Genomic DNA, 55,957 nt, shown 5'->3' with positions numbered 1-55,957 from the left:
TCGAAGAAGTCGGTGGTCTTCTGGGGCGTCTCGGTGGGAGCGGTGGCCGCGGTCATGCTGCTGGCCGGCGGGGACCATCCGGCGGCGGCCCTGAACGGGCTGAAGAACATCACCATCGTCTCGGCGCTGCCCTTCGTGCTGGTGATGCTGCTGCTGTGCGTGGCGCTGTGGAAGGACCTGTGCCGTGATCCGCTGGTGCTGCGCGGCAAGGTGGCGATGGAGGTGCTGGAGCAGGCGGTGGATGACGGAATCGACCGCCACGAAGGCGAGCAGTTCAGCCTGATGACCAGGGAGAACTCCATTGTGGCCGCGGCGGGCCTGCCGGCTGGAGACCGGCCGGAGCCGGTGGCCCAGGAGCTGGAAGCCCCGGTGCGCGAACCGCAGCCGCGGCCCGAAACTGATCTGGAACCCGAGGGCGCCGGCCGCTAGCGGCCGGTTCGCGTCCCCGGCATCCAGCTAGGGTGCGCGGCGCAGGGCCTGCTCGAAGTGGGCCACATGCTCGGAGACCAGCCGCGCTGCCAGCTGCGCGTCGCCGTCGAGGATGGCGCGCAGCAGGGCCGAATGCTCGGAAATGTGCTCTGCGATCGGAGGCATCTGGTCGATGACCAGGCACCAGATCCGGGTCACCAGATTATCCAGGCGCACCAGGGTTTCCTCCAGGTACTTGTTGGCCGCCGCATTGTAGATGAGCCGGTGGATGCGCACATCCAGCAGCAGCAGCGAACGCTGGTCCAGGGCGGGATCCAGGGCATCGATCTGCTGCAGGTAACTGGCCAGCTGCTCGCGGATCTGCGGGTCCTTGTTCGCGGCCGCGTTGCGCGCGGCCAGCGGCTCGAGCACCTGGCGCATTTCGGAGATGTAGTTCAGCTCATGGAAATCCACGGCCGTGGCGAAGGTGCCGCGGCGCGGATAGGACACCACCAGATGGTCGGTTTCCAGCCGCTTGAGAGCCTCGCGCATCGGGGTGCGCCCAATGCCCAGTTCTTCGGCCAGCTGCGGCTCGTGGATCGGGTGCGTCGGAGCGATTTCGAGCAGCACCAGCCGGTCGCGCAATGCGTTGTAGGCTCGATCAGCCATCGAGCCTTGCTCGGTGGCGGCGCTGGTCAGTTCGGTGGGCCTTGGCATATCGCTCTCTATCACTGTTCAAAAATCAATTGCCGACACACAAAGAGTATCGCCCCGGCTTCGATTTGGGCGCTTTTCCTGTGCCGATGCGCTCAACAGCCCTTGGCTTGCCGGCCAGCGGCAGAGCGGAAAACCGTACTGGGGGCGCTGGGAAAGGCGCCAGGAAGAACCGCCGGAAAAGTTGTTGACGCTGTGCTGAAGCACACATAGTATTGTGATCATCAATTGATATATCAGTATCCGGCCAGAGGTTGGCGGGTCTGCCCGCAGCTGCTTCCGAAGGCAGGGGCGGCGCGCAGTTCCGCTGGGAAAACTCAGTCCGGACGGCTTTGAATCCGCGGCGCAGAGCACTGCGCGGAAGCCAGGTGCAACCGCATGAAAATCCCCCGAAAAACCACTACGAGCCATGGCGAAGCTAATGCCATCTCGGCGAAATCAAGGAGCGGCACGATGACCGAACCGAACAACAAGTATGTCCTGACCCTCACCTGCGCCGAGCGCCCGGGCATCGTGCATGCGGTCACCGGGTTGCTGCTCAAGCACCATGGCGACATCCGGGAGCTCAAGCAGCATGACGACCAGCTTTCCGGGACGCTCTTCATGCGCATCGAATTCGAGGTCGCCGCGGCGGAGGATATCCCCGCTGAGATCGCCGAACTCGAGTCGGGTCTCGGCCAACTCGCCGATGAGCACCAGGCGACCTGGGGTTTGCGCCCGGCCGGCAACAAGAAGCGCGTGGTGGTGATGGTCTCCAAGTTCGGCCATTGCCTGCATGACCTGCTGTTCCGCGCCCGGATGGGGGAGCTGCCGGTGGAGATCGCGGCAGTAGTCTCCAACCACCCGGACCACCGGCAGCAGGTCGAGTGGAACGGGATTCCGTTCTTCCATATTCCTGTCACCCCTGAGACCAAGCCCGAAGCCGAGTCCAAGCTGATGGACCTGGTGGAGCGCTTCGAGGTGGATCTGGTGGTGCTGGCCCGCTACATGCAGGTGCTCTCCGATGACCTCACCCGCAAGCTCACCGGCCGGGCCATCAACATCCACCATTCGTTCCTGCCCTCTTTCAAGGGGGCCAAGCCCTACCACCAGGCCTTCGAACGCGGGGTGAAGACCGTGGGCGCCACGGCGCACTACGTGAATTCGGAGTTGGACGAGGGGCCGATCATCACCCAGCGCGTCCAGGAAGTGGACCACAGCTACGCGCCCGAGCACCTGGTGGCCGCCGGACGCGATACCGAGTGCAAAGCCCTGTCCGATGCGGTGCGCTGGCACTGCGAAGACCGGGTCTTCCTCAGCGGCTCGCGCACTGTGGTGCTGCGCTAGCACCCTCCGGGCCAAAGGCCCCGGCGGGGATTCTACGGACATCATATGACGATGCCCGCCGAACCCGGCCGGGGCCTTTGCTGTTGCCCGCCGTTTGGGCCCGGAGGCGCTCGACCGGAGGCGCAAAGGCCGGGAAGACAGTGCGGTCGAATGCAGGGGCACGGAAGTTTTCCCAAGTTAACCTAGGAATTATCCTTGTCTTGGCCACTGGGGCTATGCAAGGCTATGGATCAAGCGGGTGCTTGTGACCCAGCTCATGAAATAAGAACCCGCGGCTCCCAGAAGGAATGTGTCGATGTTTGGACTACCGGCGTTCACGACCATGGTCATCATCGGGGTTCCGGCCCTCTGGGTGATCTACACAGCTGTTTTCCTGTGGCTCAGCCGCGGCTGGAAGCGCGAGGATGCGAAGGAGCAGCAGTGAGCATCGAGATCCTGTTCCTGGTCATCTATTTCATCGCCATGGCCGCCATCGGCTTCTGGGCGATGAAGCGAGGCAAGCAAGATGCCGAAGGGTTCCTGCTCGGCGGACGCAGCCTCGGCCCCGGCGTCACCGCGCTGCGGCTGCAGAGTTCTTCCATGTCCGGCTACATGTTCATGGGTGCCGGATCCATGGGCTACACCCAAGGCTATTTCAGCATGTGGTACGCGCTGGGCGACCTGGGCGGCGGCATCCTGAACCTCTCGGTCCTGGGCCGGCGCATGCGCAAGCTATCCCAGATCCTGGGTTCCATCACCTCCATCGAGTACCTGGAGCACCGCTACCCCTCGAAGTGGATCCGGCTCATCGCCGCTCCCGTTGCGCTGTTCTGCATGTTCTTCTACGTCCTGGCCCAGTTCATCGCCGGCGGCCGCGGATTGGAAATGGTCTCTGGGGTTTCCTTCCCGGTGGCCTTGGCGATCGCCATCGGCGTGATTGTCCTCTATACCTTCCTTGGCGGCTACCTGGCTGTGGCCTACACCGACTTCGTGCAGGCCATCATCATGGTGGTCGGCATGGTCTGGATCCTGGTTGCCACGCTGATGGCCGTGGGCGGTTTCACCAAGGGCAATGAAGCCGTGGGCGGGATCAACCCCAACCTGCTGACCATGTGGGGAGCGGATCTGGGCTACCAGGGACAGTGGGGAGTCATTCTCGGTGCGCTGCTGGTCTTCTCCATCGGCTACATGGGCTGGCCGCACGTGGTGGTCAGCCACATGGCCATGAAGAAGCCTTCGGTGGCACGTACCGCAGGGGTCTACTCATTGGTATTCAACCTGCTGTTCATCCCCGGCCCCTACCTGGTGGGCCTGTTCGCGCTGATCCTGCTGCCCAACCTGGCCAACCCGGAAACCGCGATCTTCGAGGTCGCCGACGCGGTGCTGCCGACCTTCGCCGTGGGCATCGTCATGGCAGCGATCATGGCAGCCATCATGTCCACCGCCGATGCCCTGCTGCTGCAGGCCGGCACCATCGCCAGCCAGGACATCTACGCCCGGTTCATCAACAAGAAGATGAGCGATGCGCAGATGGTCTGGGTCTCGCGGATCACCGTGCTGGCCCTGGCCATCATCGGCTATGGCATTGCCGCTTTTGATCCTCCCGCGGTGGCCGCCGTGGTGATCTTCTCAACGACCGTGCTGGGCAGCGCCTTTGTCCCTTCCTATATCTGCGCGGTGTGGTGGAAGAAGGCCAATACCGTTGGCGCGATCTCCTCGATGGCCGCCGGCACACTGGTCTCGGTGCTCTGGCAGGTGTCCGGCGCGCCGGATGCCACCGGCATTGATCCGATGGTCACCGGCATCCTGGCCTCCACCGCGGCCATGGTCATCGGCAGCCTGGCCAGCCAGAAGTCGCATCCCGTGCCGGAGCATATTGGCCGTGCCCTGGATGAGACTGCGAAGATCGGCCCGATCCCGAAGAAGATGCTCATGGGCCAGGATGCACTGCTGGCCAGCCAGGCGGAAATGGCGGCCCGCGGTGAATGAACTGGTGCTGAAAACCTTGGTCGATGACCAGGACGCGCAACGCATCCTTGCCGCCAAGGCGCCAGGGCTGAGAGTCGAGTCGGCCAAGCTGCGCCATCATCCCTTTGCGGGGTTCATCTTCGAGGTGCCGCAGCTGGCCGGGCGGTCAGGGCAGGCGCACGCCTTGGTGGACTACTACTCGGGCAAGGCCTTCGTCTGCGATCCGTGGCAAGCCGAAGATGCGGAAACCGGCCAAGTGCTTGACCGGGTGGCTGATCCGCAGTGGAACACCATCGATTTCGACACCGCACGCCGGCGGGCCAAGGCCCTGCTGTCCACCGCGGCGCTGCGCCGGGCCCGGCGGGCCGGGCGCGGCGGGGTCCGGGAAAAGAGCAGTGTCGCAAAGGTCTGGAAACCCAACTGGATGATCGAAGCGAGCCTGGAGGAAAAGTCCTACCGCGTCATGGTGGACGGACTGAACGGCGGCTACTTCATCATCGGCAGCTGAGACTGGAAACGCCGGAGGACGGCGCAATGACCAAGATCCATCCCATCACAGGAAGACATCGGAGATTCAATGAAGAATATGCCAAAGCAGTTCCCCGCTCAGTTGCTGAAGAAGGGCTCCTGCATCGTTGCCGGCTCGGCACTGTTCCTCGGCTTGGGGCTTGTCCCGGCCAATGCCGTAGGCAACGGGCCGGACTACGCCGGAAATGAAACCATCAACACCTCGATCCTGCATACGCACGAGTCGATGGCCGCCGAACTGCGCAAGCAGGATGCCAAGCAATCGGCGATGGAACTGGAAGTCATCGGCCAATCCGCCAAGGGACGCGATCTGTTCCTGGCCAAGTACCTTTCTAACCCGGAAAATCCCACGATCATGTTCCTCACCCAGCAGCACGGCAACGAGCAGCTGACCACCGAGGGGACCCTGGAAGTGATCAAGCACCTGGGCTCGGGGCGGATGAAGGAGGTGCTCAAGGACGTCAACATCCTGGTGGTGCCGATGCTGAACCCGGATGGCGCCATGGGCGATGTGGACTTCCCGCTCGATGACTACATCGCCTCGGGGGACCGGCACCTGACCCGTTACAACGCCAACAACGTGGACATCAACCGGGACCACGTGGCCAAGACCCAGCCGGAAATCCAGGCGCTGCACAACAATGTGCTCTCCGCCTACGGCATCGACTACATGATCGATCTGCACCATCAGGGCACCCGCTCGGCGGTGGACGGCAAGCTGGTGTCCGGCTCGATCCTCTACCCGACGACCCCGGACGTGCCTGAGGAAGTCCGCGAGGGTTCCAAGCGCCTGGGCGCAGTGGTCTACCAGAATGTCGACCGGACCGGCTGGGGCCACTTGGGCAAGTACGTGGGCGGGACCGCCAACACCATTGCGCGCAATGGCATCGCGGCCGAATACGGCATTTCCACCTTGCTCTTCGAAATGCGCGGCATGAGCGATCACAGCAACCCGGATTATGTCCTGGGACAGAAATCCAATGGCTACTTGCGCCAGCAGACCATCCTGACCCTGGAGAGCACCATCAAGGCGGTAGCCGATGGCTCCGTGGAAACCATGGACACCTCGTTCTGGGACAGCCTGCCGGAGCAGTCGACGTTGCCCGGAGAAGAGGCTGACGAATAGCCAATGAAATTGATGGCGGGCCCGCTAGGGCCCGCCATTGTCCTGCCTGGAGCAGGAGAACCGCGCTCGGCCCGAAGCGCTGCTGGCCCTAGGGGCGCATGCGGTACGTTTCTACTAGCACTGTCCATACCGGCAAGGAAGCTGAACCATGCTCATCCGCAATGCCCGCCCCTGGGGCGGTCCGCCCAGCGACATCCTGATTGGCGACGGCAAGATTTCAGCGATCTCCGTGCACGACCCGCAGCAGGTGCGCAACCTGGCGGACGTCGATGGCCGCGGGCGCATCCTTCTCCCCTCCTTCTCCGACGTGCATGTGCATCTGGATTCCACGCGCATCGGCCTGCCTTTCCGCGAGCACACTGGACGCCCGGGGGTGTGGGGCATGATGAGCAATGACCGGGAGAACTGGCGGGATGCCGAAATCAGCTTGCCCGAGCGCGTGGCCGGAACCCTGGAACGGATGATTGCCCGCGGCACCACGCGGGTGCGTTCCTTCGCCCAGGTGGATGTGGATTCCAAGCTGGAGAAATACGAGGCCGTGGTGGCCGCGAAAAAGAAGTTCGCCAACGAGGCCGAGGTGCAGATCATGGTCTTCCCGCAGGCAGGGATCCTGCGCGAGCCGGGTACCGTCAAGCATCTCGAGGATGCGCTGGAAGCCGGTGCGGATGCCATGGGCGGCATCGACCCCTGCGCACTGGACCGCGACCCGGTCCGCCACCTCGACGTGGTGTTCGGGCTGGCCGATAAATACCAGGTGGATATCGACGTGCACCTGCATGAGCCCGGTGCGCTCGCCGTCTTCTCGGCAGAGCTGATTGCCGAACGCACCCGGGCGCTGGGCATGCAGGGCAGGGTCAACCTGTCCCATGCCTACGAGCTGGGCAGTGTCGGCGAGGCTGCCAGCCGCCGGCTGATCGACACCTTCGCCGAGCTGGACATCTCGCTGACCTCCGTTGCGCCCAGCACCTCCAATCATCTGCCGCTGGTGGACCTGGTTGGAGCCGGGGTGCGATTCGGCCTGGGGGAGGACGGGCAGCGCGACTACTGGAGCCCCTACGGGAACTGCGATCTGCTGGACCGGACCTGGCAGTTGGCTTTCGTCAACGGGTTCCGCCAGGACGAACTGATCGGGCATGCGCTGGCCGTGGCCACCATGGGCGGTGCCTCGATCATGGACCGCTCGGTGCCGCGCCTGGTTTCGGTGGCCGACCGCCCAGGGGTGGCCGTGGGGGACCGGGCCGATCTGGTGCTGGTGGATGGCGAGAGCATTGCCTCCACCGTGATGGACCGGGGCACCGACCGCACCGTCATCCACGACGGGCGGGTGGTGGCCGAGGGGTTGAAAGTGCTCTCGGTAAGCGAGCCCTACTGAAATCGAGCAGGTGTTCGCGTGGAACTTGTCGGCGCAACTCAACAGCGTAGTTGCATTCCAACAGTGCACCAGTGCATTCAATATTGCGGAACGCACCAGAGAGTCCACGGCGGGCTTCGATAGGACGCGGAACTGGCTGCGCTGCAGCCTGGCCGGGATCTCGAGCCGCTCCCAATTCTCCTCCGAACTTTGGTCCCGGTGAGCTCGTCGGCGGCGAATTCGCCCTGAGGCCTCCAGCATGGATCTGGACAGGGAGAACCCAGCGATGCAGGGCTACCTTGCCAATGTCCACCGCCGATTGACGCATGCAGCGGGGAGCGGCGTGGGCATTCCTCAGCGCCATGGCGCTGCGCGGATCTTGCTTTCCGGTGCGCAGATTGGGCCCGCTATCCATTTACCCAGTGGAAAGCACCATGAAACCCGAGGCGATCCACGTAACCGCCCGGCATTGAATGGCCAAACGATCCCGCCTTCAGTTTTACACGTTGTCGAAATACAGTCACCGATCTGTAATACTGGTGGTGTGCAAAAGACCTCCCGCTCATCACGTGCTCTCAGAGGCACCGCCGCCGCGTTCTTCGCGACGTTTGTTTCTCTGGCTTCCCACGTGCTTGCGGGCGGAGCCATACCGGACATCCTGAACGTCGCTCTCCCGCTGTCTCTGTCGCTCATGGTCTGCATCTTGCTCAGCAGCAAGCGGTTCACCTTCTGGCGGTTGTCCATCATGGTGGGGTTCAGCCAGGTGCTTTTCCATCTCCTGTTCTCCATGGGAGCCGGGCATTCCGCTCTTTCATCCGCAGGGCAAGGCATCCACGCACATCATGGGATGTCCCTGGCGGTCGATGCGACCGGCTCGGCAAGTACCGCCATGGCAATTCACGGCGATGGCACCATGCTGCTTGCTCACTTCCTTGCTGGGTTCGCAACAGTTCTGGTGCTTCACCGTAGCGAGCAGCTACTCATCGCCGCTTCAGACATCATTAGCCTGTTCACCTGGAAACTCTTCTGGCGACTGGTCAACTTCGCCGTTCAACCAGTGCGACCGCAACCAGTTCCTGCCGCACCGCGCGATATCCCTGGCTGCACAGTGGCTGTGTATGCAACGTCTGTCGTTCGCAGAGGCCCACCCGCACAGGCAAAGGTGTAAGGCAACAGTTGCAGTCCATTTGGCCTGCTGCTTTTCCGCTCTTGCTTTCAAAGGCCCCGGAATCGGGCCCTGACATGCCCCATCCCGGGACAAGTTTCCATGCTCGTGCGCACTGGCTTGCTTGAAAGCATGCCGGTGAACCTATCCTTCTGAGTTCGTTTATCGGCATTGCCTGTCCGGACTCCATTGCGCGCTCCGGCTAGAACTTCAGCGGCCAACCGACCCAGCTTCGCACCTCACCTTCGCAAGCCCTATCCGATCAGGGCTATTTTCTCCTCTGCTGTGCCCAGCACCATGCGTCCTGCCCACCGGCACCATGCCTCGGTGGTTGCAGGCACCACAGCAGCAATAATTCAGAGCGCGCTATTCGTGCTTCCCTCATTTTCCTAGGATTAACAGTGAAAACCTCTTTTGCCCTGCGCACCACCGCCCTATCCGCAGCCGCATTGATCGCCTTAGCAGGTTGTGCCGGCACCCCTGCTGCCAACAGCAACCCGGCTCCGGCTGGCGCCACTGTCACCATGAAAGATCCTTGGGTGAAGGCTATCGATGAGGGGATGTCGGCGGGATTCGGCACGATTCGAAACACCGGAGGCCAGGACATCACCATCACCTCGGTCACGAGCCCGGCCTCCAGTGATCTGGAACTGCATGAAACGGTAGCCAACGAATCCGGGGCCATGGTGATGCGTGAAAAAACTGGCGGATTCACCATCCCCGCCCACGGCGAACTGCATCTTGAACCAGGGGGAAGCCACATTATGCTCATGGACCTCGCCGAACCGCTCAAGCCCGGCAGCACCGTGAACATGAGCCTGGAATTCTCCGATGGCACCAGCTCCGAGACCATCGCCCCGGTGAAGGATTTCGCCGGCGCGAATGAAAACTATGACGGCTCCGAGCACGAGGGCATGGATCACGGCGAGATGGACAAGGACGACTCCGAATCCGAAAGCGCCCACGATCACTAATGCCACACGTAGACGCACCCGCCAAACAAGGACCAAGCAGGCGAGGAATTCTGTTCGGCGGCGCCGCAGCCGGACTGGGAGCGATCGTAGCTCTGGGGATCGACTCCCTGTCCAGTGCCGCAGCGCCGGCCGGCGGCTCGGAGCCGCTGCACGGACAAGCCGTGATTCCGTTCTACGGCTCACACCAGGCAGGAATCACCACGGAGCCACAAGCCCACGCCAGCTACGTCGCGTTGAACTTGCGTGATGGCCTTGACCACGAGTCCCTGCAACGCCTGCTCCGTCTGCTCAGCGATGACGCGGCAAGGCTCACCCAAGGCCAGGCGGCCTTGGCAGACACCGAACCGGAACTGGGCACTGTTCCCGCACGGCTCACGGTGACCTTCGGATTCGGTCCGAAGCTCATGGAACTCGCCGGCTCCTCGGCCGGCGAAAGCCAGCCGCTGCCGGAGTTCAAGATCGACGAGCTCGAAGAGCGCTGGAACGATGGGGATCTGCTGCTGCATATCGCCTCGGATGATCCATTATCCGTTGCGCATGCCCAGCGGATGATGCTCAAGGATGCCCGCCGGTTCGCCTCCGTGAAATGGGTGCAATCCGGGTTCCGCCGGTCCCGGGGATCCGAAGCCAGCGGCACCACGATGCGGAATTTGTTCGGACAAGTCGACGGAACCGTGAACCCCGTTCCAGGTTCGGAGGATTTCAACTCCGTGGTGTGGAACGCGGATGGGAGCACCACGATGGTCATCCGGCGCATCCGAATGAATGTTGATACCTGGGATGAGCTGGACCGTTCTGGCCGGGAATTCAGTGTCGGGCGGACCCTCGGCAACGGGGCGCCGACCACTGGAAGCAAGGAACACGATGAGCCGGATTTCGAAGCGACCAATGCCCTGGGATTCACGGTCATCGCCGCGCACGCGCACATCCGCAGAGCCCGTTCCGAGAACACGAACGAGCGGATCTTCCGGCGCGGATATAACTACGACGAGCCGCCTACCGGGAGCGAGATCTCCAACTCCGGGCTGATCTTCGTGTCCTACCAAAAGAGCGTGGCCGAACAATACACCCCGATGCAGCAACGGCTATCGGACCTCGATGCGCTGAACCAGTGGACGACTCCCATCGGCTCGGCCGTCTTCCTGATTCCGCAGAGCTGCGCGGAAGGAGGGTTCATCGGTGAAACTCTCTTCGCAGCTTAGCCGCCGATACTCGTCCTGCTTTGCCACCAAGGATCCCTCATGACTCTTCTGGAAACCACGACCCCCGAATCCCAGCCGCCGACCGGGATTTCGAAGCCCAACAGAAAAGGATGGTTCGGCCAGCTGCTGCTACGGCTGCACTTCTATGCGGGAATCTTCATCGGCCCGTTTATCCTTGTCGCCGCCGTGAGCGGCGCCTTATATGCAATTACTCCGCAAATCGAACAGGCTGTCTATGCAGATCAGTTGCGCGCGCCGCTAGCCGACGCCTATTTGCCGCTGGCCGATCAAGTAGAGGTGGCTAACACCTACATGGGCAGCGGTGATGCGCTGGTGGCGGTTCGACCGGCACCACACCCCGGTGATACCACTCGGGTGATGTATGCGGATGAGAACCTGGGAGCCAGCGAAACCAGGGCTATTTTCATCGACCCGGCCACCGCTGAAATCCGCGGTGACTTGACCGCCTACGGAACCAGCGGAGTGCTGCCCCTGCGAACGTGGATCGACCACTTGCACCGCAACCTGCAGCTCGGCGAGCCAGGGCGCATGTATAGCGAACTGGCAGCCTCCTGGCTGGGAGTGATCGCCCTGGCAGGATTTGCCTTGTGGATTCTGCGCATCAGGAAAACCAAGCGCAAAAAAGACCTCATCCGCCCCGCTGCCAAGGCAACGGGCTACCGGCGCCTGGCCAGCTGGCATGGATCGCTTGGGATCTGGGTCTTGCTCGGCGCATTCTTCCTCTCCGCCACCGGCATCACCTGGTCGACCTACGGTGGCGCCAACGTCAGTGAGCTCCGCGCCGCGCTGAACTGGGGAACCCCCTCGGTGGACACTGAACTGTCTGCCGCGGAGAGCAGCGCAGGTGATGAACACGCCCACCACCACGGGGCAGCGCCCGCGCCAACCGGCGAATCGGTGAACCCGGCGGCATTCGACACCATGCTCTCGATCGCCAAGGAAGTCAATGTCAATACTGGACTGGTTGAGATCAAGCCGCCAGCCGCTGACGGCAAGGCGTGGGTGGTCCAAGAGATCCAGCGGTCCTACCCGACCGAAGTTGACGCTGTCTCCATCAATGGGCAAACACTGGACGTCGTTGACCGCGTTGATTTCAGCGAATTCAACCTCGCAGCGAAACTCTCGCGATGGGGAATCGACATCCATATGGGCTCCATGTTCGGACTGTCCAACCAGATCCTGCTGTTCCTGGTGGCCTCTGCCATCGCCTCCATGGTGGTGCTGGGCTATGCGATGTGGTGGAAGCGCCGCCCAACGAAGAACCCGGGACAACGCGTGGGCAAAGCACCTGCACGTGGCGGCCTAGCCCGCGCCCCGTGGTGGGGCAACCTGCTGGTCTTGCTGGCTGCAGCTGCCGTCGGCGTCTTCCTGCCCCTGATGGGGATCAGCCTGGCCCTGTTCCTGCTCGCAGACTTGGTCATTGGCTGGACTCATGGAGCTAGGAGCCAACGCCCGGCCACAGAGTAGCAAGCTGGCCTCAGTGGTGTTTGTGCAGTGTTCTGTGTGCGTTGCACGCGGATCACTGCCCCTCCTTGACTGAGCGATCTTGATGCACTGTAAAGTGCGCGCCCAGGGAGGCCATTTGCGATGCCGGATCACGAAGCTGGCTTCGTGCCAGCGGCGAGTTCGGAAGGGACGACGAAGGTCCGGCCGGAATTCGGCAGATCAAGCACATCATGGGCCTCGGCTTGAGGGGCGCCAAGGATCTGGCCACCGGGACAGGCATGCCAGGAGCAGTGGAATTGTCTTGTGGGGAGAGGAAAAGCGAGCAGTCGCGCTACGGTTTTGTCCGAAATCGCGAATGAAAATTACGATGTCCACTATGGATTGCAATTTTTCCATCACTGCGCAGGCAACACATTCCAAGTGAATGCTGCAAAAGCGCTCGGGGACAGACGAAGGGGCAGCCTCGGCATATTTGTTCGGGGGAACTCACATGATTGCGAGTTAGCGCTAACGCGGGTGCAGCGAAGCTGCCCAGAGCTCGCCGAGGATCAGCTCACTTCAACAGTGTGCCATCTGTGGCCGAGGCGGCCGCTTGTCGATGATCTGGGTCTGCAGCTCGCTGCTGTTGGCGACAATGATATCGACCAGGTAGTCCTGGCTGACGCTGATATTATGCAGGGCAAGCGATCCGGGCAAGGCCAGTGCCTTCTGCGCGAGGTTCGTGACGGCACGCCGCCACCGGATGAGCCGATGGCAGCAAGCTATTTGGCGCGCAGCGCGGCGAACGTCGCCGAAGCGACCTCGGTGACCGCGCGCTCCCAGTCACCGAGCAGGCCCAGGATATTCTGCCCATCGGCGCGACGGGCGTCCAGCTGCCCAGCCAGCGCGGCCATGGTCCCGGTGCGCAGCTCGGTGTTCAAATTGACCTTGCCCACCCCGAAGGAAATGGAACGCGAGAGGTCCGCAGGCGCGATGCCCGACGCCCCGTGTAGCACCAGCGGCACCGGTGATTCGGCATTGATGGCTTCCAGCACATCCCAATGGATCTTCGGTTCGCCCTTGTAGCGGCCGTGGACATTGCCGATGGCCACGGCCAGCAGCTGCGCGCCGCTGTCCTGGACGAATCGGGCCACCTGCGCCGGATCGGTCAGCTGGGAGGCGCTCTGCTCGAAGGCCTTGTCCTCGTTGCCGGGCAGGGCTCCGAGTTCGGCTTCCAGCACCACCTCCGGGCCGATCAGCGAACGCACCTGCTGGACGAACGCGGTATTCTCCTCCAGCGTCCCGGCCGAGCCGTCGGCCAGCACCGCGGTGGCGCCGGCCTGCACGGCGCGGGCGATCAGCTGCGCGTCGCTGGCATGGTCCAGCTGGATCGCCACCGGCACGGCGGCGTGCTCGCCCAGGGTGCGCAGGGCCGAGATCAGCCGCAGGCCCGCGGTGGACCCGGCGGCCTTCGGCGCGACATTCAGGATGACCGCGCGGTCCTGGGCCTCGGCCTCGGCGACCACGGCCAGCGCGGTGGTGAAGTCGTAGCAGGTGAAGGCGGGGACGGCGTGCCCGGCGGCAATGGCCTGGGCGACCATCTGGTTCATGGGGGTGAGCATCGGGAATTACACTCCTGCAGCGGTGATGATGGCGTAGGTGATGGCGGTGAGCGCGAATCCGGCCACGCCCAGCACCGTGGTCAGCACGGTCCAGGTGCGCAGTCCCTCGGCCACGGACAGGCCCAGGAAGCGGGTGACAATCCAGAAGCCCGAGTCGTTCACGTGGCTCAGGCCGAAGGCGCCGAAGCCCACCGCGGCCAGGATCAGCGCGGTCTGCACGGTGGAATAGCCGCCGGCTTCCACCGCTGCGGCCAGCAGGCCGGTGGTGGTGATGATCGCGACCGTGGCAGAACCCTGCGAGGCGCGCAGGATCGCGGCCAGGATGAAGGCCATCACGATGATCGGCAGTCCTGCCGAGGACAGCGACTGCGCCAGCACGGTGCCGATGCCCGATTCGGTGAGCACCTTGCCGAACACGCCGCCGGCGCCGGTCACCAGGATCACGATGGCCGCCGGGGCCAGGGCCGAATCCATGACCTTGCCGGTCTGCTCGCTGCTCCAGCCGCTGCGCACGCCCAGCAGGTAGTAGGCCGCCAGCACGGTGACCAGCAGCGCGACAGCAGGGGATCCGACAAAGCCCAGGATGTTGGCCGCAGCGGATTCCGCGGCGACCAGGGAGCCGCCCACGGTGCCGAGCATGATCATCACGATCGGCAGCAGGATCATGGAAATGACCATGGACGAGGTCGGGGCCTTGGTTTCCACCATGGTGCTGCCCCCGCTAGTTCCCTGGCCGGAGCCGAAGGATTCGAACTGCTCGGCGGTTTCGGGAAGCATCGGGATCTCACGGCGGTTGATGCGCTTGGCCACGAAGTAGCTCAAGACGCCCAGCGGGGCGCAGAACGCCAGTCCCAGGATGGTGGCCCAGCCGATATCGGCGCCGAGGATCTCTGCGCCGCCGACCACACCCGGATGCGGCGGAACCACAACGTGGATGGCCAGCATGATTGCGCCCACCGGCAGGCCGATCTTCACCGGCGAGACCCCCAGGGCCTTGGCGAAGCCGTAGATGATCGGCACCAGCACGATGAAGCCCACGTCGAAGAACACCGGGATGGCCAGCAGGAAGGCCGCGGTGGTCAGCGCGGCGATCACCCGGCGCGGGCCGAAGAGCGCGGTGAAGCGGGTGGAAAGCACCTGGGCTCCGCCGGAAATCTCAATGACCTTGCCGAGCATCGCGCCCAGGCCCACCAGCACGGCCACGCTGCCCAGCGTGCCGCCCATGCCAGTGGTCACCAGGCCGGCCACCTCTTGGATGGGGATGCCCGCAGCCAGGGCCACGAGCATGCTGACCAGCAGCAGGACGATGAAGGCGGGCATCTTGAACTTGATGACGCCGAGCAGCAGCAGGGCCACTCCGGCCACTGCGATCAGTAGCAGCATTAGCGGGCTCATGGGTCGTGTCGTCTCCTTTGACGCGGTGCGCGGGTGTCGAACTCGCGCGCTGATGACTTTACTGGGCAGCCTTCGGGGCTACGACCTTGATGACTGCGGAATCGTCGGCCGCGGCCAGCTCGTGGGCTTCGCCCAGCAGGTAGAGCTGTTCGGCCGCCGAGGCCACCGGGGTGGACAGGTGCAGGGAGCGGGCCGCGGAGGTTACGATGCCCATGTCCTTGACGAAGATGTCCAGGCGCGAGAGCACTTCGGCACCATCCTCGGAGTAGGCCTCGAGCATGCGCGGGCCGCGGTTGCCGAGCATGAAGGAGTTCGCGGCGCCGGCCTGCAGCGCTTCCAGGGTGGTGGCCTGGTCCAGGCCGAGCTTGTCCGCCAGGGCCAGGGCCTCCGCGGCCGCGGCGATGTGCACGCCGCACAGCAGCTGGTTCACCGTCTTCAGGGCCTGGCCATCGCCGGGCTTGTCGCCCACGATGCTCAGGGTGGAGGCCAGCAGCTCCAGCACCGGGCGGACCTTCTCCAGCTGATCCGGCTCGGCTCCGACCACGATCAGCAGGTCGCCTTCGCCTGCGCGCACCGGGCCGCCGGAGAGCGGCGCGTCCCCCAGGCCCAAGCCCAGTTCGGCCAGGCGCTTGGCGGTGGCGGGCCCCGCTTCCAGGCCAACGGTGGAGGTCAGGATGACCACTGCGCCGGCTTTGAGCTGCCCGGCCACGCCCTGCTCGCCGAAGAGCACGGCATCCAGCTGCTCGCCGTTGCGTACTGCCAGCAGCAGTGCATCAGCGCCGGTGACCGCTTCGCGGGCGGAAGCGAAGGTAGTGATGCCCGACTGGCTGGCCAGGGCCATGCGTTCGGCCGAGATGTCGAATCCGTTGACTTCCAGCTTGGTGGCCAGGCGGGTTGCCATGGGCAGGCCCATGGCGCCCAGGCCGAGGACTGCAACTTTGGTAGTGCTCATTGGGATCTCCAGGAAATTGTAAAGAATGGTTAGAAAGTGGCGCTCAGCTTGGCGGTGACGGCGGTCAGCGAGCTGTCGTCGCCAACGTTGCCGGCGAAGACGATGTAGGGGATGCCGGCGGCAGGTCCGTCCACCGATTCCCAGAGCGAGACAATGCCCGGGAGCATCGGCCCTCGCACGATGGCATGGCGGATTTCCAGGCCATGGGCGGCGACATCCGAGGAGGTGATCCCGCCCTTGGCGATCACGAAGCGCGGGGGAGTGGCGTGCAGGATCAGGTTGACGACCGAAACCACCGCAGCGCTCACGGTGCGGGCGATCTCCAGCGACTGCGCCGCGTCATCGGTTTTCACCAGCTTGCGCGAGGTGTGCACGATGACATCCTGGGTGGCCAGGGCGGCGCTGATCTGCGCGGCCTTGCCCTTCAGGTAGGCCTCGGAGCCGTCGGCGAGGATTTCCGGGACGTCCAGCTCGATCACCGTGGCATTCGAGTGCCGGCTGGTCAGGTCGGCCAGCTGGCGGGTGGTCACGCCCACGTGGGAGCCCACAACGATCAGCCCGCCGGCGGTGCGCCGCTCGGCGCCGTTGCCCGCGTAGATCTCCTCGGCGGACAACGGCTGGCGCTGCTGTTGGCCGATGCGGGCACGCACGAAGGGCGGGCCCACGCGGCACAGCACGCGGGTTCCGGCCGCTTCGGCCTGCTGCAGGCCCTCGGACAAGGCCAGCAGGTCATTTTCCGTGACGATATCCGCGGTGGCGACCTGCGCGTTGGAAGCTTCGGCCAGGCGGGTGGCGATGGAGGAAGCGCCGGCACGGATGGTGTCCAAGTCCAGGACCATCACGTCCTTGGCCGCGATGCGCCCGGCGGTCTTCTCGGCGACGTAGTCCGGCAGATAGCTGGTGCTGAATCCGAAGGTGGCGTCTTTGGCAAACTCAGTCTCGCTGACCTTGGCGACCTGGCCATCGATGGTGCGCATGTAGTGCTCGCCGGCCACGGTGATCCGCCCGGCTTCGCCGAAAGCAGGAACCATCAGCACGGCATCCACCGAGGAATCCGGATCCACGGCGGCCACGGTGGCGGCCAAGGTGTCGGTTTCCAGCGGGAAATGCCCGCGCAGGGTGGAGTCGCTGCGGCTGACAAAGGACACCGACAGGCCGGTTTCCGCCGCTGCCTGCAAGGCGGCCTGGGCTACCTGCTCATTGCGCAGTGCGGCGTCGTCGGCGTCCAGGGAGCGGGTGTTGGTGAGCACGTAGACGGCCAGCGGGCGTTCGCCATCCAGCTGCAGGGCGAAGGCCCAGCGGAAGTCCTCGACTTCCCAGCTGGTGAGCACCGGAAGGTTGCTGACCGATTGGGTTCCGGTCGGGTCGTCATCCAGGACCACCAGCACGCTGCCGGTGGAGCGCGCGGCCTCGGCGATTTTCGCGGGCGCGATCTCGCGCTCCGGGAGGTATCCGGCGAGCAACTCGGACTCAAGCATGGTCAAGGACTCCTTTGTCATTGGGCAATGCCTCGGCATCATAGGTAAGATGTCAGACATCTGTCATGACGATTAGTGTTACATGGATCGCGGTCAGCCGCAACTGCCTGCGGGACATAGACTGGACAGGTCTTTGGCGGGATGAATTGTCCCGGGGATGGAGGAAGCATGGCCCGGAAGTCATTGGTCGTAGAGGTCGCCGACAGCGTCTTGGACCGCATAGTCAGCGGTGAACTGTCGGTTGACGAGTTGATTCCTGGCGAGCTGGAACTCTGCGAGACCCTGGAAGTCAGCCGGATGACGGTGCGCGAAGCGATCAAGACACTCGCGGCGCAGAACATCATCCGCGTCGAACGGGGCCGCGGGACCTATGTGAATCCGGTCAACATGTGGAACTCGCTGGAGGCGGTAGTACGCGCCACAACCGCCGGCGTGGGGGCGGCCGCGGCCGCCGTGCAGCTGATCGAGTTGCGCCGCATGCTGGAGACCGGCGCCTGCGAGCTGGCCGCCTCGCGGATCACCGAGGAGCAGCTGGCAGCAATGGGCGAACTGCTCGAAGCCATGCGCGCAGCACACGCGGCCGCCGATCTGGACGGCTTTGTCGAAGCGGACCTGGAATTCCACGACGTGATCCTGCGGGCCTCGGGAAATGTTTTCGTTTCGGCGCTCTACGAGCCGCTGGGCCGAGTGCTCTCCTCACGGAGGCGCGAGACCAGCGCCTTCGCGCAGATCCAGCAGCATGCCATCGCCGAGCATGAGCACATCCTGGTTGCGCTTCAGCGGCACGACAGCTCCCAAGCACGCCAAGCCATGGACAACCACATGCAGCAAACGCTCGATGACCTGAACACCTTCGTGCTCAATCGATAGCCACCCAGCCAATTGCCGTTTGGCACCCTGGCGGGAACGCGGTATCCAGGGATACGGAGTGCATCCCTGCGTGCTGGGCCATGAGCAGCTGACCGGGATGCATGGCAATGACGCCGAAGCCGAGCTCAGGCGTTGAAACTCTCGGCGAGCAGGCGATAGGCATCCAACCGGTCTGCCGGGTCGCAGACCAAGGTATTGAGCATCAGCTCGTCGGCACCGTGCTCCTCGGCCAAGGCCAGTAACCGGTCGTGGACCTGGTCCGGGGTGCCTACGATCAGCGCCTTGCTGCGCTCCTCGGCACGGGCCAGTTCCTGCGTATTCCACGGGTGGCTCGCCGCCGTTGCCGTCGAGGGGATCGGTCCATCGTGGCCGAGGTCCTTGCGCACGCGCCAGAGCAAGAGCGCATTGGCCAGGGCCTGCGCCTTCTCTTCGGTTGAGGCGGTGGCAAAGCGAACGGCCAGCACGGTGTGGGCGGCGTGCCCTGCGTTGGCCGCGGCCTCGCGGTAGGCCCGGGTGGCAGGCTCGCCGCCAGCAGGGCGCAGGAAGTGCCCATGGACGTAGCCCGCCCCGAGCATTCCAGGCAAGGGCGCGGTGGAACCGCCGGCGCCCAGTACCCAGACGCGGCCTGCCGGTTCGGTATCCGAGGGCTCGTGGACGGCGTCCAGATCATGCACCAGGGCGGCAATCTTCTGCGCGTAATGCGGGTCCGAGAGTACAGCGCGGCCCACACCGATGTCCACCCGGTCCGGGTGCACGGCGGCCAGCAGGCCCATGGCTTCGGAGACCTTCTGCGCCTGGTAGTACGGCAGCAAGATGGCACCGGTGCCGACCCGAATGGTCTCCGTGCGTTCCAAAGCCAGCGCGGTCATCATTTCCGGGGCGGCACTGGCGAAGGATTTCGAGTGGTGGTGCTCGGCAAACCAGATGCGGTGGTAGCCCAGCGCTTCCGCATCCTGAGCCAATTGCAGGCCGCTGGACAAGGCCTGGCCTGCGGTGTGCTCGGTGAGCGGGACCTGGTCAAGTATGGAAAGCCTCATGCAGGCAGCCCTGCTTTGCGATTCTCCGGGGCAAGCTGCAGCTGCATGATCATGTCCTTTCAACGGCGAGGGTCCAGTCAGTGAGCTTACCGCGTTGCGCAGGGCTGCGGGGCATCCAAGACGCGGCAGGCAGGGGGGAGCGCTGGCGATCCTTGCCTCCACCCTGAGGGGGAGGCGGGGCAACGGATATCATTCCCGGTCGGGAGGACATCGCCGGCGCGCGGAACTAGTGTTGACACGTAGTGAAAGCAGCAGCTGCGTCCACCTGAGAAAAGGAATCCCATGCACGGCACTTCGCGTTCAGCATCCAACCGCACTTCGACCTGGCTGGCGGCCAGTTCCGCAGCGCTTGTCCTCGGCATGGGCCTGACTGGATGCGGCGCCATTGAAAGCTTCGACAAATCGACTGCGGATGCCTGGGCGGTGACCTACGAGATCACCGTGAGCGGGGAAGCCGCCGATGCGCTGAGTGATGTGTCCTACCTGGACTCGCCCAGCCGCGGCGAAGACTCGGCCGAAGTGACCGAGCAAGCGGTGGCCACGACCAGCGGTGCTGGCAAGAACAGCGAATCAATCTGGACTGCGCAGAGCGTCATCACGGCCGAAAAGGATGCAGCCATCGCGGCTACGCCTGCCGCAGGCAGCACCGCCACCTGCCGGATCCTGCTCGACGGGGTAAAGGAGATCGCGGCGCAAACCGGCAAGCCCGGCGAACGCGTGGAATGCGCCGTAACGACCCCTGCCTTCGGGGAAAAATTGAACCCGGCATCAGCCAAACCATGATCGGAGCGGGTATCGGAAGCATTTGATGAGTAGTTGGCGTGCTCCGAAACCAAGCGAGCATCCCCAGAGGTCGGGGGAGTGCCAGCGCCTATCTGGCACTAGCCACGAAGATAAAATGCCGAAGCCCTGCAGCTATCAAACAGCTGTAACCCTGCGGCAGTCCGCGAATGCAATTGCCCTTCATCAAGTTAATTTTCGACGATTTATAGAAAGCAAATTCTCTAGTAGTTGACTCATTCGCCATAGGATGCGATCAGCGCGACGGTGCGCTTCGGGAGTCGGACTTTGAATGGAGATGGGGTATAGGATGGCACCTTCAGAGAAGCCAGTACAAACCACCACCGACGGGCGCTACCTGATAATCAAGGGGCGGCGGTGGAGAGCCAGTGATCCCTCGATCCCTGCGAAATTACGACAAGAGCTGGTCAACGAGCTGATGTCAGCCCGCCGGGCAGTCAAGCAAGGCGAAATCGGCGCTAGCAAGCGTGTGAATAATGCCAAGCTCGCACTGGGCGAACGTGGACAGCCGTGGTGGGAGGAGCCGGAATCGGATTCAATGGGAGAGCGAATTCGCGCGACCATTCGCAGCTTGCTGAGCCATAGGGCAAACACGTCAATCTGCCCGAGTGATGTTGCACGCATAGTGGGCGGGCCGGACGAAGGGTGGCGTAAGTACATGGGACAAGTGCGCCAGATTGCCGCGGCATTGGCCGTGCAAGGTGAAGTCGTTGCAACTCAAAATGGCGAGCCCGTGGAAGCTGACGGTGTCAAAGGGCCAATTCGGATTAGACGCCGACACCCAGGCGAATAAAATTGCCCGATCTCTAGGGGAAGAACCGAGAATATGCTGGCACCGAGGTCTTCATGCCCGGTGAAGAGGGAGTGCTTCGGGCAAGGAGTCGACCCTCTAGACGCCGTGCTCGGTGACCATGAGCCGGCTGTGGTCGCTAAGCTATCGACCGTAATGCTGGAGCGCTTTAAAGAGGCAGTAGCTGTCGTCTTCGCGGTCAATATCGAGCATAACTCGGTAGGGGATGAACTTTTTCGCTGAGCTCCTGGAATCCGTCCTTAAATGTTTAACTGCCGAAGTTCCAACGAAAGGAGGCAGTCGACTGAAGTGGACGCTGCGTCCCAGGTAACTTTACGTGCTGATGGTGAGCATTTCTTAATGATTTTCACGAAAAGGCGTCATTGAAAGGGAACTGGCAGGCAGAAGATCCCGGTTCGAAGGCTACGAAAGGGGAGCATCATCGCTTCATGGGTAATGCCATCACGCTTTGTGCACTTTGTTGTGGCTTAGTGGCTGTTCTGGATCCTGGTATCCGCAACCCTGGATAGAGGACCGAGGCCAACAACTAGCCCCCAGAAGAAGCCCGGTTCTGGCCCATTAGCGGTCCAACCCAACATGGGTGTTGACCAGCCATGAGAATGAGCCAGGACCGCTGGGCTGAAGGGCTTACTGGCTGGGGCCCGCCGCGCCGGGCGCTTCTGCGTGGCAGCGTTCCGGGAGAGGATATCGAGCCGGTGAGGTGGTTCGCGACTGCATAGCGGGGCAGGCTGGGATCTTGTGGGCGACGGCAGTGTTCTTCCAGAATTTCACACGGAACTCAGCAATGAGCTCGGTCGCCAGGCGTTCGAAGAACTCTTCCATGGTGAGTCGATCAGCGCAGGCCCTGGTGACTTTCAGTGCTGCTTGGGGGACGGTGACATGCATCATGTGCAGTTCTTCGGTTTGCGGATCGAGCATGGCCACCAGCACTGCACGGCCATGGATTGATGCCATGCCCATGGCATCGTTGAGCGATTCGGCAGGCTGCGTCATGACGATCGGCATTCCCTGCGCCCAGCCGTAGTCGGACAGGTGGGACTTGCCTTCACGGGTGGCGAGAAAATCAGCGACTCTGACTGCGGTTCGGGTTCGTGCGATTCGACCTGGCATTTTAGATACTTCCCTTTCGTGCACTGCTCATGAAAAATATCGATGTGGACGTAATTCTCCGCAGTGAGATGCGCTTCGGAAAGGTCCCGTCGTTTTGGTGGTGCCGCTCTTGGCGTGCGGCGGGTCCTGCAGATCCTAGGCCATGCTCAAATCTGCATGGGATCCATCTGATTCACTTCCCAAACTGGTAGGTTCGAACCCTAAACCAGTGGTGGGGGCCAGCGAAGGTGCGGCGGAAGGCTGATCGAGCCAATGTGCTGGGAGTCCAGCTTCGGGCGCGTGCTCTGGTGCTGCGAGCAGGCTCTCCTTGCCGGCGACGGCGAACTGCAGATTCTTCACCTCGAATCGGACACCGAGCGCTGTCTCCATCTGCGGCATGAGGGTGTCGTTGACATATTGCATCAGCGAGGATACGTCCCGTTCACTCTTCGCGGTGCAGGCCAAATTCACGACCAGCTGCTCCGGGGACCCGGTAATGGTGCATATTGCTGAATGCACCGCGTCCCGGCTCCGACACTCTTCAGAGGCGAAGGCGGCGATCTTGTGGATTCGCGTGGTCCACGAATTGGTGTCATGCATCGTTGTTTCTACGGGAACTGCTAAGGATTCTTTCATCTTTCACTCCGGTACTGATAGCTGTTTCGTAGTAGAATATCTTTAGACAAGCTAACTATTAGATAGGTTACATGATTTTTTCTGTGTTGAGCAAGCTGGACCTCGCGAAGAAGGGTATTGGAACCCCAAGGGTTGCGGGCATGGCGTTCGCATCCGGCGGAAGGAGTTTTCATGAGTAGGTATCAAGCCAGTGGGTATTGGTACGGCGAGGGCCGTTCGGTGCCCGAGGCGGTGGATTTGCTGAATCTGATGCGCAAGTACCGTGAGGCGGAGCGCAAGATGCGAGCTGCGACCCGCGGTTCGATGGGAATGAATGAGACCGATATGTCGGCGCTGCGCTTCCTGCTCGCTGCGCACCGTAAGGGGTTGGTTCCCCGCCAGCGGGATTTTGCTGAGGAACTGGGGATCTCCAATGCTTCGGTGTCGGTATTGATCGACCGGTTATGCCGCGATGGGTATGCCGAGCGTATTGTGCATCCTGCAGATCGGCGGTCTGTGGGAATTGTGCCCACTGACTACAGTGATACGGACGTTCGAGGAACGCTGCATCGGATGCATGAGCAGATGATGGATGCCGTAGGCACGCTCTCCGAGGCCGAGAGGGTTGCGGTTGCCAAGTTCCTGAAGGCCATGATCCGCAGCGTCGAGGTCGAGGACGAGCCAAGCCAGCCTTCCAGGGGGAAATCTGAGATGGCGGAGAGCACCGCGTCTTCCCGGTAGGTGCAGAGCGCATAGCACCGCTTTATCCACGCTGGAAGATCTGACCGATACCTTAGTTAGCAGACCGACCAAGGGATAGTTGCCCGTTTAGTTTCCTTCAGTGATTTTGATTCTCCACGTGCTCTAGTTGAGTGATCGTCTGACGCGCGAGGGGCCTAGTTCCTGTGTTTCTGAAGACAGGTTTCTGAGGAAAACCTTGTGGTAGCTGTCGCAGGCAACTTGGACGCGTAAGTTAGACGAAACCAGAAAGTATTTAGCCTTTCTAACAAGTTAGGATGATGCAAATGCCACGAAAGCACGTTGATGTAAGTGTCAGTCATGCTGAGTTCGAGGATCTGAATAACGCTCTGGAGGACCATCGAGATGGTTTCAAGAAGATGGCCGAAGAAGCGACTAATGGCTTCGGCTTAGAGCCGGCCTACTGGGAAGGACGGGCCCAGGAAGTCGAGGGTCTACGCGAGACGATTCACGAGCACAGTACTGACGAGCTCGAACAGAGCGAGTCTTCCACCAAGGAAGCGGACACTGGCCCCGAGGTTGATTCGGCTCGGGATCGGGACTTTGAATCCGATTCTCGCCAGTGAGCATCCGGCGCAGGCATGCGAGAGGCACTTCCTCATACGGCAACGGTCCACCACTATTCCGTGGTGGACCGTTGCTCTGCAGGTGCAGTTAGGCACGCTTGCGCGTGAGCAATCCCCTAATGACTAGTACGATCAGCGAACCGCCAATGACCAGGACCCAGCTGGACAGGGACCAGAACTGGTCCACGCCTTCGCCGAAGACTGCTGAGCCGATCCAGCCACCTACGATTGCGCCGACGACGCCCAGCAGCAAAGTAGCGAGCCGTCCGCCGCCCTGCTCTCCGGGTTTGATGGCCTTGGCAATAGCACCGGCGATCAGTCCCAAAACGATCCAACTTAAAATATCCATGGGTTCTTCTCGACTAGTTCGTATTGGGTCTTGCCCGTTGGCGGCGACACTCGCCCCTTGTCCAGCAAGCTACCCGCAGCTGCCATCCAGCAGGCGCACAGCGAACGGCACGTGGCGGCGATAGAATTGCAAGGAGAGCCGAGGTGTACCCGGCGGGCGGGAAGGCAAAGCAAAGCAGTGGACCCAAGGATTTCATCGCGCAAGGACAGGCAGAACTTTCCTGCCGCTGCGCTGCCCTCGGGCCGCGGCCTGCCTGCCCTGAGGCAGATCCTCGGTTTCCTGCTGCGCGTGCTGAAGCTTGGGCACGTGCGCGTTTTCCGCTACCTGGCGGTGATCACCACCTTGCAGGCAGCTAATGGCTTGCTGGTCATCCCTGCGATCAAGTACCTCTTCGGCCTGGCGCTGGAAATCAGCAAGCTGAACAACGTCACCGACCGGACCTACACCGTGCTGCTGGCCCATCCGGTCTCGGTGCTGCTCCTGCTGGCCATCGCGGTGCTGGCACTGGGCGCGGTGAGCGTGCAGTTCGTAGCACTGATCGTGATGGTCAACCGCCAGCAATCCGGGAAGCCTCCCAACCTGCGGGCCGAGTGTCGCGAGACCGCCGCCTGCCTTGGCCGGATGCTGTCCTACCCCTCGCCGCTGATGATGGTGTACTTTTTCCTCGCCCTGCCGCTGGGCGGCTTGGGCCTGTCTTCGGTGCTGATCCAGGGTGTGGGGATCCCGCCCTTCGTGACCCGTGAGTACCTCAAGGCGCCGCTGAGCACGGGGATCTACCTGCTGATGATCGGGGCGATCATCTACGCCAACCTCCGCCTGGTGCTCACCTTGCCGCTGCTGGCTGTCGGGCCGAAGCGGCCGCTGGCTGCCTTGGGCACCCGCCTGAAGGCCACGCACCGCAACAGCCTGCGCTACCTGCTGCTGATCGGGATCCCGCTGGGAGTCTGCGCCCTGTGCGCCTCGCTGCTGGTCGAGGCGCTGGTATGGACCTCGGATCTGGCCGCCAGCCTGCTCGGCGTGCAGAACTCCGCGCTGGTGGCGACCCTGTGCATCGGCGTGGGACACACGCTCGGTTTCCTGCTGATCGGAGCCGCGACCGTGGTGGCGATCCAGATTGTGGTGGCCCTGAGCCGCGAGCACCTGGCACTGCCCGTCACCCTGCAGGAGCGCTCGCAGCGGCATCGCAGCGCGCAGTCGCGCGCACTGAAGGCCACCGCCGGGACCGCGGCCGCGGCCTTGGTGCTTTCAGCGAGCTTTGCCGCATCCCCTGCCTTGGGGCAGACCGCAACGGGAGCCGGGGACGCGCAGATCCTGGCCCACCGCGGCTACTCGGCGGGCGGGGTGGAAAACACCTTGGGAGCCCTGGAAGCCGCGGCAACGCATCAGGCCGACATCGTCGAGGCCGATTTCCAGGAAACCGCGGACGGGCATTTCGTAGCCAGCCACGATACCAACCTGCTGGTGGTCGCCGGGGTGAACCGGAACATCCACGAGATGACCCTGGCCGAAGTCCGGAAGGCCACCGTGCGCGAAGGCGGCTTCGCCGACCGCATCCCCACCATGCAGGAGTACCTGGAGCACGCCGATGAGCTGGGCATCCCGGTGCTCGTGGAGCTGAAGGTCACCGGCCACGAATCCAAGGGCTACCTGGAGCGCTTCCTGGCGCAGCTGGACGCGACCGGGACCACCACGCAGAACATCTACCATTCGCTCAGCCCCCGGGCAGTCAAGGAAATCAAGGCGCAGCGCCCCGAGCTGCGGGTCGGGCTGACCGTGGCCATGAGCGTGGGCGGGCTGCCGAAGGCGAACGCCGATTTCTACACCCTGGAGCAGGCCTCCTTCACCCGCGAATTCCTGGAGCAGGCCCACGCGCTGGACCGGGAGGTGTATGCCTGGACCGTTAATGACGAGTCCACCATCCGCGAGCTGCTGGGCATCGGCGTGGACGGCATCGTCACCGACAACGTGGAACTGGCCATCCGGGACCGCTACCTGGTGGCCAACAACCCCGCCGCGGAGTACCGGGTGGGTTCCGCGCTGGCGTACCTGGACATCTTCCGCTAGATTCCGGCGCTCAGGGCGTCTCCGGATAGGTACCATCGCCCAAATCCGGATTTGCCAGCGACTGCAGCGGATCATGCAAGAACACCCGACGCCCTTCATTGCGCAGCCGGCGCAGCCCTTCCAAGGTCATTCGCCGGGCCACATCGGTGAAGGAGAAGACCCGGGAAATATCCACGTGCACGTCTCCGTCGAAACGCGACTCGGACATGATATCGAGCAGTTCGGCAGCAGCGGTGAACTGCACGTTGCCCTGCAGCGAGAAGGTCTCGCGCGTGCCGCCGCGCTGCACGTCGATGACATCGAGCCGGCCATGGCTCGGGGCCAGCAGGTGCATGCCCATGTCCGTGGACAGCCGCTCGAAGGCCCGCCGCGCCCGCTGGCTGTTGCCGTGCGAATCCAGCCGCGGCGAGAACGCGCCGATGCCCACCTGGTCCGGCAGCACGCCCACCAGCCCGCCGGCCACCCCGCTCTTGGCGGGGATCCCGACGCGGGTCAGCCAGTCGCCGGCCCCGTCGTACATTCCGGCCACCGCCATCACCGACATCACCTGGCGGGCCGTGGCCTCGTCCATGATCCGCTCATGCGTGCACGGCTGCACCCCGCCATTGGCCAAGGTGGCGGCCATCGCCGACAGATCCGCCACGGTGACCAGGATGGAGCACTGGCGGGTGTAGCCGGTGACCACCTCATGCGGGTCATCGTCGATGATCCCGTGCTTGCGCAGCATGTGGGCCATGGACAGGTTGTGGTCCGCGGTGCCCAGCTCCGAGTTGAAGACTGCTTCGTCGATGCGCAGCCGGCGCCCGGCCAGTGCGGAGAACAAATCCAGTGCCCGGTCAACGCGCTGCTCGCCGGTGGCGTCGGCGCCGCCCAGCAAGCCGTGGGCGGCGATCGCCCCGGCATTGATCATCGGGTTCTTCGGCCGATTGGTGCCATCCTCCAGCGACAGCTCGTTGAAGGCCTCGCCCGAAGGCTCCACCCCGATATGTTCCAGCACATGCTCCAGCCCGCGGTCCATGATGGCCGCCGCGTAGGCGAAGGGCTTGGAGATGGACTGGATGGTGAACTCGATCCCGGCGTCCCCGGCGGTGTAGGTGCTGCCCATGGCGGTGGTCACGGCCAGGGCGAAGAAATCCGGATTGGCGTCGGCCAGTTCGGGAATGTAGCCGGCGCGCTGCCCGGAGGTGTCGTCGCGCAGCGCATCGAGCACTTCGTGGAGGTAATCGGGAATCGGATTCTTCATGGTGCCATTTCCTCTTGGATCTCGGGCGGATTCTGCCATTGTTCCGGTTACGGCCCACCCTATCGGCAAGAGCGCCCTATGCCGTGTACCCATGCTTACGGCCGGTCAGAAAGTGCCTGCAGAAGTTGCTGGAATTCTGGGACGTTCAGCCGCGCAGGGCTTTGCCGTGCGGGGACTTCTATGGGGACAGAAAGCTGGCCCCGATCATAAGAAGAGAGATCATGAAATGCAGGCTGATCATGCGTGCAATTTCGGATTCATCCAGCCTTCTGGCGGATTTGCCGATGCCTTCGCGCATTGCAGTGCAATTCAGAGCTTCGGATTCATGAGCGTCGAAGAAGGCCAATCAGTCGAATACAAGATTGAAGCGGGACCGCCGAAGGATGCCGTGATGGGCGATGAGGATCTGGCCGGCAACCACTCGCTGCTGAGGCTGCTCTGATTTGGATTTCACTGCCACTATCGCGCCTGGAGCCGCGGACAGGATGGCTGCTGCAGGACACTGTTGTCCTCTTGGGATTGCCGCATTCTCGCCTGTCGATAATGCGTATAGGCCCAGCCGCGTGGCACCGGGGAAACTGGCAGTAGGCCCTGTTTCTGCAGGGATGTGCTGCTTACCGAAAGGACGTCATCGTGTACTTTATTGTCGTTAAATTCAAAGTCAAGCCGGATTGCTCAGACCGCTGGCCGGATCTGGTGCGCAGTTTCACCGAGTCAACCCGTGCGGAACCAGGCAACCTTTGGTTTGATTGGTCGCGCAGCCTTGAAGACCCCAACGAATTCGTTCTGGTTGAAGCCTTCCAGGACGACGCAGCTGGAGACCACGTGGGCAGCGACCACTTCAAGCAGGCCATGATCGACATGGCGCCGGCCCTGGTTGAAACTCCGCGCATTGTCAGCCGGCAGATCGAAGGCGATACCTGGGACCGCATGGGCGAATTGGAAATCAGCTAGCAACTTTTGCGATGAACCCTGAAATTGCTGGGGCAAGGCCAGCGGCAGCTGCGACTCATATTGAAGTTCCCAGCTCACCTCGACAAGATGGAGTTATGGGATATAACGATTCACTAGCTGGCCTTGCTTCAGTTCAAAAAGCATTCGCCTTGCTGGACGTGGTGGCCGCGCATAACCGGGGTATGGCTGCCAAGGAGATCGCTGCAGAACTGCAGATGCCCTTGCCTACCGTTTATCGCCTGCTCAAGACCTTGACCCTGTCGGGCCACCTGGTCCACCTGCGCGATGAAGGGCTCTATGCCCTGGGCTACAAGCTTCACGCCCTGGATAACTCGCTGCGCCGGCAGGTAGGCACCCCGCCTTCGGTGGCGCGCTTGATCCGCGAATTGCATGTGCGGGCCGATGCCGCCGCCTACTACGCAGTGCACCGCGGAGAAGATATCGTGGTCGCCCACGTCGTTGAGTCGCCACTGCGCCCGCGCATCACCCCCATGGGCTTCGGGTTCAACAATGGTGCCCATGCCACCGCCTTCGGCAAAGTGCTGTTGGCGGCCATGGATGCCGAACGCTGCCACGCCTACCTGGACAAGCACGGCATGCCCGGGATGACCTCCGCGACCATCTGCGATCCGCAGGTCTTTGCCGCAGAACTGGACGCCGTACGCGAGACCGGCATTGCCATCGAACGCGAAGAATTCATCCGAGGCGCCTCCTGCATGGCCGCCCCGGTAACCACGGGCGCCGGGCAAGTCATCGGATCGGTGGCAGTTTCCATGGACCCGGCCGAATTCCAGACCCGCCACCGAGACGTCTCCGTCCTGCTGCGCGATGTGGCTTCGCGGGTGAGCCGCGCGCTGCGGGGCACCTCGATGCTAGGCGCAGCTTGCGCCGACTAACGAGGTGCCCGGACAGCCTACAACTTGGCCTGGGCCATTTGCTCGACGATGTACTCGGCCTGGCGGATGGCCAGCGCCACGATGGTCAAGGTCGGATTGGCCGCGGCTCCAGTGGTGAATTGCGAGCCATCGGAGATGAACAGATTCGCAACATCATGGGCCTGGCCGAAAGCGTTGACCACCCCGTCTTCAGGACGCTGGCTCATTCGCGCCGTACCGAGATTATGCGTCGACGGGTACGGGGGAGTGTGGTGCGTGGACCGCGCGCCCACTGCCTCGAAGAGCAGCGAACCCTGCTGGTAGCCGTGCGTTCGCATGGCGAGGTCATTGGAGTGGTCGTCAAAATGGACATTCGGCACCGGCAGGCCCAAGCGGTCGCTCACCGTGTTGTTCAGCGTGATTCGATTGCTTTCCTGCGGCATATCCTCACCGGTAATCCACATGCCCGCAGTGTTCAAGTAGTCGTCCAGCAGCGTAGTGAATTCCGGTCCCCAGCCGCCGGGCTCCACGAAGCTGGCGAGGAACGCCGGCCCCAACGCGATGGTTTCCATGTAATAGCCACCGCAGAATCCGCGATCCGGATCATGGCGGGATTCGTCGGCAATCAGCCCGGCCATCGTCTCGCCCCGGTGCATGTTCACCGGCTGGTCGAACTTGGCATAGACGCTGCCGGTGGTGTGGCGCATGTAGTTGCGGCCCAGCTGGCCCGAGGAGTTCGCCAATCCATCGGGGAACAGCGGCGAAGCTGACAGCATCAGCAAGCGAGGGGTTTCAATGGCGTTGCCGGCCACCGCCACGATGCGTGCTTTTTGGCGCTGCGGGTTCCCTTCGGAATCTATGTAGATGACTCCGTCCACCTTGCCGGCAGCAGTATGGGTAACTTGAACAGCATGCGATTCGGGACGCAAATCCAGCAGGCCGGTGCGCAGCGACTTCGGGATTTCCGAGACCATTGTGGACCATTTGGATTTGTTCTTGTCGCCCTGGAAGTTGAACCCATCCTGGATGGATGCTGGGCGGCCGTCGTAGGGTTCGGCATTGGTTGCGTAGGGCCCGGTGGCATACTGGCGGTAGCCCAGGCGCTGGGCTCCATTGGCAAAAACCTTGTAGTTGTTGTTGGCCGGCAGCGCGGGACGCCCGTGGCGGTGGGTGCTGCCCATCTTCTGCTCGGCACGGTCGTAGTACGGTGCCAAATCGTCCAGGGTGATGGGCCAGTCCAGCAGGTTGGCCCCGTCGACCCGGCCGTAGGTGCTGCGCGCCTTGAACTCATGTGCCTTGAATCGCGGGGTGGCCCCGGACCAGTGGGTGGTGGTGCCTCCGACCGCCTTGACGATCCAGGCCGGCAGATTGGGGAAGTCGCGGGCCACGCGCCATGACCCCGAGGTGGTCCGCGGATCCAGCCAAGCCATCTGGTTGAAGGCGGCCCATTCGTCCTGGTGGTAGTCCTCATTCTTCAGATACGGGCCAGCCTCCAGCATGACCACCTTGACTCCCTTGGAAACCAGCTCATGGGCCAAAGTTCCGCCGCCGGCGCCGGAGCCGATGACGACAACTACCGAGTCGTCGTCATGGTCGTGCACTGCCGATTGCTCTTCGGTGCTCATCGGGTTGTCCCTTCCTCGAGGATTCCTGAATCACCCAGGACGTTGTCCACGGGTTTGCTGCTGGTTTCTGGGGCGTAGGCTTTCACGGCGTAGGGAAGCGGGCCCTGGTCTTGTACGGGCTCTCCGCTTTCCTCGATGCGCGGTTCGGGCAACCAATTCAGATCATTGAAACCGCGGTTCACGTAGCCGCCCTTGGAGAAGGATTCGCCTTCGTAGCCCAGGGCCTGATGCACTTCGGGGTCATCGTAGAAATTGAGGACTACGGTGCGGCGGATGAAGGCGAAGAACTCCAGATCCGCGATGCGCTTGAGCACCGCCAGTGCACGGTCATCGGGAAGATCCAGGAAATGCTCTTCGCTGAGCGTATCCAGGGTCATCAAGCCCTGGGCCAAAGCCATGCGGAACCAGCTGGATTCGGCTGAAGCTTCGATGATTTTCTCTGTCATGCGCTCGTAGGGCCCATCCGGGAACTGCGGGTGCGGAAACGAAACCCGAATGATCCGGGTCAAGATCCGCCGAGCCTCATCCGAGAGCTCCAGGGCGTTGAGAGATGAATATTTTGCTGGGAACACCATTGTTGTCACCTCGATTATTAGACGGTTAGGTCAGTTCCTGCGCTGATTCTGCAGGGAAACCGGCAGTGAAGCCTTACTTGGATTATGTAGTGCACGTCACAGTGCTGCCAGCGTCGTTATCGGCTGGTGAGAATGGCCCGGCAACGCGCTCGGCGCCACGTTGCGGGCATTATCGCTCTGCGAGAACGAAGCTATCCCCGCAGCGAGCGCGGGCCCCAAGCTGGGCAGACTCGACGGGCCAAGGGGCCGCTTCAAAGTCCGAGCAGCATCTAACAGGAGGAATCACCATGGCAGGATCCACCGCAGGGGTCGCACTCATCACCGGAGCAGGACGAGGGATTGGAAGGGCCATCGCCGAGCGCCTGGCTGATGATGGGCAGGACATCATCGTTGCCGATGTCCCGGGAGCCCAGGAGAACGTGGATGAGGTCATCGCCGCCGTCCAGCAGCGCGGGCGCCGTGCGGTCGGGGTAGCCGGAGACGTGTCGAACCCCGAAGACGTGGAACGGATGATCAAGGAGGGTACCGAAGCCTTGGGCGACCTGACGGTGTTCGTGGCCAACGCCGGCATTGCGCAGGTTGACGAGATCCTGGACGTGAAACCCGAGGCGTTGGACCGCATGCTCGACGTGAACATCAAAGGCGTCTTCTATTCCTACCAGCTGGCGGCCAAGCGCTTCATTGAGCAGGGCAGCGGCGGGAAAATCATTGGCGCGGCATCCATCGTTGCTTTCCGTCCGTTTCCCATCCTCGCCTCGTATTCGGCCACCAAATGGGCGGTGCGAGGACTGACCCAAGCGGCCGCCATGGAGTTCGCCAAACACAACATCACCGTCAATTCCTATGCGCCGGGCGTGGTGGGAACCGCGATGTGGGATTTGATTGACGAGCGGCTCACGGCGCGTGAAGGAACCCCGAGGGGCAGTGCCCTGCAGGCGCAGGTGGACAACATTCTGGCTGGCCGTGTTTCCGAGCCGGAGGACGTCGCCAAGCTGGTGAGTTATTTGGCAGGGCCGGACTCGGACCACATGACTGGCCAGACTGTCTTGATCGATGGCGGCATCAACTTCTCCTGACGCATGGGCATTGACGAGGTTCGCCATGGAGCCCTGTAGCTCCGCGGCGAACCTCTTCGCTGTTGGGTGAGCCGGCAAACGGCCGGCTCAGTGCCCACCGCCCAGGCATTTGCGCATCTTCAAGCAAGCGGTAGTCAGCCCTTCGACGTCCGCATTCTTGGGATCCGTGCCTGACGATGACGAAATTCTGCGGGTCTTCGGCCTAGTTGAACTGCGTGTCCAGGTCGTTGGAAGAAGCTAAGAGCAATACGCCAGTGAGCCACGCCCGTCAGGAACCGCCGAAGACCGTAGCGCCCGGAAATAGAGCTTCTCCTTCTTGGGCGCCATGCGCCGGACCAGCGTATTTCGCGGACTTAAAAGAAGCCAATGGATCTGAACCGAAGATACAGGTTTGTTGAATCTCCGGCATAGCCGATCAGCTCGGCTGCCGGTAATCTTGTGAAATCTCTATGCAAGAGCAGGGGATTGGGCAAACAATTGTACGGTTCAACCAATTTGGCGCGCAGCATGCCGGATAATTGATGGAACACAGCAGGCCGGAGGAAGATACTCCGGTCGGAAGGGAATGATGGACGCTTCAGGCGACAGTAGATCTCATAGTTCCAACCCTCTGCCCGGAAGGCATGCCGGCCAGGCTCCGCAGGTCAGGGGGTACATGTAATTGGAATGGATCTCGCTACTCATAGCGCTTCTCCTCATTCTCGGTTGCGGATTATTCGTTGCCGCTGAATTCGCGCTGATCACGGTAAACCGGAATCAGGTCAAGCAGGCCGCCGCGAACGGCGACCGCCGCGCCTCCGGTGTCCTCAAGGGCATGGAAACATTGTCCACCCAGCTTTCGGGCGCCCAGCTGGGCATCACGCTGACCAACCTCGGCATCGGCTTCCTCGCCGAGCCGGCCATCGCGGCCCTGGTCGTCGGGCCGCTGCAGGACTTCGGTCTCGACGAAACCCTGGCCCGCTCGGTCTCCATTGCCATTGCGCTGATCCTGGCCACCATCTTGACCATGGTCTTCGGCGAATTGGTTCCCAAGAACCTGGCCATTGCCAAGCCTTTCGAAACCGCCAAGGCCGTGGTGGGGTTCCAGCGCGGCTTCAGCGTCGTGACCAAGCCCTTCCTTTCATTCTTCAACGGCAACGCCAACTGGATTGTCCGCCGCTTCGGCATCGAGCCGCAAGAAGAGCTGGCCTCGACCCGTTCGGCCGAGGAACTGGTGGCCTTGGTGGGGCACTCGGCCCGCGAGGGACTGCTTCCCTCGGAAACTGCCGAAATGCTGCGCCGGACCGTGGCCTTCGGCAACCGCCGGGCCCATGATGTGATGACCGCCCGATCGCGGATGATCACCGTGACCGCCCAGGAGACGGTGCACGAAGTGCTGGAGCTTGCCGCGCGGACCGGGCATTCCCGCTTCCCGCTGGTGGACGAGGGCGGGCACCGCGTGCTGGGCATGGTGCACATCCGCGCCTTGCTCGCCATCCCCTACGCGCAGCGGCAGCAGTCCGCGGCCGGGGACAGTGCAGAAGATGCCTTCCTGGTCCCGGATACCATCGAGCTCGATGAGCTGATGGACCAGATGCGCAACGGCGGGCTGCAACTGGCGGTACTGATCGACGAGACCGGCGACGTCGCCGGGATGCTCACGCTGGAAGACCTCGTGGAGGAAATCGTCGGCGAAGTGCGCGACGAGCACGACCCGGAGGATTCCACCATCCAGGTGCTCTCCGGGAACTCCTGGCGGCTGGATGCGGCACTGCGGCCGGATGAGGCCAATGAGCTGCTGGGCTGCCAGATCCCCGAGGACTCGGACTACGAGACCTTGGCAGGACTGCTGACCGTGCAGCTGGGCAAGTTCGGCGAGGTGGGCGATGTCGTGCGCCTCGTGGTCCCGGGCGAGCCCGGTGGACCGCATAAGGAACTTGAATTCACCATCCACGCCACCGATGGGCAGCGGATCGCCAGTGTCGATGTGACGGTGTCCGAGCAGGCAGAAGGGGAGGACGCGCGATGAGCGACCTTATGGGAATTCTGGTGACGGTCGCGCTGCTGGCAGCGAACTTCTACTTTGTCGGCGCCGAATTCGCGCTGATCTCCGCACGCCGGAGCATCATCGAGCCCAAGGCCATGGACGGCAGCCGCAGCGCCAAGATGACGCTGTGGGCCATCGAGAACGTTTCGCTGGTCATGGCCGGTGCCCAGCTGGGCATCACCGTCTGCTCGCTGGCGCTGGGCTATGTCACCAAGCCGCTGGTGAAGTACGCGGTGGCCGGGCCCTTCGAAGCCATCGGCGTTCCGGCAGGCATGATCGACGCGCTGTCCTACGCGATTGCGCTGATCGCGGTGACCTACCTGCACGTGGTGCTTGCCGAGATGGTGCCCAAGAACATGGCGTTGGCCGGACCCGAGCGCATGGCGCTGATCCTGGGCCCGAGCATGGTCATCCTGGTCAAGGTGCTGCGCCCGGTGCTGTGGCTGATGAATGCCATGGGCAACCTGGTGCTGCGGATCTTCGGCGTCGTTCCGAAGAACGAAGTGGCCAGCACCTTTACCCGCGACGAGGTCTCTTCCATGGTGGCCGAATCCCGGGAGGGAGGCCTGCTCGATGCGCATGACGAGCAGCTGCTGCTGGGCGCCTTGCACTTCGATGCCCGGAGCATCGAGTCCGTGGCGATCAGCTTCGAGGAGGTGCAGACCTTGCCGGTGGATGCCACGATAGAGCAGATCGAGGCGGCGGCCGCGCATGGCTTCTCGCGCTTCCCGCTGGTGGACGCCGGCGGCACCCCGGTGGGCTATGTCCACGTCAAGGACGTGCTGGGCGCCGACGCGCAAGCCCGGACGCGGCCGCTGCAGCCCAGCGGCATCCGCGAGCTGCCGTCCTTCGGGCAGCAGCAAAGCGTGCGCACCGCGCTGCAGGAAATGCAGCTCTCCGGAGCCCATTTGGCCCTGGTGCGTGATGGCGAAACGGGCAAGGTCACCGGCATGGTGACCTTGGAAGACATGCTCGCAGAGCTGGTCGGCCAGATCAGGGACGAGCACCGCAGCGCAAGCTAGCCGCGCAAGCCGGACAATAAAGCACCGGGCAGGGGCTGGAGGCAGGATGGGACATCTCGGGCCTCCAGCTCTGCTCGTCCAAGGCATCACGGCGCCTTGGCATAGGGGGAATCCTGCGCGAGAGCACCAGCGCCGCCCCGAGCGGTGCGAAGCCCGTAGCCAGCAGCTATTCGACGTCGGACTGAACATGGCTGCCAAGAGAACGTGAACTATCCTTCCCACGCGGCCCAGAGCTGGGCATAGCGCCCACCGGCTGCCAGCAATTCCTCATGGCTGCCATCCTCGATAATCTGACCGTGCTCCATCACAATGATCCGGTGGGCCAAACGCGCTTGGGAAAGCCGGTGGGCAATCACCAACGCTGTGCGCCCGGCAGCCAGCGCGGCGGCGGCCATGTCCAGGGTCCGCGAGTTGCTGGAACCGGACTCGGCCGTGGCCTCATCCATCACAATGATGCGCGGGTTGAGCAGCTCAATGCGGACCAACGCAAGGTGCTGTTGTTCGTGGGCCGTCAATTGATGCCCATCGGAGCCGAGCAGGGTATCAAGGCCTTCGGGCAGTGCATTAATCCAGCCAGCGTGACAGGTTTCCAACGCCTGCTGAATCCGGGCATCGGTGCACGGCGCCGTGGATCCCAGCAGCAAGTTCTCCCGGACAGTTCCCGCAAAGACATGGGTCTCCTGCGAAATTAATGCGATGTTGCGGCGCAGGGTCGCGGTGTCCAGGGCGGCCAGCGCGGTTCCATCCAACGCGGCGGTGCCTGAGCTCGGCTCGATGACGCCGGACAAGATCTTGGCTGCTGTGGATTTCCCGGCGCCGGTCGAACCGACCAAGGCGACGCACTGGCCATCGCGCAGATGCAGGTCGAGATTGCCCAGGACCTGCGGGCCGGTCTCAAAACGGTGGCTGACACCACTTAGAGTCAGTCCCTCGGCAGGGGAAGAAGCTGAGGGAACCGCGGATCTGGCCAGCGGGGTGCGCCGAGCGGCCAGCAACACTCCGGTCACCCGGCGCAACGCGATCCCCGCTTCCTGGAGCATGTCGAACAAGGTGACCACCTCGGAGATCGGGTCGAACAGCCGATGGTAGAGCAGAGCCGCGGTGGTGACAGCGCCAACCGTCGCTGCATTGGCCTGGACCAGGAAGAACCCCGAGGTCAGCAGCGCGGCCATGGTGATGAATTCGGCCCGGTTGTTGCGTGCGAAGTAGCGGGTCAGCATGCGGAAAACCCGGTCCGCGACGTGGCGTGAATCGTCGCTTGCGTGTTCAAGGGCATCGATTTGCGTTTGCGCCCAGCCTTGCGAATGCAGCATAGCCCGGCCATGGAATGCGTTCAAGAAGGTATTGGTGCGTCGAGCGAGAATCTCGCGTTCTTCGCGGTAGAGCGGTGCGCTGCGTGGCAGGTACCAGCGCAGCGAGAGCAGGTACATCGGGACAGCGATCAGCCCGGTGAGCCCCAGCACCCAGTGCAGGGTGAACAGCCCTGGAACCGACAGCACCAGCAGCGTGCCGGCGGACAACAACGCGGGCAGCAGCCAGGCTACTGCCTGGGAGATCAGGCGCGAGTCATCCGAGACACGCGAGACGAGCTCGCCATCACCGGCGCGCTCCAGGATTCCCGACTCCAGGTGGAGCGCGTGCTCTACCGCGTCCTCGCGCAGCGTGGCCACCGTCGGCTCAGCAATGCGCGCGTACAGCACCCGGGCGTACCAGGTCAGCAGCGCGCCGCCGAGCAAGGAGGCGGCAATGGAGGCCAGGCACCACACCAGGGCGGAGCCCGGTGCGCCGGTGCCCAGCGCATCCACCAGGATGCCAATGGCAAACGGCGGGACCATGGCCGTTGCGGAGGCAGCCAGGGTGATCACGGATGCCCAGGTGATCAGCAGGCGGTGCGGGCGAAGCGTTCGCTGCAGTGCCCGCCAGGCCGCAGCGGCGCTGGCGGTCGGCAGGGCGGGAGCGGAGGGTTCTGCCCGGTCGTGAACAGCGCTCATCGGCCGACCACCTTTTCATAGGTCGTATTTTCTGCAAGTGCGCGGTGGGTGGAACGCGTGATGCTTCCATCGGCCGCGAGGAAAAGCACCTCATCTGCGGCATGCAGCAGGGTGGGGGATGTGCTCAGCACCAGCAAGGTGCCTGCCCCGGCTCCATTGCTGGCGGCATGCGCGCGCAGCTGGACCAGGCCCTGGGCGATGTTCGCCTCGGTGACCGAATCCACTGCGCTGGTTGGATCGTGCAGCACGCGCGCCAACGGTCCGCCGGATAATGCGCGGGCCAGTGCGATGCGTTGACGCTGGCCGCCGGAAAGGTTATGTCCACGGCCCTGGACCTGGTGTTCGAGCCCATCGGGCAGCGTGCCCAGCAGCTCGTCGACGCCGCTGGCGCGCAGCAGCAGCTGCAGGGTCTGCGGGTCGGGCAGCGCTGCGTCGCCCACAATGTTTTCCTTCACGCTGCCCTCGATGAGGTGCGCCTGATGCGGGGCCATGCGCAGCAGCTGCGGCAGGTAGGCGGGATCGATCTGCGCGGCGTCGATTCCATCAACCAGTAGCCGCGCGGCAGCCGCCGCCGCTGTACCTTCGCGGACTGCCGCGGTGCCAGGATTTTCCGAGCCTTCGCTGAGCAGCTTGGCCAGCCGGTGGCGCATGCTGTCGTTGGCGCAGACCAGCACGGTGAACCTGCCGGGCACGAAAACCAGCGGGCGTTCGCCAAGCCCGGGCACATCCAAGGCAAGTGCTGCATCCGGCTCAGCTGCCGGACGCCGGGTTCCGGGTTGCCGCCCGCCGTCGGCCAGCAATGCGGCAACGCGATCCGCCGCGGCGATGGACCGGGTGCCGGCTTCCACCGTTGAGACCAGGGTGCCCAGCGGCGTGGACAAGAACTGGGCCACGCCCAGCACACCCAGCAAGGTGCCGATGCCCATGGCTCCTTCAGCAACCTGCCAGGCGCCCAGGCTGGCGGCGGACAGCAGCACCAGCCCCGAGATCAATACCTGGGCGCCCTCGATCCGTCCGGTGGCCGAAGCGGAGGCCACCCCCGCGGTGGCGGCGCTGCGGCTGGCGGCACGGTAGCGCTCGGATGCCTGGTCCTGGCCGCCGATGCCACGCAGTACCTGGACTCCTGCCATGAGATCGGCGGCCGCCGCGCCGGATGCGGCGATATCGGACTGCAACCGGTCGCTGGCCCGGCTCAATCTGGGGGTCAGCCAGCGCAGGGCGGCCATGCCCAGTGGCGTGATGGCCAGCACCGCCAGGCCAACCCAGAGGTTGGCCCAGAGCAGGTATCCGGCGCAGACCAGCAGGCCCGCCAAGGCGCTGAAGCCCAGGGAAGCCTGGCGGATGATCGTCGCGGTGACGGTGGTGTCCACCGAGGTGATGGCAGCAATTTCCCCGGGCATCCGTGCGGTGGCAGGCCGATAGCCGGGGTCCATGACATGCTCGGCGATCCGGGTTCGCATCAGGTGCACCTGGCGGTTCATTCCGGAGTTGCCCAGCCGTGCACCCAAGCGGTAGCCGGAGGACAGCATGAGGAAGCACAGGCCGAGGGCGGCGAGCCACACCACCAGCAGCGGCAAGCTCTGCCCGGCGATGGCGTGGTCGATGGTGGCACCGACCAGCGCGGGGACAAGCGCTTCGCCCGCTGTCCAGCAGGAAAGGAGGGCGATGGCGCCGATGATGCGGCCGCGTTCGGCTCGCAGCATGCCGCGCAGCAGAGTGCGCCCGGTGAGCATAGATGAGGACATGCTACCTATAATATGCTATTAATTATTTTCGTAACTCACATAGGTTAGCCTATGCTCAGTGCCGATTTGTGGTGCGCTCCGTGGGACCTCGCAGTCCACGCACCCGGCGGCCGACCGTTTAAGGATCACCCGCATGACCCGCAAGATCACTCGCACTTTGTTGGCCCCAGCCGCGCTGCTTGCCGCCACGGCCTTGGCCCTGACCGGCTGCGGCCAGTCCTCCGAGGCCTCCCAGGCGCCATCGTCCCCGGCGGCCGAAGGAACCCCGCTGAAGACCGTGGACCCGCAAGGCCACGAAGTTTCGCTGGAGCAGCAACCCGCCGCAGCCCTGGGTTTCTACACCACCGACGTGGATATCCTGACCATCCTGGAGGTGCCGCTGGCCGCTGAACAGCCGATTCGCGGCGACTCCGGCTTCACTACCTTCCCGGACTACTTCGACCAGGAAGCCTTGGAGGGGGTCACCCCGTTCGCCAACTACCCGGAATTCAACTACGAGCGCGTCCTCGGCGCCGCCCCGGACTTCATCCTCAACGGCCTAGGGTATGACGCCGAGGTGCATGAGAAGCTCGCGGCCATTGCCCCGACCTACACGACCAACGCCTTTGACGGCGAAACGTGGCAGTCGCACTTCGAGCGGACCGCCAAGGACCTCGACCGGCAGGCCCAGTACGACCGGTGGCTGCAGGACTACCAGCAGGCGGGTGCCGAAGCCAAAGCCGCCATCGACGAAGCCGGAAACGGCGACCTGACCGTCGCCACCCTGGGGTACTGGGATGGCAAGGTCAACGTCGACTGCTACGCCTACCTCGAATGCGGAGTCTTTGACACCATTGGCCTGGAGACCACCGAGTTGAGCCGCGAAAAAGGCCTGTCGCTGAGCTTGGAGGAACTGGACCGGCTCAAGGACGTGGACGCGGTGTGGATGTCCACCGGCGTTGGCGAGGATGCGAAGGCCGAGCTGGACAAGTCCATCGCCTCCATGGCCAAGTCGCCCTACTGGAAGGATCTGCCCTTTGTGAAGAATGAGCGGATCTACACCTACAACATGGAAATGGCCTACGGTTCGCCGTCGGGCGCCACAGCGTTCCTGCAGCAGGTCCGCAGCGACCTCGCCGGATAATCCAGCCATGGCCGCATCCGTCCGGCCCCGTCAAGTTTCCCGGCCGGACGGATACGGCCATTGCCTGCGCCTGAGCGCAGCTCAACCACCCCTCCTGCGTTCGCACTTCAAGCAGCCGACGCCCCCAGATTCAGGATCCTTTCATGGAAATTTTTGAAGCAACCGTGCAATCCACCCGCCTGCTCTCGCCTACGCTGAAGCGGCTGCGCTTCGCAGTGCAGGGCTTCACCAGCACGGGGGTCGGCGACGAATATGTTCGCCTGTTTTTCCCGCATACCGAGGACCGCAGCCTGCTGTGCCTTCCGGTAGCCGATGGGGATACCTGGCGCACGCCTCCGGGGCAGCCGGACGCGCCAATGCGCACCTACACCATCCGCGACTGCGGCGAGGGGTGGATCGATATCGATTTCGTGGTCCATGACGGAGGCATTGCCGCCGCGTGGGCACTGGCCGCCGAACCAGGAGACCGGATCGGCTTGAACTCACCGACCGGGCTGTACGATTGCCCGCCGGAAGCAACCTCGCAGGTGCTGATCTGCGACCTGACCGGGCTGCCGGCCGCGGTACGGCTGGTGGAACTGACCGGTGAACAGGTGCGCACCGAGCTGGTGGTGGAGATCCCGGATGAGGCCTCGCGCCTGGACCTGTCGGGTTTGCCGAACCTGGGCGTGCAGTGGATTGTGGCCGGAAACGGCGTGGCCCCCAGCGTGTTGCCCAAGGTGGCACGCAAGGCGGTTGAGGCGGCGGCCGGATCGGAAACCCGCCCGTACGTCTGGGTGGCCGGGCAATCCGCTGCGCTGCGTGAGATCCGCAAGATGCTGCACCGGGAACTGCGGTGGCCAAGCACCCAATACAAGGTGATTGGCTACTGGGTCGAGCAAGCCGAGAAGTGGCGTGCCCAGTGGGATGCCTTGGATGCCGGTATAAAGGAGGCCCTTGATGCCCTCTGGGACAGCTTCGAAGACCACGACGAGGCATTGATCGCATACGAGTCCGAACTTGCACGCCTGGGGCTCTGAGCACGGTGGCAACCACACGGGACCCCGGGCTGTTGCTGGCCCCACCCGGCGCAGCACCACCGGGCAGCGCGGCCGGTACCGATGCGGACCAACGGCACCGGGTGCTGGTGGGTTCACCGGGAGCCAAGCTGGTATGGCTTGCCGGCCTGATTGCCCTGTTGGCGTTCACGGTGCTGTGCTCGCTGGCCTTCGGCAGCCGCCAGATCGACCTGTCCGTGGCCTGGCAGACCATCACCAATCCCTCCTTCAATACCGATGAGGCGCAGGTCATCCGGCAGTTGCGGGTTCCACGTACGGTCCTGGGCGTTCTGGCCGGGGTCGCGTTGGGCGTAGCCGGGGCCCTGATCCAGGCGCTGACCCGCAACCCGCTGGCGGATCCAGGCATCCTGGGCGTCAACGCCGGAGCCCAATTCTCCTTGGTGATGGCAAGTTTTGCTTTCGGTTCGCTGAGTGTGCTCGGTGCCATCTGGTGGGCCTTGGGCGGTGCGCTCGCCGCAACCTTGGCGGTATACGGATTAACCCTCTCCAAGGGAGGACGCGCCGCCGACCCGTCGACCTTGGTGCTGGCTGGTGTGGCCTTCGGCGCGGTGCTGTCGGGGATCACCACCGCGCTGGTGCTGCTGCGTCCGCAGATTTTCGACATGATGCGGGTATACACCGCAGGAAATCTCAACGGCCACGAGCTTCCAGCAGTGCTGCTGATTGTCCCCTTCGTGGCAGTGGGCCTTGCCATCGCGCTGTGCTGCGCCGGGTCGCTGAATGCGATTGCCCTGGGGGATGCTCCGGCCAAGGCGCTGGGCGTGCGCATCGCCCCGGTGCGGATCGCGGTCATCGCCGCGGTGACATTGCTCTGCGGCGCGGCAACCGCGCTGGCAGGCCCGATTGGTTTCGTCGGACTCATGATTCCGCACGTGGTGCGCTGGCTGTTTGGCGTGCAACAGGGCTGGATCCTGATTTTCACCATCGTCCTGGCCCCTGTGCTGCTGCTTGGTTCCGACATCCTGGGCCGGGTGATCCTGCCCAATGCGGAGGTCTCGGCGGGAATCATCACCGCCTTTGCCGGTGCACCTGTGCTCTTGGCCTTGGCCCGGCGCAAGAACGCGAGTACCCTATGAGCCTCAAGCCCCTGATCCCAGCACCGGCTGAGGCAGCCGGTGCGCGTGTGCAAGGGTGCCAGGTGCCAACCGGACGACGGGAAGTGCGGATCGGTCGTGGCCGTTGGAGTTGGCGGCTTGATCGCACCTCGCTGCTGGTGGGTACGGCCCTGGCCCTGTGCGGGCTGCTGGTTGGGCTCATATCCCTGGCCCTCGGGGATGTGCGTGTGCCGATGGACCAGGTGATTCCCGCGCTGCTGGGAAACTCCGAGCACCGTTATGAAGTGGTGGTCCGCGACTGGCGGCTGACCCGGGTGGTCCTGGCACTGGCATTCGGATTCGCCCTCGGAATCTCTGGTGCACTCTTCCAATCGTTGACCCGGAACCCCCTGGGCAGCCCGGACGTGATTGGCTTCAGTTCGGGGGCTTACACCGCGGCGCTGGCGCTGATGCTTTTCACCACCGCGAGTGCCGCACAGATTGCCGTGGGTTCCATTGCCGGAGGCCTGGCGGCCGCGGCATTGGTTTTCATGATCGCCAGCCGCAACGGGACCACAGGGTTCCGGCTCATTGTGGTCGGTATTGGCGTTGGCGCCATGCTGGCCTCGGCCAACACGTTCATGCTGTTGGCAGCTCAACGCCAGGTAGCCATGTCTGCAGCGGTATGGGGTGCTGGTTCGCTGAACTCGGTCGGCAATGCCGTAGTGGGTCCTTCGCTGCTGGGCATTGGCATTTTCGCGCTTGCCGCGGTTCTGCTGCAACGCCATGCCCGGATCCTGGAATGCGGGGATCCGCTGGCCATTTCGCTGGGCGTGAATGCCAAGCTGGTGCGCGCGTCGATGGTGGTTGTAGGAGTTGGCCTCGTGGCGGTGGCCACCGCGGCGGCTGGGCCGATCGCCTTCGTGGCCCTGGTGGCCCCGCAGATCTCGGCCCGGCTCAGCGGCCGTGCCGAGCTGGACCTCGTTCCGGCTGGATGCTTCGGAGCGTTGCTGCTGGTGTCGGCGGACACCGTGGCACGCATAGCTTTCATGCCGATCCAGCTGCCGGTCGGCATTGTGACCGTCTGCCTTGGCGGAGTGTATTTGATTTGGCTATTGATAAGGGAGAGTCGCGCATGAGCGCATTGGGAACCGAACCCGCTCAGCAGGCAGCCGACGCGGTAAGAGCGGGCATGGTGGCGCGGAAGCCAGCGCCTCGGCTTGAGGTGCAGGGGGTGCAGCTGGGATATGGCCGTGAGCCAGTCATCGATTGCCTCGATGCGTCCTTCGAAGCGGGCAAATTCACCGCGATCATCGGGCCCAACGGCTGCGGCAAGTCCACGCTGCTCAGCGCGCTGGCCAGGTTGCTGAAGCCCATGGCCGGCCGGGTGCTGCTGGATGGCAACCCCATCGCATCCTACAAGCCCAAGGCCTATGCACGGGAAGTGTCGCTGTTGAGCCAGCAAGCCATCGCTCCCTCGGGGATCACCGTTGCCCAGCTGGTAGCCCGCGGCCGCTTCCCGCATCAGAAGCTGCTGGCCCAGCATAGCGAGCAGGATGAAGCGGCGGTCCACGCTGCACTGGCCGCGACCGGAACCCTTCCCTTGGCCACCCGCCGGCTGGCCGAGCTTTCCGGCGGCCAGCGCCAGAGGGTCTGGGCGGCCACCACCTTGGCCCAGCAGGCACCCATTCTGCTGCTGGATGAGCCGACAACCTATCTGGATGTCGCCCATCAGGTGGAGCTGCTGGACCTGTTCGCCCGGCAACGCGATGCGGGAAAAACCGTGGTCGCGGTGCTGCACGACATCAATCAGGCAGTGCGATACGCCGACACCGTGGTGATGATGCGTGGCGGAAAGATACTGGCTTCCGGCGCACCAGAAGATGTCATTACGGCGCAGAGCCTTGGCGAGGCATTTGGCGTGCACTGCGAGATTCACCCCGATCCGGTGACATCCGGTCCGATGATGGTCGCCGTCCCCGGCAGGCTGCGTCACGAGTCCGCGCCGAAATCAGTCGATTGATAGCTCGGATCCGGGGTGGCCCACGGCGCAAGATGCTGCCATGGGCAAGAACCCGGTCGCTTGGTTGAGCCTTGGTGGGGGAGTTTAGAGACCATCCCATGAACCGGGCTGGATACGAGCTTCCTGACTGCTTGGGAACCGGTCCGGATAGCCGGGGCTCTTGGTGCGCAAGTTTGGCTAACGGGGTAGTTCCCGCAGCCTTTTGTGCAGTGGTCAAGCGCCGCGGGCTGGCATCAGCTACCGGGATCGCCGAGCGGACTCGAGGGCGAGTTCTTGCGCGAAAGCAGCAAGGTCAGCATTGCCCCGAGCAGCGCGAAGCCTGTGGTCAGCAACCAGGTGGCATTCCAGCCGCCGGTGATTGTGGCCATGGATGCCAGCAGCATCGGGCCGGTGAAGTTGCCGATGTTGAAGATCTGCTGGGTCAAGCCCATCGAGGCAGGGGCCGAACCGCCGGGCGGAGCCAGATCGACCACCACGCGGGTCATGGTGGTCGGGATGGCCGCTCCGGCCAGCGAGAAGAAGCCAACGCAGATCATCTGGATCCACAGCAACCCAGGCGGGTAGTCGAAGGCGAAGGTGCAGAACGATGCCAGGGACATCAGCGCGAAGCCGGCTAGCAGCAGCGTGCGCCCATTGGCGCCACGCTGGAGCAGCCCTCCGCAGATGATCGCGCCCACCGCGTTCAGCCCGCCCACCACGGCGGAAGCCAAACCACCGGCCACCGGATCCAGGCCGAATTCCTCGTAGATGGTGGGCAGGAACCCCACTACTGCCATCCATTGCACCGTGTAGCAGCCGAAAATCAGGCCGCTGATCCACACGCGCGATGCCCGGGCGGTGATGGCGATGCGCCGGGCGGCCTCACGCAGGGCCGCCGATCCGGCGGGTTCATCCGCACCCGCGAACTTGAGGATCAGCGGAATCGGCAGCAGGGTGATGAACGCGAGGATGCCCCACCACAGGTGCCATGACAGGTGCTGGAGCACCAGCGCCGTGGAGAAGACCCCGATGAAGGTGGCCATGCCCATGTAGGCGGCCCACCACCCCACGGCCATGTTCAGGTTCCGGATGGGGGCATGGAGGCGCACCAGCCCCGGCCCCATGACGGTAGCCATGATCACGCCCGCCCCTTCCAGGACGCGGGTGGCCAGCAGCAGCGGAGCGCTGGGGGACAAGGCGCCCAGCGCGCTGCCCAGCACCAGCAGCAGCAAGCCGAGGATCAGTGTGCGGCGCTGGGAGATGACTTCCGAAAGCAGGGAAACGGCCAGGCCGCCGGCCATGCCGGCTACCTGGACCACGCCCAGCAGCACGCCGGAGAAAATCAGCGAGAAGCCCAATTCGTCCTGGATCACGGTCAGCGCGGGGGCGAGCTTCCAGATGTGCAGGCCGGCCACCACGCCGGAGGCCACGATGATGATCCAGGCCGCGTTGGTCCGTTGCTGGACTTGTTCCATTTTGGCTTGCACTGCCGCCGATGCCTCCTCGCATAGGACGCGCCAACTGGTGCTCGGCGCTATTGTCCACTTCGGATTGTGGCACGGGCCGGGCAGCGATCCGGCATTCGTGTCATTGAACGGGAATCCCTGCCGGCGGAACTCCGGGCTGGATCCACTAGCCCAGGGCGAATTCTCCTTCGGCAGGTTGCAGGTGCGAGCTGAGAGTTCGCCGATATTTCCCGGGCGTTGCATTGCAGCACGAGTCCTCGGAGTAGTTTGGAGGCCAACCCGGCCGATCAAGCTCAGGAGGAATGATGTTCCGGCACAGTTCGTCCCGCACCCGGCAAGTGAAGGCAGCAGCGGCTCTTGGATGCGTCTTCATGGCGACAGCCTGCTTCCCAGCGGTGCCGGTGGACCCCGAAGGAACCCTGGACACGGTTCGTTCCGGGACGCTTCGGGCCGGAGTATCTCCTGCTTCGGATTTCGTGGAAATCCGGGATGGAGTACCCCAGGGCGCCGAACCAGCGCTCATAGAAGACTTTGCCCAGCATGCAGGTGCCGAAATCCAATGGACCATTGGTGGCGAAGAACAGCTAGTGAAGCAGCTGGAAGCAGGCCAGCTGGATTTGGTGGCGGGAGGCATCACCTCCAAGACGCCGTGGTCGGAAAAGGCTGGAGTCACTCGTCCCTACACGACCGCCATTGACGCCAAGGGCAAGGAAAGGAAAATAGTCCTGCTCGTGCCTCCAGGCGAAAATGCTTTCCTGTCCGAGCTGGAGTACTTCCTGGACCAGACGCAGGAGATGCCATGAAAAACGCTGCCGGAACGCACTTGCCTCCCGAGCAACGCGAACTCATGGCGCGCGCTGCGAAGCTCGAGTGGATCAGCATCGGATACACGGCGCTCACCATTACCCTTGTGGCACTAGTGGTGGGAAATTCGCAGGCCATGCGCACAGCGTGGATCGAAGACATGCTCTCAGTCCTGCCGCAGCTGGCCTTTTTGGCATCACTGCAGTTCACCCGGAGGGCTCGTCGGCGCTCGCACCCCTACGGCTACCACCGGTCCATGGGAGCCGGGCATCTGGTCGCAGGAGTGGCGTTGCTGGTCGTCGGAGCGATGCTCGCGTACGAATCGGTATCGGCTCTGGTTAAACTGGAGCACCCGACCATCGGAACCATGAACCTGTTTGGCCATACGGTATGGCAAGGATGGATCATGATGGCGGTCATGGCGCTGATCGCGGCACCGGCCGTGGTGCTGGGACGGTTGAAAATCAAGATTGCCCAACCGCTGCACAATAAGCTGCTCTACGCCGACTCCAAGATGGCCAAGGCCGACTGGCAGACCAATGCTGCTTCGATCGTCGGTGTCGCCGGAATCGGCGTTGGATTGTGGTGGCTTGATTCCACCGCGGCGCTGGTGATCGCTGCCGGCATTCTCAAGGACGGCTGGGACAGCACGAAGTCCGCAACCTCGGATTTGCTGGATCGCCGTTCCAAAGGTGTCGACGGCACGGATCCGCACCCGCTGATCCCGGCCATGGAGGAACAGCTCCATGCCCTGGATTGGGTTCGCACTGCGGGATTGAGGGTCCGCGAACTCGGCCAGGTCCAGCACACGGAAGCGTTCATCGTTCCGGAATCCGATACCGTGACGCTTGCCCAATCCGAGGAAGCGCGGAAAGTGCTAGAGGGAACCGACTGGAAAGCGTATGACTTGGTGGTGACGATAGTTCCCGAGCTGCCTGAGTTCCTCAAGCAGGGCTGAAATTCGAGGTCTAGGCCCCCGCCTGGAGCGCAGTGGAAGCACGGCGATCCGGCGAGGAAAACCGGCGAGGCAGGGTGCTGGCGCTGGAGCTAGCAGCCCGCCTCGGCTGCCCCGCCGGACTAGCCGATATCGGTGGGTGACGTGGCTACTTGGCCAGGCCAGTCGTTGCGCACAAAGCAGGGAATCTCATGGATTGCCGCGCTATGGGACCAGAAAGCGACGCGAAAGGGCATCATTTTCTCCGTGTGCTGCCGGGAGCAGAGTTCGCTGATGGTGGTTCCAGCTGGCAAATGGGGAACTTTGGGAAACAGCGGGCTGGGTACCGTGATGTGCCATAGCTGCAGGTCATCGGTTTGGTCATCGTCAAGAACCATGAGTACAGCCCGGCCATGGACCGATACGAAGCCCATTACTTCATCTACTGGATCAGTGCGTTGCGCGAATACCACGGGCATGCCCTCCATCCAGCCGTACGCAGTGAGATGGGTTCTGGCCTCGGGGCAATGCAAAAGTTTTTCGACGCGGTGCATGGCGCGCATATTTAGTTCAGGCATGTTCATTTAATCCTCCGCTGATGGCAGCTCTCCGAAAGGTGACCGCCCACGAAGTTCTGCGGCATAAAGCCGCGGAATCCCCCGGGTTTCGCCTTTGGCGCTCGGTGTTCATCGTGGAGTGTTCTTCTGATAATACATCTTGTTTCCAACCGCCGAGCGGCGCCTTATGTGGACACATGCCCAATGTGGTGCAATTCGCAGGTTTTCAAGTGGGATGTCCCTGCGCAAGCAGTGGAGCAGAGATCCATTTAGCAGAACGAGATTGCCGGGTTAACTAGAGTCGAAGAATTGAATGAATAGCGAATGGGCACTTTCCTGTTTCGCCTCTTAAAGCTGTGGATCGAAGTAATTCTGCACTCAATACCCAGAGCGTTTTGGACCGCGCAGGTCCCGGAAAAGCTTCAGATGCCTGAAGCGGCGCGTATCAACGAGCCGGTCAAGTGCTTGGAAGGAATATAACTGTAGGCTATATAACCCTCGTTGGTCTCGCTTGGCTTGAAATCTTTCGTTAGTCCGGCTCATGATCGAAGCGTTGCGTCTAGCCCGGTGTTGGTCTTGCTCTTCAGGACCGTGTCGGGTTGCTGGGTGCTGATCTTTGGCGTAAAAAGGTACGGTCGTTGCAACGCCTGATTGTTCAGGATGTTGCAACGACCGTTAGAACCCGTCGACCGCCTGCCCCGCTTTTGGGGTGATCGGCCTAAACGCGCTTAGCGTGCCTGGATGTCCGCAGCCTGAGGTCCCTTTGGACCGGATTCAAGCTTGTATTCGACCGATTGTCCTTCTTCAAGATTCTTGAATCCGAAACTCTGAATTGCGCTGTAATGCGCGAAAACGTCAGCGGATCCATCAGAAGGCTCAATGAAACCGAAGCCCTTTTCGGAGTTGAACCACTTTACAGTGCCAGTAGCCATGTGTATTCCTAAATCGTAATTCGCGATATGTCGCGATTTGAGCTTGTGCCACCGTAGCAGCACTGAAGCCATTATTTTTGTTGCATCCCGTGAAACTTAATCAAGCATGAATAGCTTGGAGAGCCAGAACATCGAATTCTGAGTTCTGGAGTAAGAATTCACTGGAGACGCATGTAATAGCGGTCGAAGAGGTTCTATAGAAACGCAGTTTCAAACCGACTGCCCCACCACGGAAGTGGGGACGAATATTTCAAGTGATGCGATTCGCTCTCATGGGAAAAATTCCGAGGAAACGCTTATTAAAAATCCAAGGGAGGAACAATAGGAATTTTCAATTTTCCTTATTGGCTCTAATATCTAGACTACCATGAGGAGCTCACTTAATCTCGCCGGTTTGCTGTGAGGGGAAGCCGAAGTCCTGCCAGGGGAGCTGATTTCGTTGTTCTGTGCCTGCAGCAAGACCGTTATGGGATTCGGTATCCGGAGATGATTGGGCACTCGAAAGGATCCCGGGCCGATAGCCCGACCTTGTTCAGGTAGGTGATCACCTGTGCGTAGGATTCGCGGACACTGGCCACGGTGTACGGCACCTGGTGCTCGTCGCAGTACTGGCGCACGATGCGCGAGACGCCGGCCAGGTTGGCGCGCGGCATGGACGGGAACAGGTGGTGCTCCACCTGGTAGTTCAATCCGCCGTAGACGTGGGAGAGCACGCGGTTTCCCCAGCTGGACTTGGCCATGACATTGCGTCCGGTCAGTACCTGGCGGGAGAAGAAGTCGATGCGGGCGTCCTGGGGAACCATCGGCATGCCCTTGTGGTTCGGGGCGAAGGAGGCGCCCATGTAGATGCCGAAGACTGCCAGCTGCACGCCGAGGAAGGCGAAAGCCATGCCCACTGGCAGGAAGTAGAACACGATCGCCAGGTAGATGGCGATGCGCAGTGCAATGCCGGTCATCTCGCGCTTGCGGTTCTTGACCCGGCCGGCCTTGAACAGGTACTTGATCGAATGCATATGCAGATTCAAGCCCTCAAGGGTGAGCAGCGGGAAGAACAGGTAGCCCTGGCGGTTGGTGATCCACTTGAGCAGGCCGCGCTGGCGCTTGGCGTCCTCGGTCTGGAAGGAGATGGTGTCCCACTCGATGTCCGGATCCTTGCCCACGGTATTGGGGGTGGCGTGGTGCTTGTTGTGCTTGTTCATCCACCACTGGTAGCTGATGCCCACGACGATATTGGCCAGGAACTGGCCCAGCTTGTCATTGCGCTTGTGCGAAGCCAGGATCTGGCGGTGTGCCGCCTCGTGCGCCAGGAACGCGAATTGGGTGAGCAGCAGGCCCAAGGCTGCGGCCATCAGCAACTGGAACCAGCTGTCGCCCAGGAGGATGAAACCGGTAACGGTACCGGCTAGCAGCACCGTCAGCACGATGCCCAACCCGAGATAGTGCCCGCGGCGGCGGCCGACCAGTCCAGCTTCGGTGACCAACTTTTTGACGTGGAAGAAACTTTGAGGATCACCGGGTTTAACGGTGGGTGCTGGAGCGTCCAGCAGAGAACTGCGAGGCAAATATAATCCTTGATTGAAAGAGCTCGCTGCGTCGTGAACAATAAATTACCCGACCGAGCCTATTACCCCCATTCTACTCAGGTTCACGGCCGCTCTCGCTGTTCTTCCGCTGTCAGATTCTGCTCTTTCACATATTTCTTTGAGTTCTATCCAGCTTTGAGGGCCAGTGACGCTGCGATGCGTGTGAGCGCTTCCTCGTTGCCGATCTGCAGCAGCTCAGCGATCATCGCGACCATTGCTTCACCTAGCCGTGCAAGGATGGCCACGGCTTGCGTGTTGCCTCCTTCCAGCTCGGAGGCGATGATCAGGAAGGCTTCTCGGTCTTGGCGGACCAGTGATGTCAGTAGTGCGATACCTAGTGCTGCTTCAGGGCTGTTGCCCATGAGATATTCCCATCGATGAAGATAAATTCGGATGTTTCTTCCGTACACGCGGCGCAACGTCGGCAGCATCTTGAGCCTAGCAGGGTATTGAGGGAGCAGCTTCTCGTAATACAGCGCCTGCCAAGCGCCCAGCGCTGGATCCCGAATAATCGATCGCAGTAGGGCCCATGGAGCAACTGTAGTAACTCTGTGAAACTTCCAGTGCCTCTGAAGTGCCCGGGCCCACTGCTTCAAAGCTGTGATATTAGTGGCTTAGGGGCATGACTCTCCTTGATTAGCGAGCACGGACCTGACGACCAGTGCGGCCCTGAAAGTTCGTTATTCGAAAGTGCGAGCGAGTGATTGATGCCAAGTAATTGGTCCCTTGCTGGAGTAGCAGACGGGCCTACTCGATACTAAAGTGGCAACGCGACAGCCCTAGGGAACCTGTTTTTCATCTTGGGGAAATGAACGAGTCGACACCTAGCAGTTGGGTGTGGACATGGAGCAAAAGATTCTGGACCGGGTTTGTTGTCAGAGGTGCGAGCAACTTCTGGGCGCCAGTATTGTCGGCAGTTTTACACGGCATGACCTGCTTACTTGCCAGATTGAATGTGCCAATAAGAGTGGGCGGCGACAGGTGCTCCCTGACGGCTCCGGTAAGTTCTGCCTCTAATCGGTTGCCATCATGATCCCAACCCAATCCCGGTCGCAGCTCCCACTGGCTATGGAAAAGCTGGGACAAGACATCATGTCGAGATTGGCCGGCCGACAGCCCTATGTTCCTCAGGGATAAGGTGCTGTCGAGAACATAGCTGGGGAGCACGATCAGGGGCTTACCTTGGCTTTTCCTCCCAATGGTGGTTATATCCCGGGGATGCTGGCACGATCATCCTACTGCCACTATTGCTGACCGTGCGATCAGCGTGAACAAAGGAGCATCATGCATCTGCCCGTACCCCGCGGAGACCTGTCCCAAGCGCTGAACAATGCGTTGCTGTGCAACCCCTCGGAGGAATACGCAGCCTATTTGGCAACGGTCGCAACTGATCGGTTGGCTGCGGCTTCGGATGTGCTGGATGACGGGGACCTGCAGCTGAGCCTTTTCGTGCTCTACGAACTGCACTATCGGGGATTTGAAGAAGTCGATGACCGCTGGGAATGGGACCCCGGGCTCCTTTCGCTTCGGGCCCGGATCGAGGAGGCTTTCGAGCAAGCGCTGCGCGAGGCGGCAGGCTCGATTCCAAGCGTGGAACCCAGCTCCGCGAAAGTGGCCCAAGCCCTGTTCGAGCTTGCTGCTGATGATGCTGGGCCGTCGGTTTCGAAGTTCATCCAGCGCAAGGCCACTGCCGGCCAAGCACGCGAATTCCTGATACTGAAGTCGATTTACCAGCTCAAGGAAGCTGATCCGCATACCTGGGCGATCCCGAAACTCGAAGGCCGTGCAAAAGCCGCCATGGTGGAGATCCAGGCTGATGAATACGGAAATGGGCAGCTGCCGCGAATGCATAGCGAGCTGTTCAGGCAGACCATGAAGGGCGTGGGGTTGCGTGATGATTTCGGCGCGTACGTGGACCGCATACCGGCGGTGACGCTGGCGGCAGTGAACATGATTTCGCTCTTCGGCATGCACCGGCGCCTTCGGGGAGCCATCACTGGCCACCTGGCACTGTACGAGATGACTTCCTCAATACCCCAGGCCGCTTATGCCCGCGGGTTCCGGCGCCTGGGATATGAATCCCCGGTGACCGATTACTTCGATGAGCATGTGGAAGCTGATGCTGTCCATGAGCAAATTGCCGGCCGCGACCTCGCGGGCGGACTGGCTGAAGACGAACCGGATCTGGTGCCCGACATACTCTTCGGAGCCCAAGCCGCGGCAGCGGTTGACGCGTTGGCAGGCGCGAAGTACTTGGACGCGTGGGAAGCTGGAAGGTCGGCGTTGCATGCCGGAGCGGGGGCAGTGGTATGAGCGAGGGGCGCAGCGCTTCGGAAGCGGCCATGATTACTGTTTGCCCGCAGGGCCCATTGCTGCTCAGGGGAGAATTTGAAATCGTGGATGCCGAGGGGCAATCCATCGAGGCCCGGAAAGGGCCGGTCGCGCTATGCCGTTGCGGGGGCTCTGCCATCAAGCCTTTTTGCGATGGCACGCACAAGCTGATGAAGTTCGAGCGCCCGAAGTAGGACACTGGCTCCTGAAACGGGCTATTGCGCATCCGGTCCGCAGCGGGCCGGCACTGCCGGGACCTGCAGCGTTTGATGCCGTTCGCCGAGCTGCCTGCGCGGACGCGGGAATGCGGCTAGTTGGTGGATCCCGGGTGGCGCGATCCCAGCCGCCTGGAATGCAGTTGCGGCAAGCCTGCGTAGGGTTTGGCCGTCAAGCTGGCGCCCAGGGATTCCAAAGCGTCAGGGACGACGGAGCAGTCCTGATCATTGTGGGGCTGGCCCGCTGCATCGCCATGGTGTTCATCTGGAATGACCTGGCCTGCGGCGACCGGGAAGCGGCCGCCGTGCTGGTGGCCATCAACTCCGTCTTCCAGGTCATCGCCTTCGGCGCCCTGGGCTGGTTCTACCTGCAGCTGCTGCCATCGTGGCTGGGGCTGGAAACCACCAGCGCCGAGTTCTCCATTGCCGCGATCACCGCTTCGGTGCTGGTCTTCCTGGGCATTCCGCTGGTGGCCGGCTACCTGACCCGTACCCTGGGCGAAAAGGCCATGGGCCGCGACTGGTACGAGGGAAAATTCCTGCCGAAAATCGGGCCGTGGGCACTGTACGGGCTGCTGTTCACCATCGTGCTGCTCTTCGCGCTGCAGGGCGATAACATCATCTCCAAGCCCCTGGATGTGCTGCGCATGGCGATCCCGCTGCTGACCTACTTCGTGGTGGTCTTCGGCGCCGGAATGCTCATCGGCCACTGGCTGAAGCTGGGTTACCCGCGCACCACCACCTTGGCGTTCACCGCCGCCGGCAACAACTTCGAGCTGGCCATCGCGGTAGCCATCGCCACCTTCGGTGCCACCAGCGGCCAGGCCCTGGCCGGCGTGGTCGGCCCGCTGATCGAGGTGCCGATCCTGGTTGCCTTGGTCTACGTGGCCCTGTGGTCCCGGAAATTCTTCCCAGCTGCCAAGGCTCCCGCTACTTCTGCCTAAGGAAAACACCCATGACTGCTGCCGAAAAGCCTTCGGTTCTCTTTGTCTGCGTGCACAACGCAGGGCGTTCCCAGATGGCCGCCGCCTTCCTCTCCCACCTGTCCGAAGGGCGGATCGAGGTCCGCTCGACCGGTTCCGCCCCGGCCGATTCGGTCAATCCGGCCGCCGTTGAAGCCATGAAAGAAGTCGGCATCGACATGTCCGCGGAAATCCCCAAGGTGCTGACCACCGAAGCCGTGCAGGACTCCGATGTGGTGATCACCATGGGCTGCGGAGATGCCTGCCCATTCTTCCCGGGCAAAGAATACCTTGACTGGAAAATCGCCGATCCGCAGGATGTGACATTCGAGAAGACCAGCGAGATCTTCAGCGATATCGAGACTCGCGTTAACGATCTGTGGGAGCGTATCAAGGGCACCTAGTCTCGCTCTTGGCGAGGAGCCAGGCAGGCATGGCTTCCATGCTTCCAGTGAGTCCTAGTTCAACGCCAAAAGGCCTGGCGTCTGCCAGGCCTTTTGGTTTGGAAACCGCAGACTCCCTAGTGCGGATAGTAGAAAGCTTTCGCAGAACCCGGCGCGCAGCACCCAGCTAGTTTGCATGGGCTTCAATTGCAGCTCTTACCGCGAATTTCTGCGCTCAGATCGAGTCCGAGGCGCCGCGGGAAAACGGTGAGGCCACCGGCTGGTAAGCGAGAACCTGCGCCAAGAGCGGTTCGAATTCTTCTAACTGGGCCAACTATCGAGGACCAGTTCAAAACCCCCGCCGAGCATTTGCACGGATTTTTATCGGCAGCCTGGCTGCCCGTGCTTGCCTGCGCCCTCTTAGTGCTCGCCGCCGAGCTTTCCGCCTAGGCGTTCGCGCATTTTGAGGCTGGCCGCGTTTAGGCCCTCGATTTCGACGGTCTTACCGTATTTCGCGTATTTGGCAGTGATGGCGTCCAGTGCGGCGATGGTGGAGGCGTCCCACAGGTGCGAGTTGTACATGTCGATAACGACGCGATTGGGGTCCTCGGCGTAGTGGAACTGGGTGTAGAGATCGTTGGAGGAGGCGAAGAAGAGCTCGCCGTTGACCTCGTACTTGGCGATCTGCTCCTCGAAGTGCTCCTCCAGGCGGCGTTCCACGGTGACCAGGTGGGCTACCCGGTTGGCGAAGAGCACCATCGCGGTGAGCACGCCGACCCCGACCCCGATGGCGAGGTTGTGCGTGGCGACGGTGACCACGACGGTGGACAGCATGACGGTGGTTTC

General features: G+C 62.7%; 54 protein-coding genes and 1 pseudogene (1 of these 55 cut by a window edge). 34 read left to right on the top strand and 21 right to left on the bottom strand.

What is annotated here, in order from left to right; all coding sequences use genetic code 11:
* Positions 1–429 carry the 3' portion of a BCCT family transporter gene (locus ACNPM8_RS11935; protein ID WP_448939904.1) on the top strand. The gene continues 1,443 nt to the left of window position 1, outside the view, so the window shows 429 of its 1,872 coding nt (coding positions 1,444–1,872); its start codon lies off the left edge, out of view; it ends in the stop codon at positions 427–429.
* Positions 430–456: 27 nt separating this feature from the next.
* Here ACNPM8_RS11935 and ACNPM8_RS11930 read toward each other — a convergent pair whose 3' ends face one another.
* Positions 457–1,125, bottom strand: a complete 669-nt coding sequence (locus ACNPM8_RS11930; RefSeq protein WP_402735475.1) for a GntR family transcriptional regulator — start codon at positions 1,123–1,125, stop codon at positions 457–459.
* Positions 1,126–1,575: 450 nt separating this feature from the next.
* Here ACNPM8_RS11930 and purU point away from each other — a divergent pair, with 450 nt between their 5' ends.
* The 10 genes from purU to ACNPM8_RS11880 all read left to right on the top strand — a co-directional run bounded on the left by purU (position 1,576) and on the right by ACNPM8_RS11880 (position 12,229).
* Entirely contained in the window at positions 1,576–2,448 is an 873-nt protein-coding gene (gene purU / locus ACNPM8_RS11925) for a formyltetrahydrofolate deformylase (protein ID WP_105658923.1), read from the top strand.
* 295 nt (positions 2,449–2,743) lie between these two features.
* Complete coding sequence (locus tag ACNPM8_RS11920) at positions 2,744–2,872, top strand: hypothetical protein (protein ID WP_286134668.1); 129 nt, start codon at positions 2,744–2,746, stop codon at positions 2,870–2,872.
* Positions 2,869–4,416, top strand: coding sequence for a sodium/proline symporter (locus ACNPM8_RS11915; protein WP_133833950.1), 1,548 nt, complete (start codon positions 2,869–2,871; stop codon positions 4,414–4,416). The genes ACNPM8_RS11920 and ACNPM8_RS11915 overlap by 4 nt, the downstream gene beginning before the upstream one ends.
* Entirely contained in the window at positions 4,409–4,903 is a 495-nt protein-coding gene (locus tag ACNPM8_RS11910) for a hypothetical protein (protein ID WP_448939903.1), read from the top strand. Before ACNPM8_RS11915 ends, ACNPM8_RS11910 begins: the two co-directional genes overlap by 8 nt.
* 78 nt (positions 4,904–4,981) lie before the next feature.
* A complete protein-coding gene (locus ACNPM8_RS11905; protein WP_332488140.1) occupies positions 4,982–6,049 on the top strand; it encodes a M14 family zinc carboxypeptidase in 1,068 nt (355 codons plus the stop codon).
* 148 nt (positions 6,050–6,197) lie between these two features.
* Positions 6,198–7,421 carry an amidohydrolase family protein gene (locus ACNPM8_RS11900; protein ID WP_448939902.1) on the top strand — a complete coding sequence of 408 codons (1,224 nt, stop codon included), beginning with the start codon at positions 6,198–6,200 and terminating at the stop codon, positions 7,419–7,421.
* 238 nt (positions 7,422–7,659) lie between these two features.
* Entirely contained in the window at positions 7,660–8,568 is a 909-nt protein-coding gene (locus tag ACNPM8_RS11895) for a hypothetical protein (RefSeq protein ID WP_448939901.1), read from the top strand.
* 398 nt (positions 8,569–8,966) lie between these two features.
* Complete coding sequence (locus ACNPM8_RS11890) at positions 8,967–9,539, top strand: copper chaperone PCu(A)C (protein ID WP_105662334.1); 573 nt, start codon at positions 8,967–8,969, stop codon at positions 9,537–9,539.
* The gene (locus ACNPM8_RS11885) at positions 9,539–10,741 is read left to right on the top strand and encodes a Dyp-type peroxidase (RefSeq protein WP_448939900.1); all 1,203 of its coding nucleotides are present in this window, start codon (positions 9,539–9,541) and stop codon (positions 10,739–10,741) included. The genes ACNPM8_RS11890 and ACNPM8_RS11885 overlap by 1 nt, the downstream gene beginning before the upstream one ends.
* 39 nt (positions 10,742–10,780) lie before the next feature.
* Entirely contained in the window at positions 10,781–12,229 is a 1,449-nt protein-coding gene (locus ACNPM8_RS11880; protein WP_105662336.1) for a PepSY-associated TM helix domain-containing protein, read from the top strand.
* Positions 12,230–12,766: 537 nt separating this feature from the next.
* Here ACNPM8_RS11880 and ACNPM8_RS11875 read toward each other — a convergent pair.
* From ACNPM8_RS11875 to ACNPM8_RS11855, 5 genes are all read right to left on the bottom strand, one after another.
* A complete protein-coding gene (locus tag ACNPM8_RS11875; protein WP_181149073.1) occupies positions 12,767–12,904 on the bottom strand; it encodes a hypothetical protein in 138 nt (45 codons plus the stop codon).
* 65 nt (positions 12,905–12,969) lie between these two features.
* Positions 12,970–13,797 (bottom strand): class II fructose-bisphosphate aldolase, encoded by an 828-nt coding sequence (locus ACNPM8_RS11870; protein WP_286134669.1) that lies wholly within the window; start codon positions 13,795–13,797, stop codon positions 12,970–12,972.
* An 18-nt stretch (positions 13,798–13,815) separates the two neighbouring features.
* Positions 13,816–15,204: a GntP family transporter gene (locus tag ACNPM8_RS11865; protein WP_448939899.1), complete on the bottom strand. Its 1,389-nt coding sequence runs from the start codon at positions 15,202–15,204 to the stop codon at positions 13,816–13,818.
* A gap of 58 nt (positions 15,205–15,262) precedes the next feature.
* A complete protein-coding gene (locus ACNPM8_RS11860) occupies positions 15,263–16,156 on the bottom strand; it encodes an NAD(P)-dependent oxidoreductase (protein WP_448939898.1) in 894 nt (297 codons plus the stop codon).
* 29 nt (positions 16,157–16,185) lie between these two features.
* Positions 16,186–17,655 (bottom strand): four-carbon acid sugar kinase family protein, encoded by a 1,470-nt coding sequence (locus tag ACNPM8_RS11855; RefSeq protein ID WP_448939897.1) that lies wholly within the window; start codon positions 17,653–17,655, stop codon positions 16,186–16,188.
* Positions 17,656–17,802: 147 nt separating this feature from the next.
* Here ACNPM8_RS11855 and ACNPM8_RS11850 point away from each other — a divergent pair, with 147 nt between their 5' ends.
* Entirely contained in the window at positions 17,803–18,504 is a 702-nt protein-coding gene (locus ACNPM8_RS11850) for a FadR/GntR family transcriptional regulator (RefSeq protein WP_105658934.1), read from the top strand.
* A 125-nt stretch (positions 18,505–18,629) separates the two neighbouring features.
* On the opposite strand, the gene ACNPM8_RS11845 is transcribed toward ACNPM8_RS11850, so the two are convergent.
* Entirely contained in the window at positions 18,630–19,541 is a 912-nt protein-coding gene (locus ACNPM8_RS11845) for an LLM class flavin-dependent oxidoreductase (protein ID WP_448939896.1), read from the bottom strand.
* A gap of 282 nt (positions 19,542–19,823) precedes the next feature.
* On the opposite strand from ACNPM8_RS11845, the gene ACNPM8_RS11840 reads away from it, so the two are divergent.
* Positions 19,824–20,324, top strand: coding sequence for a hypothetical protein (locus ACNPM8_RS11840; RefSeq protein ID WP_105658936.1), 501 nt, complete (start codon positions 19,824–19,826; stop codon positions 20,322–20,324).
* 289 nt (positions 20,325–20,613) lie between these two features.
* Positions 20,614–21,135, top strand: a complete 522-nt coding sequence (locus ACNPM8_RS11835) for a DUF3253 domain-containing protein (RefSeq protein WP_208294250.1) — start codon at positions 20,614–20,616, stop codon at positions 21,133–21,135.
* Between the two features lie 645 nt (positions 21,136–21,780).
* Here the strand turns inward: ACNPM8_RS11835 and ACNPM8_RS11830 are convergent.
* Positions 21,781–22,263 (bottom strand): hypothetical protein, encoded by a 483-nt coding sequence (locus ACNPM8_RS11830; protein ID WP_448939895.1) that lies wholly within the window; start codon positions 22,261–22,263, stop codon positions 21,781–21,783.
* A gap of 135 nt (positions 22,264–22,398) precedes the next feature.
* Positions 22,399–22,842, bottom strand: coding sequence for a hypothetical protein (locus ACNPM8_RS11825; RefSeq protein WP_402697681.1), 444 nt, complete (start codon positions 22,840–22,842; stop codon positions 22,399–22,401).
* A 207-nt stretch (positions 22,843–23,049) separates the two neighbouring features.
* On the opposite strand from ACNPM8_RS11825, the gene ACNPM8_RS11820 reads away from it, so the two are divergent.
* Together ACNPM8_RS11820 and ACNPM8_RS11815 are read left to right on the top strand one after the other, a co-directional pair.
* Positions 23,050–23,598, top strand: a complete 549-nt coding sequence (locus tag ACNPM8_RS11820; protein WP_448939894.1) for a MarR family winged helix-turn-helix transcriptional regulator — start codon at positions 23,050–23,052, stop codon at positions 23,596–23,598.
* Between the two features lie 284 nt (positions 23,599–23,882).
* Positions 23,883–24,182: a hypothetical protein gene (locus ACNPM8_RS11815; protein WP_105658941.1), complete on the top strand. Its 300-nt coding sequence runs from the start codon at positions 23,883–23,885 to the stop codon at positions 24,180–24,182.
* Positions 24,183–24,270: 88 nt separating this feature from the next.
* On the opposite strand, the gene ACNPM8_RS11810 is transcribed toward ACNPM8_RS11815, so the two are convergent.
* Complete coding sequence (locus ACNPM8_RS11810) at positions 24,271–24,531, bottom strand: GlsB/YeaQ/YmgE family stress response membrane protein (RefSeq protein WP_400341600.1); 261 nt, start codon at positions 24,529–24,531, stop codon at positions 24,271–24,273.
* A gap of 177 nt (positions 24,532–24,708) precedes the next feature.
* Between ACNPM8_RS11810 and ACNPM8_RS11805 the strand changes: the two genes are divergently transcribed.
* The gene (locus tag ACNPM8_RS11805) at positions 24,709–26,595 is read left to right on the top strand and encodes a glycerophosphoryl diester phosphodiesterase membrane domain-containing protein (protein WP_448939893.1); all 1,887 of its coding nucleotides are present in this window, start codon (positions 24,709–24,711) and stop codon (positions 26,593–26,595) included.
* Between the two features lie 10 nt (positions 26,596–26,605).
* On the opposite strand, the gene ACNPM8_RS11800 is transcribed toward ACNPM8_RS11805, so the two are convergent.
* Positions 26,606–27,838 carry a glutaminase gene (locus ACNPM8_RS11800; RefSeq protein WP_448939892.1) on the bottom strand — a complete coding sequence of 411 codons (1,233 nt, stop codon included), beginning with the start codon at positions 27,836–27,838 and terminating at the stop codon, positions 26,606–26,608.
* Between the two features lie 91 nt (positions 27,839–27,929).
* On the opposite strand from ACNPM8_RS11800, the gene ACNPM8_RS11795 reads away from it, so the two are divergent.
* From ACNPM8_RS11795 to ACNPM8_RS11785, 3 genes are all read left to right on the top strand, one after another.
* On the top strand, positions 27,930–28,280 hold the full coding sequence (locus ACNPM8_RS11795) for a cold shock domain-containing protein (protein ID WP_442904076.1): 351 nt from the start codon (positions 27,930–27,932) through the stop codon (positions 28,278–28,280).
* A 191-nt stretch (positions 28,281–28,471) separates the two neighbouring features.
* On the top strand, positions 28,472–28,792 hold the full coding sequence (locus tag ACNPM8_RS11790) for a putative quinol monooxygenase (protein ID WP_105658946.1): 321 nt from the start codon (positions 28,472–28,474) through the stop codon (positions 28,790–28,792).
* A 95-nt stretch (positions 28,793–28,887) separates the two neighbouring features.
* Positions 28,888–29,688, top strand: a complete 801-nt coding sequence (locus ACNPM8_RS11785; protein ID WP_105658947.1) for an IclR family transcriptional regulator — start codon at positions 28,888–28,890, stop codon at positions 29,686–29,688.
* 17 nt (positions 29,689–29,705) lie between these two features.
* On the opposite strand, the gene ACNPM8_RS11780 is transcribed toward ACNPM8_RS11785, so the two are convergent.
* Together ACNPM8_RS11780 and ACNPM8_RS11775 are read right to left on the bottom strand one after the other, a co-directional pair.
* On the bottom strand, positions 29,706–31,292 hold the full coding sequence (locus ACNPM8_RS11780; RefSeq protein ID WP_105658948.1) for a GMC family oxidoreductase: 1,587 nt from the start codon (positions 31,290–31,292) through the stop codon (positions 29,706–29,708).
* The gene (locus tag ACNPM8_RS11775; protein ID WP_105658949.1) at positions 31,289–31,867 is read right to left on the bottom strand and encodes a hypothetical protein; all 579 of its coding nucleotides are present in this window, start codon (positions 31,865–31,867) and stop codon (positions 31,289–31,291) included. Before ACNPM8_RS11775 ends, ACNPM8_RS11780 begins: the two co-directional genes overlap by 4 nt.
* Before the next feature lie 287 nt (positions 31,868–32,154).
* On the opposite strand from ACNPM8_RS11775, the gene ACNPM8_RS11770 reads away from it, so the two are divergent.
* From ACNPM8_RS11770 to ACNPM8_RS11760, 3 genes are all read left to right on the top strand, one after another.
* On the top strand, positions 32,155–32,943 hold the full coding sequence (locus ACNPM8_RS11770; RefSeq protein ID WP_105658950.1) for an SDR family NAD(P)-dependent oxidoreductase: 789 nt from the start codon (positions 32,155–32,157) through the stop codon (positions 32,941–32,943).
* Positions 32,944–33,604: 661 nt separating this feature from the next.
* Positions 33,605–34,951 (top strand): hemolysin family protein, encoded by a 1,347-nt coding sequence (locus ACNPM8_RS11765; protein WP_332502756.1) that lies wholly within the window; start codon positions 33,605–33,607, stop codon positions 34,949–34,951.
* A complete protein-coding gene (locus ACNPM8_RS11760) occupies positions 34,948–35,991 on the top strand; it encodes a hemolysin family protein (protein WP_448939891.1) in 1,044 nt (347 codons plus the stop codon). Before ACNPM8_RS11765 ends, ACNPM8_RS11760 begins: the two co-directional genes overlap by 4 nt.
* Before the next feature lie 209 nt (positions 35,992–36,200).
* Here the strand turns inward: ACNPM8_RS11760 and ACNPM8_RS11755 are convergent, their stop codons facing one another.
* Both ACNPM8_RS11755 and ACNPM8_RS11750 read right to left on the bottom strand, forming a co-directional pair.
* The gene (locus ACNPM8_RS11755) at positions 36,201–37,982 is read right to left on the bottom strand and encodes an ABC transporter ATP-binding protein (RefSeq protein ID WP_448939890.1); all 1,782 of its coding nucleotides are present in this window, start codon (positions 37,980–37,982) and stop codon (positions 36,201–36,203) included.
* Positions 37,979–39,727, bottom strand: a complete 1,749-nt coding sequence (locus ACNPM8_RS11750) for an ABC transporter ATP-binding protein (protein ID WP_332488127.1) — start codon at positions 39,725–39,727, stop codon at positions 37,979–37,981. The genes ACNPM8_RS11755 and ACNPM8_RS11750 overlap by 4 nt, the downstream gene beginning before the upstream one ends.
* A 133-nt stretch (positions 39,728–39,860) precedes the next feature.
* Here ACNPM8_RS11750 and ACNPM8_RS11745 point away from each other — a divergent pair, with 133 nt between their 5' ends.
* The 5 genes from ACNPM8_RS11745 (at position 39,861) to ACNPM8_RS11725 (ending at position 44,965) form a co-directional block, all read left to right on the top strand.
* Positions 39,861–40,850 (top strand): ABC transporter substrate-binding protein, encoded by a 990-nt coding sequence (locus tag ACNPM8_RS11745; RefSeq protein WP_133833967.1) that lies wholly within the window; start codon positions 39,861–39,863, stop codon positions 40,848–40,850.
* 143 nt (positions 40,851–40,993) lie between these two features.
* Positions 40,994–41,869 carry a siderophore-interacting protein gene (locus tag ACNPM8_RS11740; protein WP_105658956.1) on the top strand — a complete coding sequence of 292 codons (876 nt, stop codon included), beginning with the start codon at positions 40,994–40,996 and terminating at the stop codon, positions 41,867–41,869.
* Between the two features lie 5 nt (positions 41,870–41,874).
* Positions 41,875–42,984 carry a FecCD family ABC transporter permease gene (locus ACNPM8_RS11735; RefSeq protein ID WP_105662362.1) on the top strand — a complete coding sequence of 370 codons (1,110 nt, stop codon included), beginning with the start codon at positions 41,875–41,877 and terminating at the stop codon, positions 42,982–42,984.
* Positions 42,981–44,081 (top strand): FecCD family ABC transporter permease, encoded by a 1,101-nt coding sequence (locus ACNPM8_RS11730; protein WP_105658957.1) that lies wholly within the window; start codon positions 42,981–42,983, stop codon positions 44,079–44,081. Before ACNPM8_RS11735 ends, ACNPM8_RS11730 begins: the two co-directional genes overlap by 4 nt.
* Positions 44,078–44,965 (top strand): ABC transporter ATP-binding protein, encoded by an 888-nt coding sequence (locus tag ACNPM8_RS11725; RefSeq protein WP_286134397.1) that lies wholly within the window; start codon positions 44,078–44,080, stop codon positions 44,963–44,965. Before ACNPM8_RS11730 ends, ACNPM8_RS11725 begins: the two co-directional genes overlap by 4 nt.
* Positions 44,966–45,198: 233 nt before the next feature.
* Here the strand turns inward: ACNPM8_RS11725 and ACNPM8_RS11720 are convergent, their stop codons facing one another.
* Complete coding sequence (locus tag ACNPM8_RS11720) at positions 45,199–46,431, bottom strand: MFS transporter (protein WP_448939889.1); 1,233 nt, start codon at positions 46,429–46,431, stop codon at positions 45,199–45,201.
* 350 nt (positions 46,432–46,781) lie between these two features.
* Between ACNPM8_RS11720 and ACNPM8_RS11715 the strand changes: the two genes are divergently transcribed.
* A complete protein-coding gene (locus ACNPM8_RS11715; RefSeq protein ID WP_332727624.1) occupies positions 46,782–47,213 on the top strand; it encodes a transporter substrate-binding domain-containing protein in 432 nt (143 codons plus the stop codon).
* Positions 47,210–48,172, top strand: coding sequence for a cation diffusion facilitator family transporter (locus tag ACNPM8_RS11710; protein ID WP_448939888.1), 963 nt, complete (start codon positions 47,210–47,212; stop codon positions 48,170–48,172). The genes ACNPM8_RS11715 and ACNPM8_RS11710 overlap by 4 nt, the downstream gene beginning before the upstream one ends.
* 119 nt (positions 48,173–48,291) lie before the next feature.
* Here ACNPM8_RS11710 and ACNPM8_RS11705 read toward each other — a convergent pair whose 3' ends face one another.
* From ACNPM8_RS11705 to ACNPM8_RS11690, 4 genes are all read right to left on the bottom strand, one after another.
* Positions 48,292–48,726 carry a hypothetical protein gene (locus ACNPM8_RS11705; RefSeq protein WP_448939887.1) on the bottom strand — a complete coding sequence of 145 codons (435 nt, stop codon included), beginning with the start codon at positions 48,724–48,726 and terminating at the stop codon, positions 48,292–48,294.
* 707 nt (positions 48,727–49,433) lie between these two features.
* Positions 49,434–49,637: a cold-shock protein gene (locus ACNPM8_RS11700; protein ID WP_105658961.1), complete on the bottom strand. Its 204-nt coding sequence runs from the start codon at positions 49,635–49,637 to the stop codon at positions 49,434–49,436.
* Positions 49,638–50,101: 464 nt separating this feature from the next.
* Entirely contained in the window at positions 50,102–51,199 is a 1,098-nt protein-coding gene (locus tag ACNPM8_RS11695) for a fatty acid desaturase family protein (RefSeq protein ID WP_448939886.1), read from the bottom strand.
* Positions 51,200–51,345: 146 nt separating this feature from the next.
* Complete coding sequence (locus ACNPM8_RS11690; protein ID WP_105658704.1) at positions 51,346–51,582, bottom strand: hypothetical protein; 237 nt, start codon at positions 51,580–51,582, stop codon at positions 51,346–51,348.
* Positions 51,583–52,504: 922 nt separating this feature from the next.
* Between ACNPM8_RS11690 and ACNPM8_RS11685 the strand changes: the two genes are divergently transcribed.
* The 4 genes and pseudogenes from ACNPM8_RS11685 to ACNPM8_RS11670 all read left to right on the top strand — a co-directional run bounded on the left by ACNPM8_RS11685 (position 52,505) and on the right by ACNPM8_RS11670 (position 55,132).
* A complete protein-coding gene (locus tag ACNPM8_RS11685) occupies positions 52,505–53,533 on the top strand; it encodes an iron-containing redox enzyme family protein (RefSeq protein WP_166650851.1) in 1,029 nt (342 codons plus the stop codon).
* Positions 53,530–53,745 carry a CDGSH iron-sulfur domain-containing protein gene (locus ACNPM8_RS11680; protein ID WP_133834746.1) on the top strand — a complete coding sequence of 72 codons (216 nt, stop codon included), beginning with the start codon at positions 53,530–53,532 and terminating at the stop codon, positions 53,743–53,745. Before ACNPM8_RS11685 ends, ACNPM8_RS11680 begins: the two co-directional genes overlap by 4 nt.
* 242 nt (positions 53,746–53,987) lie before the next feature.
* Positions 53,988–54,710 (top strand): annotated as a pseudogene (gene arsB, locus ACNPM8_RS11675) (ACR3 family arsenite efflux transporter); the annotation flags it as partial.
* Positions 54,711–54,721: 11 nt separating this feature from the next.
* On the top strand, positions 54,722–55,132 hold the full coding sequence (locus ACNPM8_RS11670) for an arsenate reductase ArsC (RefSeq protein WP_448939885.1): 411 nt from the start codon (positions 54,722–54,724) through the stop codon (positions 55,130–55,132).
* A 399-nt stretch (positions 55,133–55,531) separates the two neighbouring features.
* Here ACNPM8_RS11670 and ACNPM8_RS11665 read toward each other — a convergent pair.
* The coding region (locus tag ACNPM8_RS11665; protein ID WP_448939884.1) for an STAS domain-containing protein at positions 55,532–55,957 on the bottom strand (426 nt) is incomplete at its 5' end.

It is taken from the genome of Glutamicibacter sp. AGC46 (assembly GCF_053543715.1).
The sequence above is the reverse complement of the archived record's forward strand: the minus strand, read 5'-3'. Positions and strand labels throughout refer to the sequence as shown.

What these genes read in the sequence shown, in the direction of transcription:
- ACNPM8_RS11705 (WP_448939887.1), bottom strand. Translation starts at nt 48,726, where the DNA reads ATGCCTGAACTAAATATGCGCGCCATGCACCGCGTCGAAAAACTTTTG.
- ACNPM8_RS11885 (WP_448939900.1), top strand. Translation starts at nt 9,539, where the DNA reads ATGCCACACGTAGACGCACCCGCCAAACAAGGACCAAGCAGGCGAGGA.
- ACNPM8_RS11840 (WP_105658936.1), top strand. Translation starts at nt 19,824, where the DNA reads ATGCACGGCACTTCGCGTTCAGCATCCAACCGCACTTCGACCTGGCTG.
- ACNPM8_RS11775 (WP_105658949.1), bottom strand. Translation starts at nt 31,867, where the DNA reads ATGGTGTTCCCAGCAAAATATTCATCTCTCAACGCCCTGGAGCTCTCG.
- ACNPM8_RS11825 (WP_402697681.1), bottom strand. Translation starts at nt 22,842, where the DNA reads ATGCATGACACCAATTCGTGGACCACGCGAATCCACAAGATCGCCGCC.
- ACNPM8_RS11745 (WP_133833967.1), top strand. Translation starts at nt 39,861, where the DNA reads ATGACCCGCAAGATCACTCGCACTTTGTTGGCCCCAGCCGCGCTGCTT.
- ACNPM8_RS11930 (WP_402735475.1), bottom strand. Translation starts at nt 1,125, where the DNA reads ATGCCAAGGCCCACCGAACTGACCAGCGCCGCCACCGAGCAAGGCTCG.
- ACNPM8_RS11680 (WP_133834746.1), top strand. Translation starts at nt 53,530, where the DNA reads ATGAGCGAGGGGCGCAGCGCTTCGGAAGCGGCCATGATTACTGTTTGC.
- ACNPM8_RS11815 (WP_105658941.1), top strand. Translation starts at nt 23,883, where the DNA reads ATGCCACGAAAGCACGTTGATGTAAGTGTCAGTCATGCTGAGTTCGAG.
- ACNPM8_RS11715 (WP_332727624.1), top strand. Translation starts at nt 46,782, where the DNA reads ATGGCGACAGCCTGCTTCCCAGCGGTGCCGGTGGACCCCGAAGGAACC.
- ACNPM8_RS11755 (WP_448939890.1), bottom strand. Translation starts at nt 37,982, where the DNA reads ATGAGCGCTGTTCACGACCGGGCAGAACCCTCCGCTCCCGCCCTGCCG.
- ACNPM8_RS11785 (WP_105658947.1), top strand. Translation starts at nt 28,888, where the DNA reads ATGGGATATAACGATTCACTAGCTGGCCTTGCTTCAGTTCAAAAAGCA.
- ACNPM8_RS11795 (WP_442904076.1), top strand. Translation starts at nt 27,930, where the DNA reads ATGCTTACGGCCGGTCAGAAAGTGCCTGCAGAAGTTGCTGGAATTCTG.
- ACNPM8_RS11750 (WP_332488127.1), bottom strand. Translation starts at nt 39,727, where the DNA reads ATGTCCTCATCTATGCTCACCGGGCGCACTCTGCTGCGCGGCATGCTG.
- ACNPM8_RS11900 (WP_448939902.1), top strand. Translation starts at nt 6,198, where the DNA reads ATGCTCATCCGCAATGCCCGCCCCTGGGGCGGTCCGCCCAGCGACATC.
- ACNPM8_RS11870 (WP_286134669.1), bottom strand. Translation starts at nt 13,797, where the DNA reads ATGAACCAGATGGTCGCCCAGGCCATTGCCGCCGGGCACGCCGTCCCC.
- ACNPM8_RS11860 (WP_448939898.1), bottom strand. Translation starts at nt 16,156, where the DNA reads ATGAGCACTACCAAAGTTGCAGTCCTCGGCCTGGGCGCCATGGGCCTG.
- ACNPM8_RS11700 (WP_105658961.1), bottom strand. Translation starts at nt 49,637, where the DNA reads ATGGCTACTGGCACTGTAAAGTGGTTCAACTCCGAAAAGGGCTTCGGT.
- purU (WP_105658923.1), top strand. Translation starts at nt 1,576, where the DNA reads ATGACCGAACCGAACAACAAGTATGTCCTGACCCTCACCTGCGCCGAG.
- ACNPM8_RS11730 (WP_105658957.1), top strand. Translation starts at nt 42,981, where the DNA reads ATGAGCCTCAAGCCCCTGATCCCAGCACCGGCTGAGGCAGCCGGTGCG.
- ACNPM8_RS11800 (WP_448939892.1), bottom strand. Translation starts at nt 27,838, where the DNA reads ATGAAGAATCCGATTCCCGATTACCTCCACGAAGTGCTCGATGCGCTG.
- ACNPM8_RS11920 (WP_286134668.1), top strand. Translation starts at nt 2,744, where the DNA reads ATGTTTGGACTACCGGCGTTCACGACCATGGTCATCATCGGGGTTCCG.
- ACNPM8_RS11880 (WP_105662336.1), top strand. Translation starts at nt 10,781, where the DNA reads ATGACTCTTCTGGAAACCACGACCCCCGAATCCCAGCCGCCGACCGGG.
- ACNPM8_RS11865 (WP_448939899.1), bottom strand. Translation starts at nt 15,204, where the DNA reads ATGAGCCCGCTAATGCTGCTACTGATCGCAGTGGCCGGAGTGGCCCTG.
- ACNPM8_RS11770 (WP_105658950.1), top strand. Translation starts at nt 32,155, where the DNA reads ATGGCAGGATCCACCGCAGGGGTCGCACTCATCACCGGAGCAGGACGA.
- ACNPM8_RS11850 (WP_105658934.1), top strand. Translation starts at nt 17,803, where the DNA reads ATGGCCCGGAAGTCATTGGTCGTAGAGGTCGCCGACAGCGTCTTGGAC.
- ACNPM8_RS11740 (WP_105658956.1), top strand. Translation starts at nt 40,994, where the DNA reads ATGGAAATTTTTGAAGCAACCGTGCAATCCACCCGCCTGCTCTCGCCT.
- ACNPM8_RS11820 (WP_448939894.1), top strand. Translation starts at nt 23,050, where the DNA reads ATGAGTAGGTATCAAGCCAGTGGGTATTGGTACGGCGAGGGCCGTTCG.
- ACNPM8_RS11905 (WP_332488140.1), top strand. Translation starts at nt 4,982, where the DNA reads ATGCCAAAGCAGTTCCCCGCTCAGTTGCTGAAGAAGGGCTCCTGCATC.
- ACNPM8_RS11835 (WP_208294250.1), top strand. Translation starts at nt 20,614, where the DNA reads ATGGAGATGGGGTATAGGATGGCACCTTCAGAGAAGCCAGTACAAACC.
- ACNPM8_RS11780 (WP_105658948.1), bottom strand. Translation starts at nt 31,292, where the DNA reads ATGAGCACCGAAGAGCAATCGGCAGTGCACGACCATGACGACGACTCG.
- ACNPM8_RS11895 (WP_448939901.1), top strand. Translation starts at nt 7,660, where the DNA reads ATGGATCTGGACAGGGAGAACCCAGCGATGCAGGGCTACCTTGCCAAT.
- ACNPM8_RS11760 (WP_448939891.1), top strand. Translation starts at nt 34,948, where the DNA reads ATGAGCGACCTTATGGGAATTCTGGTGACGGTCGCGCTGCTGGCAGCG.
- ACNPM8_RS11830 (WP_448939895.1), bottom strand. Translation starts at nt 22,263, where the DNA reads ATGCCAGGTCGAATCGCACGAACCCGAACCGCAGTCAGAGTCGCTGAT.
- ACNPM8_RS11685 (WP_166650851.1), top strand. Translation starts at nt 52,505, where the DNA reads ATGCATCTGCCCGTACCCCGCGGAGACCTGTCCCAAGCGCTGAACAAT.
- ACNPM8_RS11855 (WP_448939897.1), bottom strand. Translation starts at nt 17,655, where the DNA reads ATGACAAAGGAGTCCTTGACCATGCTTGAGTCCGAGTTGCTCGCCGGA.
- ACNPM8_RS11810 (WP_400341600.1), bottom strand. Translation starts at nt 24,531, where the DNA reads ATGGATATTTTAAGTTGGATCGTTTTGGGACTGATCGCCGGTGCTATT.
- ACNPM8_RS11725 (WP_286134397.1), top strand. Translation starts at nt 44,078, where the DNA reads ATGAGCGCATTGGGAACCGAACCCGCTCAGCAGGCAGCCGACGCGGTA.
- ACNPM8_RS11845 (WP_448939896.1), bottom strand. Translation starts at nt 19,541, where the DNA reads ATGAGGCTTTCCATACTTGACCAGGTCCCGCTCACCGAGCACACCGCA.
- ACNPM8_RS11690 (WP_105658704.1), bottom strand. Translation starts at nt 51,582, where the DNA reads ATGGGCAACAGCCCTGAAGCAGCACTAGGTATCGCACTACTGACATCA.
- ACNPM8_RS11670 (WP_448939885.1), top strand. Translation starts at nt 54,722, where the DNA reads ATGACTGCTGCCGAAAAGCCTTCGGTTCTCTTTGTCTGCGTGCACAAC.
- ACNPM8_RS11710 (WP_448939888.1), top strand. Translation starts at nt 47,210, where the DNA reads ATGAAAAACGCTGCCGGAACGCACTTGCCTCCCGAGCAACGCGAACTC.